Origin of the sequence: Planktothrix serta PCC 8927, from assembly GCF_900010725.2 — a bacterium.
GTDB lineage: Bacteria > Cyanobacteriota > Cyanobacteriia > Cyanobacteriales > Microcoleaceae > Planktothrix > Planktothrix serta.
Genome location: NZ_LR734877.1, coordinates 1 through 57671, shown reverse-complemented (window position 1 = coordinate 57671; position 57671 = coordinate 1). Strand labels below are relative to the sequence as shown.

57 protein-coding genes and 1 pseudogene (1 of these 58 running past the window's edge) are annotated in these 57671 nt (G+C 39.9%); 32 read left to right on the top strand and 26 right to left on the bottom strand.

Features of this window, described 5'->3' with window-relative positions; all coding sequences use genetic code 11:
- From PL8927_RS16920 to PL8927_RS16900, 5 genes are all read right to left on the bottom strand, one after another.
- Nucleotides 1-101, bottom strand: partial view of a glycosyltransferase gene (locus PL8927_RS16920; RefSeq protein WP_083623876.1) — the start only. It extends 6319 nt beyond the left edge of the window; only the first 101 of its 6420 coding nucleotides appear in the window; its start codon is at nucleotides 99-101; the stop codon falls past the left edge of the window.
- A 67-nt stretch (nucleotides 102-168) separates the two neighbouring features.
- Nucleotides 169-1614 (bottom strand): ABC transporter ATP-binding protein, encoded by a 1446-nt coding sequence (locus tag PL8927_RS16915; RefSeq protein ID WP_083623874.1) that lies wholly within the window; start codon nucleotides 1612-1614, stop codon nucleotides 169-171.
- 66 nt (nucleotides 1615-1680) lie between these two features.
- Nucleotides 1681-2526 (bottom strand): ABC transporter permease, encoded by an 846-nt coding sequence (locus PL8927_RS16910; protein ID WP_083623871.1) that lies wholly within the window; start codon nucleotides 2524-2526, stop codon nucleotides 1681-1683.
- A 302-nt stretch (nucleotides 2527-2828) separates the two neighbouring features.
- Complete coding sequence (locus tag PL8927_RS16905; RefSeq protein ID WP_083623868.1) at nucleotides 2829-7349, bottom strand: CHAT domain-containing tetratricopeptide repeat protein; 4521 nt, start codon at nucleotides 7347-7349, stop codon at nucleotides 2829-2831.
- Nucleotides 7350-7374: 25 nt separating this feature from the next.
- Entirely contained in the window at nucleotides 7375-8205 is an 831-nt protein-coding gene (locus PL8927_RS16900) for a DUF4384 domain-containing protein (RefSeq protein ID WP_083623865.1), read from the bottom strand.
- A gap of 500 nt (nucleotides 8206-8705) precedes the next feature.
- On the opposite strand from PL8927_RS16900, the gene PL8927_RS16895 reads away from it, so the two are divergent.
- Both PL8927_RS16895 and PL8927_RS16890 read left to right on the top strand, forming a co-directional pair.
- Nucleotides 8706-9299, top strand: coding sequence for a GNAT family N-acetyltransferase (locus PL8927_RS16895; RefSeq protein WP_083623861.1), 594 nt, complete (start codon nucleotides 8706-8708; stop codon nucleotides 9297-9299).
- Between the two features lie 109 nt (nucleotides 9300-9408).
- Nucleotides 9409-9657 (top strand): hypothetical protein, encoded by a 249-nt coding sequence (locus PL8927_RS16890; RefSeq protein ID WP_083623859.1) that lies wholly within the window; start codon nucleotides 9409-9411, stop codon nucleotides 9655-9657.
- 153 nt (nucleotides 9658-9810) lie between these two features.
- Here the strand turns inward: PL8927_RS16890 and PL8927_RS28855 are convergent, their stop codons facing one another.
- The gene (locus PL8927_RS28855) at nucleotides 9811-9933 is read right to left on the bottom strand and encodes a hypothetical protein (RefSeq protein ID WP_269322023.1); all 123 of its coding nucleotides are present in this window, start codon (nucleotides 9931-9933) and stop codon (nucleotides 9811-9813) included.
- A gap of 8 nt (nucleotides 9934-9941) precedes the next feature.
- Here PL8927_RS28855 and PL8927_RS16885 point away from each other — a divergent pair, with 8 nt between their 5' ends.
- Both PL8927_RS16885 and PL8927_RS16880 read left to right on the top strand, forming a co-directional pair.
- Nucleotides 9942-10580, top strand: coding sequence for a DNA-3-methyladenine glycosylase (locus PL8927_RS16885; RefSeq protein WP_083623856.1), 639 nt, complete (start codon nucleotides 9942-9944; stop codon nucleotides 10578-10580).
- Between the two features lie 70 nt (nucleotides 10581-10650).
- Complete coding sequence (locus PL8927_RS16880; RefSeq protein ID WP_083623850.1) at nucleotides 10651-13659, top strand: UPF0182 family protein; 3009 nt, start codon at nucleotides 10651-10653, stop codon at nucleotides 13657-13659.
- Nucleotides 13660-13744: 85 nt separating this feature from the next.
- Here PL8927_RS16880 and trpD read toward each other — a convergent pair whose 3' ends face one another.
- The gene (gene trpD / locus PL8927_RS16875; RefSeq protein ID WP_083623847.1) at nucleotides 13745-14812 is read right to left on the bottom strand and encodes an anthranilate phosphoribosyltransferase; all 1068 of its coding nucleotides are present in this window, start codon (nucleotides 14810-14812) and stop codon (nucleotides 13745-13747) included.
- A gap of 217 nt (nucleotides 14813-15029) precedes the next feature.
- Between trpD and PL8927_RS16870 the strand changes: the two genes are divergently transcribed.
- From PL8927_RS16870 to PL8927_RS16860, 3 genes are all read left to right on the top strand, one after another.
- Entirely contained in the window at nucleotides 15030-16283 is a 1254-nt protein-coding gene (locus PL8927_RS16870; RefSeq protein WP_083623845.1) for an FAD-dependent hydroxylase, read from the top strand.
- 36 nt (nucleotides 16284-16319) lie between these two features.
- Nucleotides 16320-17369: an ABC transporter substrate-binding protein gene (locus PL8927_RS16865; protein ID WP_083624879.1), complete on the top strand. Its 1050-nt coding sequence runs from the start codon at nucleotides 16320-16322 to the stop codon at nucleotides 17367-17369.
- Nucleotides 17370-17549: 180 nt separating this feature from the next.
- On the top strand, nucleotides 17550-17819 hold the full coding sequence (locus PL8927_RS16860; RefSeq protein WP_083623843.1) for a hypothetical protein: 270 nt from the start codon (nucleotides 17550-17552) through the stop codon (nucleotides 17817-17819).
- A gap of 85 nt (nucleotides 17820-17904) precedes the next feature.
- Here PL8927_RS16860 and fabG read toward each other — a convergent pair whose 3' ends face one another.
- Nucleotides 17905-18672: a 3-oxoacyl-[acyl-carrier-protein] reductase gene (gene fabG, locus PL8927_RS16855; protein ID WP_083623841.1), complete on the bottom strand. Its 768-nt coding sequence runs from the start codon at nucleotides 18670-18672 to the stop codon at nucleotides 17905-17907.
- A 126-nt stretch (nucleotides 18673-18798) separates the two neighbouring features.
- Here fabG and trxA point away from each other — a divergent pair, with 126 nt between their 5' ends.
- On the top strand, nucleotides 18799-19116 hold the full coding sequence (gene trxA / locus PL8927_RS16850) for a thioredoxin (RefSeq protein ID WP_083623838.1): 318 nt from the start codon (nucleotides 18799-18801) through the stop codon (nucleotides 19114-19116).
- Between the two features lie 45 nt (nucleotides 19117-19161).
- Here trxA and PL8927_RS16845 read toward each other — a convergent pair whose 3' ends face one another.
- The 10 genes from PL8927_RS16845 to PL8927_RS16800 all read right to left on the bottom strand — a co-directional run bounded on the left by PL8927_RS16845 (nucleotide 19162) and on the right by PL8927_RS16800 (nucleotide 31353).
- A complete protein-coding gene (locus PL8927_RS16845) occupies nucleotides 19162-19554 on the bottom strand; it encodes a GxxExxY protein (protein WP_083623836.1) in 393 nt (130 codons plus the stop codon).
- Between the two features lie 112 nt (nucleotides 19555-19666).
- On the bottom strand, nucleotides 19667-20659 hold the full coding sequence (locus PL8927_RS16840; protein ID WP_331281837.1) for a sirohydrochlorin chelatase: 993 nt from the start codon (nucleotides 20657-20659) through the stop codon (nucleotides 19667-19669).
- Between the two features lie 231 nt (nucleotides 20660-20890).
- Complete coding sequence (locus PL8927_RS16835) at nucleotides 20891-21103, bottom strand: hypothetical protein (protein ID WP_083623831.1); 213 nt, start codon at nucleotides 21101-21103, stop codon at nucleotides 20891-20893.
- A 77-nt stretch (nucleotides 21104-21180) separates the two neighbouring features.
- Nucleotides 21181-23562 (bottom strand): transglycosylase domain-containing protein, encoded by a 2382-nt coding sequence (locus PL8927_RS16830; RefSeq protein ID WP_083623829.1) that lies wholly within the window; start codon nucleotides 23560-23562, stop codon nucleotides 21181-21183.
- A 153-nt stretch (nucleotides 23563-23715) separates the two neighbouring features.
- Nucleotides 23716-24720, bottom strand: a complete 1005-nt coding sequence (gene chlG, locus PL8927_RS16825; protein ID WP_083623827.1) for a chlorophyll synthase ChlG — start codon at nucleotides 24718-24720, stop codon at nucleotides 23716-23718.
- Between the two features lie 122 nt (nucleotides 24721-24842).
- Nucleotides 24843-26276 (bottom strand): ABC transporter substrate-binding protein, encoded by a 1434-nt coding sequence (locus tag PL8927_RS16820; protein WP_083623825.1) that lies wholly within the window; start codon nucleotides 26274-26276, stop codon nucleotides 24843-24845.
- An 84-nt stretch (nucleotides 26277-26360) separates the two neighbouring features.
- Nucleotides 26361-27443: a PstS family phosphate ABC transporter substrate-binding protein gene (locus PL8927_RS16815; RefSeq protein WP_083623823.1), complete on the bottom strand. Its 1083-nt coding sequence runs from the start codon at nucleotides 27441-27443 to the stop codon at nucleotides 26361-26363.
- 279 nt (nucleotides 27444-27722) lie between these two features.
- A complete protein-coding gene (locus PL8927_RS16810) occupies nucleotides 27723-29114 on the bottom strand; it encodes a serine/threonine-protein kinase (protein WP_083623820.1) in 1392 nt (463 codons plus the stop codon).
- Between the two features lie 118 nt (nucleotides 29115-29232).
- Nucleotides 29233-30267: a LysR family transcriptional regulator gene (locus PL8927_RS16805; RefSeq protein ID WP_083623819.1), complete on the bottom strand. Its 1035-nt coding sequence runs from the start codon at nucleotides 30265-30267 to the stop codon at nucleotides 29233-29235.
- A 96-nt stretch (nucleotides 30268-30363) separates the two neighbouring features.
- Nucleotides 30364-31353 (bottom strand): LysR family transcriptional regulator, encoded by a 990-nt coding sequence (locus tag PL8927_RS16800; RefSeq protein WP_083623816.1) that lies wholly within the window; start codon nucleotides 31351-31353, stop codon nucleotides 30364-30366.
- Nucleotides 31354-31484: 131 nt separating this feature from the next.
- Between PL8927_RS16800 and PL8927_RS16795 the strand changes: the two genes are divergently transcribed.
- The 11 genes and pseudogenes from PL8927_RS16795 to PL8927_RS16745 all read left to right on the top strand — a co-directional run bounded on the left by PL8927_RS16795 (nucleotide 31485) and on the right by PL8927_RS16745 (nucleotide 40231).
- On the top strand, nucleotides 31485-32198 hold the full coding sequence (locus tag PL8927_RS16795; RefSeq protein WP_083623812.1) for an NnrU family protein: 714 nt from the start codon (nucleotides 31485-31487) through the stop codon (nucleotides 32196-32198).
- Between the two features lie 48 nt (nucleotides 32199-32246).
- Nucleotides 32247-32624, top strand: coding sequence for a thioredoxin family protein (locus tag PL8927_RS16790; RefSeq protein WP_083623808.1), 378 nt, complete (start codon nucleotides 32247-32249; stop codon nucleotides 32622-32624).
- Nucleotides 32625-33135: 511 nt separating this feature from the next.
- Nucleotides 33136-34653 (top strand): annotated as a pseudogene (nuoL, locus tag PL8927_RS16785) (NADH-quinone oxidoreductase subunit L); the annotation flags it as partial.
- Nucleotides 34654-35121: 468 nt separating this feature from the next.
- Complete coding sequence (gene ndhD1, locus PL8927_RS16780; protein ID WP_083623806.1) at nucleotides 35122-36708, top strand: photosynthetic/respiratory NAD(P)H-quinone oxidoreductase subunit D1; 1587 nt, start codon at nucleotides 35122-35124, stop codon at nucleotides 36706-36708.
- A gap of 210 nt (nucleotides 36709-36918) precedes the next feature.
- Nucleotides 36919-37113: a DUF433 domain-containing protein gene (locus PL8927_RS16775; RefSeq protein WP_083623804.1), complete on the top strand. Its 195-nt coding sequence runs from the start codon at nucleotides 36919-36921 to the stop codon at nucleotides 37111-37113.
- A 136-nt stretch (nucleotides 37114-37249) separates the two neighbouring features.
- Complete coding sequence (locus tag PL8927_RS16770) at nucleotides 37250-37915, top strand: ParA family protein (protein WP_083623802.1); 666 nt, start codon at nucleotides 37250-37252, stop codon at nucleotides 37913-37915.
- 15 nt (nucleotides 37916-37930) lie between these two features.
- Complete coding sequence (locus PL8927_RS16765) at nucleotides 37931-38446, top strand: hypothetical protein (protein ID WP_083623799.1); 516 nt, start codon at nucleotides 37931-37933, stop codon at nucleotides 38444-38446.
- The gene (locus PL8927_RS16760) at nucleotides 38446-38928 is read left to right on the top strand and encodes a hypothetical protein (protein ID WP_083623795.1); all 483 of its coding nucleotides are present in this window, start codon (nucleotides 38446-38448) and stop codon (nucleotides 38926-38928) included. The genes PL8927_RS16765 and PL8927_RS16760 overlap by 1 nt, the downstream gene beginning before the upstream one ends.
- 63 nt (nucleotides 38929-38991) lie before the next feature.
- The gene (locus tag PL8927_RS16755) at nucleotides 38992-39462 is read left to right on the top strand and encodes a DUF29 domain-containing protein (RefSeq protein ID WP_083623793.1); all 471 of its coding nucleotides are present in this window, start codon (nucleotides 38992-38994) and stop codon (nucleotides 39460-39462) included.
- 92 nt (nucleotides 39463-39554) lie between these two features.
- Entirely contained in the window at nucleotides 39555-39878 is a 324-nt protein-coding gene (locus PL8927_RS16750; RefSeq protein WP_083623791.1) for a DUF433 domain-containing protein, read from the top strand.
- Nucleotides 39879-39898: 20 nt separating this feature from the next.
- On the top strand, nucleotides 39899-40231 hold the full coding sequence (locus PL8927_RS16745) for a DUF5615 family PIN-like protein (protein WP_083623789.1): 333 nt from the start codon (nucleotides 39899-39901) through the stop codon (nucleotides 40229-40231).
- Here the strand turns inward: PL8927_RS16745 and PL8927_RS16740 are convergent.
- On the bottom strand, nucleotides 40215-40448 hold the full coding sequence (locus PL8927_RS16740; RefSeq protein WP_083623787.1) for a hypothetical protein: 234 nt from the start codon (nucleotides 40446-40448) through the stop codon (nucleotides 40215-40217). The genes PL8927_RS16745 and PL8927_RS16740 overlap by 17 nt on opposite strands.
- 53 nt (nucleotides 40449-40501) lie before the next feature.
- Nucleotides 40502-40768: a hypothetical protein gene (locus tag PL8927_RS16735; protein WP_083623784.1), complete on the bottom strand. Its 267-nt coding sequence runs from the start codon at nucleotides 40766-40768 to the stop codon at nucleotides 40502-40504.
- A 150-nt stretch (nucleotides 40769-40918) separates the two neighbouring features.
- On the opposite strand from PL8927_RS16735, the gene rpsP reads away from it, so the two are divergent.
- The 7 genes from rpsP to PL8927_RS16700 all read left to right on the top strand — a co-directional run bounded on the left by rpsP (nucleotide 40919) and on the right by PL8927_RS16700 (nucleotide 45768).
- Complete coding sequence (gene rpsP / locus PL8927_RS16730; RefSeq protein ID WP_083623782.1) at nucleotides 40919-41206, top strand: 30S ribosomal protein S16; 288 nt, start codon at nucleotides 40919-40921, stop codon at nucleotides 41204-41206.
- 19 nt (nucleotides 41207-41225) lie between these two features.
- Nucleotides 41226-41600 (top strand): KH domain-containing protein, encoded by a 375-nt coding sequence (locus tag PL8927_RS16725; RefSeq protein ID WP_231506045.1) that lies wholly within the window; start codon nucleotides 41226-41228, stop codon nucleotides 41598-41600.
- Nucleotides 41601-41922: 322 nt separating this feature from the next.
- Nucleotides 41923-42882, top strand: coding sequence for a PhoH family protein (locus PL8927_RS16720; protein ID WP_083623778.1), 960 nt, complete (start codon nucleotides 41923-41925; stop codon nucleotides 42880-42882).
- A 200-nt stretch (nucleotides 42883-43082) separates the two neighbouring features.
- Entirely contained in the window at nucleotides 43083-43487 is a 405-nt protein-coding gene (locus tag PL8927_RS16715; RefSeq protein WP_083623777.1) for a ChuX/HutX family heme-like substrate-binding protein, read from the top strand.
- Nucleotides 43488-43654: 167 nt separating this feature from the next.
- Nucleotides 43655-44485, top strand: a complete 831-nt coding sequence (locus tag PL8927_RS16710; protein WP_083623776.1) for a DUF6816 family protein — start codon at nucleotides 43655-43657, stop codon at nucleotides 44483-44485.
- Nucleotides 44486-44519: 34 nt separating this feature from the next.
- On the top strand, nucleotides 44520-45365 hold the full coding sequence (locus PL8927_RS16705) for a transglutaminase-like domain-containing protein (RefSeq protein ID WP_083623775.1): 846 nt from the start codon (nucleotides 44520-44522) through the stop codon (nucleotides 45363-45365).
- A 34-nt stretch (nucleotides 45366-45399) separates the two neighbouring features.
- Nucleotides 45400-45768, top strand: coding sequence for a Lin0512 family protein (locus PL8927_RS16700; protein ID WP_083623773.1), 369 nt, complete (start codon nucleotides 45400-45402; stop codon nucleotides 45766-45768).
- Between the two features lie 192 nt (nucleotides 45769-45960).
- Here the strand turns inward: PL8927_RS16700 and PL8927_RS16695 are convergent, their stop codons facing one another.
- Nucleotides 45961-46470, bottom strand: a complete 510-nt coding sequence (locus tag PL8927_RS16695) for a hypothetical protein (protein WP_083623772.1) — start codon at nucleotides 46468-46470, stop codon at nucleotides 45961-45963.
- 738 nt (nucleotides 46471-47208) lie between these two features.
- Between PL8927_RS16695 and PL8927_RS16690 the strand changes: the two genes are divergently transcribed.
- The 6 genes from PL8927_RS16690 (at nucleotide 47209) to PL8927_RS16665 (ending at nucleotide 51888) form a co-directional block, all read left to right on the top strand.
- The gene (locus PL8927_RS16690; RefSeq protein WP_083623771.1) at nucleotides 47209-47490 is read left to right on the top strand and encodes a WGxxGxxG family protein; all 282 of its coding nucleotides are present in this window, start codon (nucleotides 47209-47211) and stop codon (nucleotides 47488-47490) included.
- Between the two features lie 15 nt (nucleotides 47491-47505).
- A complete protein-coding gene (locus tag PL8927_RS16685) occupies nucleotides 47506-47787 on the top strand; it encodes a WGxxGxxG family protein (RefSeq protein WP_083623770.1) in 282 nt (93 codons plus the stop codon).
- A 187-nt stretch (nucleotides 47788-47974) separates the two neighbouring features.
- Entirely contained in the window at nucleotides 47975-49294 is a 1320-nt protein-coding gene (locus tag PL8927_RS16680) for a YcjF family protein (RefSeq protein WP_083623769.1), read from the top strand.
- A gap of 10 nt (nucleotides 49295-49304) precedes the next feature.
- Nucleotides 49305-49736, top strand: coding sequence for a DUF29 domain-containing protein (locus PL8927_RS16675; protein ID WP_083624878.1), 432 nt, complete (start codon nucleotides 49305-49307; stop codon nucleotides 49734-49736).
- A gap of 137 nt (nucleotides 49737-49873) precedes the next feature.
- Nucleotides 49874-51346 (top strand): aldehyde dehydrogenase family protein, encoded by a 1473-nt coding sequence (locus tag PL8927_RS16670; protein ID WP_083623768.1) that lies wholly within the window; start codon nucleotides 49874-49876, stop codon nucleotides 51344-51346.
- Between the two features lie 212 nt (nucleotides 51347-51558).
- Complete coding sequence (locus PL8927_RS16665; RefSeq protein WP_083623767.1) at nucleotides 51559-51888, top strand: XisI protein; 330 nt, start codon at nucleotides 51559-51561, stop codon at nucleotides 51886-51888.
- 17 nt (nucleotides 51889-51905) lie between these two features.
- Here PL8927_RS16665 and PL8927_RS16660 read toward each other — a convergent pair whose 3' ends face one another.
- The 5 genes from PL8927_RS16660 to shc form a co-directional block, all read right to left on the bottom strand.
- Nucleotides 51906-52232 carry a DUF433 domain-containing protein gene (locus PL8927_RS16660; protein ID WP_083623764.1) on the bottom strand — a complete coding sequence of 109 codons (327 nt, stop codon included), beginning with the start codon at nucleotides 52230-52232 and terminating at the stop codon, nucleotides 51906-51908.
- 193 nt (nucleotides 52233-52425) lie between these two features.
- A complete protein-coding gene (locus tag PL8927_RS16655) occupies nucleotides 52426-53376 on the bottom strand; it encodes a hypothetical protein (protein WP_083623762.1) in 951 nt (316 codons plus the stop codon).
- Nucleotides 53369-54658, bottom strand: coding sequence for a CHAT domain-containing protein (locus PL8927_RS16650; RefSeq protein ID WP_231506044.1), 1290 nt, complete (start codon nucleotides 54656-54658; stop codon nucleotides 53369-53371). Before PL8927_RS16650 ends, PL8927_RS16655 begins: the two co-directional genes overlap by 8 nt.
- A 150-nt stretch (nucleotides 54659-54808) precedes the next feature.
- Entirely contained in the window at nucleotides 54809-55252 is a 444-nt protein-coding gene (locus PL8927_RS16645) for a GUN4 domain-containing protein (RefSeq protein WP_083623758.1), read from the bottom strand.
- A 118-nt stretch (nucleotides 55253-55370) separates the two neighbouring features.
- Nucleotides 55371-57332 carry a squalene--hopene cyclase gene (gene shc, locus PL8927_RS16640; RefSeq protein ID WP_083623757.1) on the bottom strand — a complete coding sequence of 654 codons (1962 nt, stop codon included), beginning with the start codon at nucleotides 57330-57332 and terminating at the stop codon, nucleotides 55371-55373.
- Between the last annotated feature and the right edge of the window lie 339 nt (nucleotides 57333-57671).

Sequence of the window (57671 nt, the reverse complement as noted above, 5' to 3'; positions counted from 1 at the left end):
TTAACCCCTAGATTTTGCAGTAGGGAAGCTGTTAACGAGGTTCCCGAACGGTGCATTCCGGCAATGATGAGAATCGGAGAGGGTTTGCTAGTTGTATTCATCATGTTTTTGGGTTTTTATTTCAGCTTTTTAATAACAATGAACAACAATTTCTAAAGACGTTCTAGTTCAGATTCGGTGCTTGACTTGGCCGGACTTGATCTTTAAACTGGGTTCAATCAACAAATCCACCACTCCGGTACTACAAGAATCTTCATAGGGTTGAACTCGAAACATCCCCACATCAATACAGCGATCTAAATAAGTAAATTCCCCCTCTACAATACCAGAAACACCTGCATTGAGGAAATAAACATCCGGTGATAATTGACATTCAAACTTAAATTTGATGACAATAACAGTACCCGCTTCAATCTGTTTAATCGATTGAGAGGTGGCTAAAAAGGATGCCCCCGCTAATTCAAACCCACTGACGGTTTTAATTAACATTCCAAAGCGAACATGAGCAGCCAGTTTATCAAATTTCACGGAGTAGGTATAAATATAACTATTGCGAGCCACTAAATGATTAACGGTTTCACCCGCTAAGGTGGTGATATGGGGGTCTAAAATTTCTGCCCCACGAGAGGGATATTTAATCGGATGATCAGGAACTAATTTCGGATCAAAATAATCTTTATAATGTCCATTTTTAGATTCCCAAGCAGAAGCAGAAACAGAAGCAGAAACAGAAGCAGAAACAGAAGCAGAAACAGAAGGCGAGGCGGGGTTTTCAGGATGGAAGTTATTCTGTTTAGCAGGTTCTGAGAGGGTTTCCGCAGGTTGGGAAGGTTGATGACCTAACTCTTGAATTTCCTCTCGAATCATTGCCATTTGATCCGCATCCGCATAGATCATTTTTTGATATTTAGAAATGATCATTTTGGGCGTATGTTCAAGTAATAATTCTCCCCGATCCATTAACACAGCCGAGTCACAGAGTTGAATAATTGAAGGGGCTGAATGGGAAACAAATAAAATAGTTCCCCCCCGATCTTTAATTTCATGAATTCGACTAAAACATTTGCGTTGAAAGGCTTCATCGCCCACTGATAACGCTTCATCAACGATTAAAATATCAGGATCAACACTGGTTGCTACCGCAAATCCTAAACGGATATACATCCCACTGGAATAGGTTTTGACGGGTTGATCAATAAAATCTCCAATATCGGCAAAGCCAACAATATCATCAAATTTAGCTTCTATTTCCTGGGTTTTTAATCCCAATAATTGACCATTAAAAAAAACATTTTGTCGCCCGGTAAAATCGGGATTAAACCCACTCCCTAATTCTAACAAAGCCGAAACTCGGCCATTAACTTCCACATTTCCTTGAGTTGGGGTTAAAGTTCCGACAATAATTTGTAATAAGGTGCTTTTTCCTGACCCATTGCGCCCAACAACGCCTAAAGTTTGGCCTTTCCAAACGTGCAAATTAATATCTTGCAATGCCCAAAAATTATGCGCTAGACTTTTTCCCGGCACAAAAATTTCCTTCAATCGATCTACCGGATGGCGATAACGTTTGAAGCATTTAGAGACATGATTAACAGATATAGCAATTTCGGTCATTCGATGTTGATTTCCCGGTTTATCAGTGATCAGTTTGTGTGTGAGTTATGTGAGGAACTGTCACCGTTACAAAACGTCCGCAAAGGCTGGACGCAACCGCCTATAAACCCATAAGCCTCCATAAAACATAATCAGGGCAAATATTGAGGACACGGCTAATTCTCCCCAATGTCTCATTTCCCCGACTAAAATTAAATCTCGATAGGATTCTGAAATTCCCGTAATTGGATTGCACCAGACAATCCAAAATTGCCAGGATTCAGGAACTTTAGTAACAGGATATAAAATCGGTGTGACATAAAACCAAAGATTCAGAATCACGCCTAAACTTTGGGGAATATCGCGTAAAAATACAGTCAGTCCGGCTGTTAAGTAACCTAACCCTGCTGTTAATAAAACTTGGGGTATCCAGACTAAGGGCAGTAACCAGATGGTGCTGTGCAGGACTTGAGCGGACAATGCGGTTAACCCAATTAAAGCCACTAAGCCAAAGGAACTTTCAATAAATGCTGAAAAAATGGGAACAAGGGGCAATAGACCCAGGGGAAAAACCACCTTTTTAACTAAATTTGCCTGTCCTACCACTGAACTCGCGGCTTGAATTAACCCGTTTGTAAAGGCAAACCAGGGAATTAACCCGGCAAATAGCCACAGACCAAAAGCTAATTCATTATCGGGTAAGCCTTCAAGATCCAGTTTAACTTTCAGAACAATCGAAAAAACGTAGGTATAAATCAGCAATTGGGACAACTGATTTAACAGAGGCCAGAGGTTGCCGAGAATTGAACCTTTGTATCGTGCCTCTAAATCCCTGCGGACTAATGTACCGAGCAGATTGAGTTTGAGGGGTAATTGGCTATTGGCAAGCCACCAGCGACTCACTCGCCCCGAAGATCGCACAACACCTTTCATTGACCTCAACAATTTTTTCGTCCTCGTTCACTACACACACCTTATGTTCAGATCCTTCATGTTCAGATCCTTCGCAGGGCTGCGGGAGATATCCTAGCCACTGGATTTTTACTGCCAGATTTAATCTTAGTCAATAAGTGTGCCATATAAAGTGTCCAGAAAGCTAGTCTAATGGTTCAGTTGCTTACAGGAAGAGGGTTTTAGGCGATGGGCTAGGGGTAAGGGCTCCTGGGGAAATTGATTAGCCTTGGCCCTGTCATGATTGGTAGCCAAGATACAATTCATTGAGACCTGCTATCATTCTAATTAATTAACGGACTAGCTACGGGTTCTGTTTCCCCTTGACACACCCATGCACCCCAAAAATAAGGATGATTTAACGGTTGATAATTGGGTTCGGGATAGTTGTTTTTGGGGTATAATTCTTTGAGAACGGTTTGACCGAGTTCGGTGGTTTGTAATTTAGAAATGGTCGCATTTTTAATATAATCTTGGGCAAATTCTAACGCTTGCAAACGGCCCCAACCTGTATCTATTTTATCAAAAAATAACTTCATTAACAACGCTGTTGCTTTATCGGGAACTGACCATAAACTCATAAGTAATGTTTTTGAACCTGCGATCGCAAATGCCCGACGCAACCCAAATACACCCTCTCCTGATGCTAAATCTCCTAAGCCTGTTTGACAAGCCGATAAAATACTAATTTCCGTTGCCCATAAATCCAATGCTGCCACATCTAGGGCAAAAACTAATCCTTTTCCGTATTCTTCCGGTAAGGATTGACCGCGTAAAACCGTGTTAGTTCCTGTTAAGGCTAATACCGATCTTAACATCGGATCTTCAACATTAGAAGAAAGAGCTTCAGAGGAAGGTTTGATTTCAGCTTCGATGAAATTAGCACAAGAATTTAAGAAATTCGCGGTATTTTGCCGATCATTTAATTTGTATAAATCTGCATAGAGTTGCATTAACCCTAATAACTCTTTATTCCATAAATCCTTATGGGCGTTTAACAGATTATTTTCTTCCCCTTGAGGACAAGTCAGCAAATCTTGTATTAAATTCTGATAATTTTGCTGTTGTTTCTGCCCAACAAATAACCCATGAGTAGCAAATAACAGAATTTTAGGGGAGTGAGGGCGATGCAGATAAGACTCGCGGGCTTCATTTTCTAAATAGGGTTTGACCTTCAGAAGTTTAGCAACGGTTTCTCCTAAGAAACGGGTTCCTAATGCTCGTTTAAAATGCGATAAGGTTTGCAGCAGGGTTTCGGGTTCGTTTGTGTTGAGTTCAATATTACAGTTTTGAGACGTATTTTCAACAATGTTATCCTCAACTTCGGGAAACGGTTGGGGATAATCAAAATTCGGATCAGCCATAATTAAGGGATCGGATGGGGTGGCATGGGAAACAATCGTTTTCCGCAAGATTTCTCGCCCCACACTTAAATAACTGATGCTGTAATCTTCTATTAATAACCGTCCGTTTTCTTGGGTTAACAGTTGAAAGGGGAGCAGGTTTAAGTTGCTGTCGGGGGCGATGATGAGTGACCTAACCCCCCCTGCCCCCCTTCCCTGCGAGGGAATGGGGGTGACATCTTTCTCCCCTCGCCTTGCAGGAGAGGGGTCAGGGGAGAGGTCAAACTCCCCTCGCCTCGCAGGAGAGGGGCTGGGGGAGAGGTCATCCAACACCTGAAACACCCGATCCAACAACAGCCGCCGCAACCCTTGACCATGACTAACGAAAGAGGAAGAAGACCGCACAACAACCTCCTCCTCATCCCCGAAGTCTAAACGGCCGATCGCATTTTCTTGAGGAGGGGAGAAATTATCAGGAGGAAGGGAAACCCCCGCCCGAAATAGACGAATTAACCGATCAATTTCCTCAGCATCCCCTAGATCAACCATCGCCACTTGATCCGGTTGTTGGGCCGGGAGAATAAACGCCAGATAACGGGCGGGTTTCCATTGTTCCTGTTGAGGGGCGGTGAAGTCAAATACATCAAAATGCACAAACTCTAACAGGGTACTAGCGAGGGGAAGTTCCAACGCCACCGCTTGACGGTCGGGGAGGGCGTTTTGCAGTTGCACTTCAGGAATTTCACGGGCCAGCAGTCGGTTAATTTCATCGGCTTGTTTTTGCAATGTCCCGATCTGCTCAAGGATATCGTCTCGCTGCTCAAACTGACTGGCTAGGGAGATGGTGAGAGCAATAATTTTATCGGTGATCTTCCGTAACTGTTGCACCTGGGGTAACAGATGGGGATAACGACCACTGGCGAGGGCGAGGTTTTGGGCAGCTTGGGCGGAAGCCGTCAAGCACTTGCGCCGCAACACTAAGTCAAAGGCGGCTTGTATTGCTTGTGGCTGTTGGGGGAAATATTGCCAGACCAGGGAGAGGAATTTTTCAAAATTGTGTCGAATAGTTTTTAGGTAGTTGAGGCGATCGCGTTCTGAACCCGACCCAAACATTTGCCGAATGTTGTAATCTTCTATTTTCAGGGCTTTTTGCATTAAGAGAAATGCACCCCCAAAACGCTCAGTCGTGACTAAAAGTAGAGCTAAGTTAGTGAGGCTGAAAGCTACATGGGGATGGTTGGGGAATAAAGTTTGGCGGTTGATGGCAAGGGCTTCTAAATATAAGGGTTCCGCTTCTGAGTAGCGTCCTTGACTTCTGTAGAGGGTTGCTAAGTTATTCAGGTAGGCGGCTATGTCGGGATGGTTGGTAGGTAAAGCTTGGCGACCGATAGCTACCGCTTCTAAGAACAAAGGTTCGGCTTCACTGTAACGTCCTTGACTTCTGTAGAGGTTTGCTAAGTTATTATAACTGGCGGCTAAGTCAGGATGGTTGGGGGGTAAAGCTTGACGGATGATGGCAAGAGCTTCTAAATATAAGGGTTCCGCTTCTCTGTCGCGTCCTTGGCTCTCGTAGAGTAGAGCTAAGTTATTGAGGTGGGTGGCTAAGTCAGGATGGTTGGGGGGTAAAGATTGGCAGTCGATAGCTACCACTTCTAAGAACAAGGGTTCGGCTTCTCTGTCGCGTCCTTGACTTTTGTAGAATAGAGCTAAGTTATTGAGGTGGGTGGCTAAGTCGGGATGGTTGGGAGGTAAAGCTTGGCGATCGATGGCTACCGCTTCTTGATATAAGGGTTCCGCCTCCGTGTAGCGTCCTTGACTAGAGTAAAGTCCGGCGAGGTTGCTGAGAGCTTTGGCTAGGTGGGGATGGTTGGAGGGTAAAGCTTGGCGATCAATGGCAAGAGCTTCTTTATAAAAGGGTTCCGCTTCACTGTAGCGTCCTTGACTTTTGTAGAGTCCTGCTAAGTTATTGAGGTGGGTGGCTAAGTCGGGATGGTTGGAGGGTAAGGCTTGACGGATGATGGCTACAGCTTCTAAATATAAGGGTTCGGCTTCACTGTGGCGTCCTTGACTTTTGTAGAGTTCTGCTAAGTTACTTAGGTGGGCGGCTAAGTCAGGATGGTTGGGGGGTAAAGCTTGACGAGCGATGGCTACGGCTTCTAAATATAAGGGTTCGGCTTCACTGTAGCGTCCTTGACTTTCGTAGAGTCCTGCTAAGTTACTGAGGTGGTTGGCTAAGTCGGGATGGTTGGGAGATAAGGCTTGGCGGTCGATAGCTACCGCTTCTAAATACAACGGTTCCGCTTCACTGTAGCGTCCTTGACTCTTGTAGAATAGAGCTAACTTATTAAGGTGGGCAGCGAAGTCGGGATGGTTGGGGGGTAAAGCTTCGCGGTCGATGGCTACCGCTTCTAACAACAAGGGTTCGGCTTCTGAGTAGCGTCCTTGACTTCTGTAGAAATCTGCTAAGTTATTCAGGTGGGTGGCTAAGTCGGGATGGTTGGGAGGTAAAGCTTGGCGATCGATGGCTACCGCTTCTAAATACAAAGCTTCCGCTTCACTGTAGCGTCCTTGACTTCTGTAGAGGTTTGCTAAGTTATTACAACTGGTGGCTAAGTCAGGATGGTTGGGGGGTAAAGCTTGGCGCTTGATGACTACCGCTTCTAAATACAAAGGTTCTGCTTCACTGTAGCGTCCTTGACTTCTATAGAGGGTTGCTAAGTTATTGAGGTCGGTGGCTAAAGAAGGATGGTTGGGAGATAAGGCTTGACGGTTGATGGCAAGGGCTTCTAAATATAAGGGTTCAGCTTCCCTGTAGCGTCCTTGACTTCTGTAGAGGGTTGCTAAGTTATTGACGTGGGCGGCTAAGTTGGGATGGTTAGCGGGTAACGCTTGGCGAGCGATGGCTACGGCTTCTAAATGCAAGGGTTCGGCTTCTTTGTAGCATCCTTGACTTCTGTAGAGTTCTGCTAAGTTACTCAAGTCTCTGGCTAAGTTGGGATGGTTGGCGGGTAATGCTTGGCGGTCAATAGCTACGGCTTCTTTATACAAGGGTTCGGCTTCTTTGTAGCGTCCTTGACTTTCGTAGAGTAATGCTAAGTTATTGCAACTGGCGGCAACATTGGGATGGTTTGTTCCCCAAAGATAACACGCTAATTCTAATACCTGTTCAGCAACGGTTATTCCCTCCGTAAATATACCTTGTTGATAGAGGTTAATAACCTGTTGGTTGAGTTGTTGATATTGCGTTAATAATTCCCCAATTTGTTCAGCCATTTGTCGCAACCAACCTGCATTCGCTTCTCCCTCCTGTTCCATTTGTTCAGCCAGGATTTGCATAACTTGTACTAAAGCTTCATCAACAAAATGGGTATGATTTCGTAGGGTTTCCCATTCCTTTGCGTTTTCACAGGTCAGCAGTTTTCGGATTAAATTAAAATAGTCATTAAAGCGTTGTTCATCCATTTGAGGGTTCCTCTGGGTTAGGGAATTAAGCAATAATTAAATATTCAGAACAAAACAGTTGATAGTCGTTGCTGGGGTTGAGGTTATTCTGAAGTTCTAATAAATGTTCTACCGTTAAGGATAGGAATTTTTCAGAACCTTGTTTTAACCAAGTTAGAGTTAAGGGTTGGGGAGTGATGAGGGCTAAAAATTTATCTGTGCCATAACTTCCCGTAATGGGAATAGCTGATTTACCCGTTTGGGGTTGGGGTAAGATCGTTTTACCGTTGATTAAATAGATATCCGTTGCTAGGGGAGAGGGACAACAACAAATCACTTTTCCCGATGTTCCCCGTTGCAATAAGGTTAAATATCCCGATACCTCTAAATTAATCTCAAATTTAATTTTATCTCCTAATTTAACTTTAAATTTGGTTTCCGGTTGTTCATCCATTGTCCAATCTAAACCTTGAACTTGAGGACGGGAGGATATTGCCACAGGATACATTTTATCAGTTTGGGTCGCCTGTTGTTCTAGGTTTTGCCAAACTTGTTCTAGGGTTAAGGTGATTCTATATTTTTCTAATAACGTTGTTACCTGACCCCATTGTAACTTTTGATCAATATTACAAAGTAGTTTAATCGCTGAATAAACGTCTTTGGATAACGTTACTCTAACGCTATTAGCATAAGAGTATACTTTTTCAGCAATAACATCAGGACTATAACCTAAAAGTAATCCTCTCAAGTATTTTTTCTGAACCGATGTTAGTTCTTTTCCATTTGCGGTCGCTAAATCTGCATATAATTGAGGCAGATTCCAATATTGTGCCGCTTCTGCAAAGACTTGATCATCTGGGATATTAGCAATAACCATAATTCTCCTCTGGTTTAATATTGGGAACCGAGAAACGAACCGAGAAACCGGGTTTCTAGCCAGATCTATGTTCAACACCGATATTTGTGTTAAGAAACCCGGTTTCTGAAGTTCTCTGATTTGAAGATAACAAACCCCTCAATAAAATTCAAGCTAAAATTATCGATTTTGAAAATTACTATTATTTCGTTAATGAGCATTAACCGATAAGGGCCAAAAATCTATAAAGCCTTGAAATAAATTTCAGGCTAAGAGCTAAAACCCGTTAAAACGGGTTAATGGAATCAAATCTTGAGTTATCTTTAGATAACTTTAGCTTTTAGCCCGAACTTTAGTTCAGGGCTATCCTGGTTATTAAATCGTTAATGGTCATTAACCTTAAAAAGTTGAGAAACCCGTTTAATGAAACCTGTTTAATAATGCTATTGATTCGTTAATGAGTGTCAGTTTTTATTCCTAGAGTTTCCTGTCACGATAACAACAGAGTTCAGGAATAGATTATGACATCTTACGAGTTATCCATCAATTCTGCAAACAATATTCAATCCTTCCCTAACCGTCAATTTAATCTACAATTACCGACAACTGTAGAAACGCCTCGGATGCAATTGATTAAACCCCATGTCGATTATTTTCCAGAGATTCAACGGATGTTAAAAGCTCAGGAAATCATGAAATATGTCACGACTGGGGCGCGTTCAAACGCACAAGCGAAACTTGAAACCCTAGCGTTTCAAAAAGATTGGGAACGACAGGGATGGGGAGCTTATTTTCTGTTGAATAAACAGACAAAAGATGTTATGGGGGCCGTTAAACTCTATTTAAGCAACCGCAGTCCCTATCTGCAAATTGGCTATTTTTTAGGGTGTGAATATTGGCGCAAAGGATACGGAACTGAAGCCGGAAAAATGGCTTTAAAACTGGGATTTTATGGCTTAAATCAACCGCGTATTGATGCCTTTGCCCATATTAATAATATCCCGTCCTGTCATATTCTCGAAAAAATTGGCATGACCTGCATCACGGATCAATTTATCTACGATGGTCGCCAATATGCCCACTATATGATCAATCGTTCAGACTATCAAATCTAACGAAAAAACTGGGCGGGTTTAGCAATATTTGGGGTAATTTTCAAAGCAAAGAGACACCCGCCCCTACAGGCTTTTTGAATCAATTTAGGTTAAAATAAAAGGAGATATTATGCAAGATAATGAATGCAATGGCTTTACCTGTCGTTGGGTTCAAAACCGCCACGATGCTGATCATTGGGTGTGTTTAAAATGTGGAAGAGAGCGTCATATTCGCACTAATGATCCGGTTTTAACGGTTATTGTTTTTAGTGCGATCGCCCTAATTTTTGTCTTAATTCTCAATTCTAAATCTTCTCAATCTTCCGTTCAAACTATTCCTGAATCCTATATCATTGAAACCTATGATATCAACCGATAACAGGTTACTATAGAAACTTAATTGTAACAATTAATCCCATCACCTTGCAGGAGAGGGGTCGGGGGTGTGTTCTTTCTCCCCTCGCCTTGCAGGAGAGGGGTTAGGGGAGAGGTCAAACCCTAATCAAATAGTCTTGACCCCCACACCCCCCAATTAGTGGGCGGAACCGTTACCGTGATAATTATCGGTATCATAGAAGCCATTTTTAGTTCCGAAGAACAGGCAAGAAAAGGTAAATAATACCGTTAATCCAGCTAACACGAATTTTATATCCATTGTCGTTTATGAACTCAATGCCAACGCCTTTGATTGTAGACCCATCTGAGTTGGCAGTACCATCAATTCAGGTCGCACCGGAATTATTGGGGTGTACACTGGTGCGACAACTCCCAGATGGAGAGCAAATTCGTGGTTTAATTGTTGAAACAGAAGCTTATGCACCGGATGATCCGGCTTGTCATGCCTATCGTCGTCGGACTCCTCGGAATGCGGTGATGTTTGGCCCAGCAGGAGTCAGTTATGTCTATTTGATTTATGGAATGTATTGTTGTTTGAATGTGGTCACAGATTTAGAGGGAGTTCCTAGTGCGGTCTTAATTCGGGCTTTACAGTTAGAATCTGTTCCAGTTTCCCTTCTCGCCCAGTTAGAACAAACTCAACCTCTAACCCCAAAACAAAGGATTCGTTTAGCTTCTGGCCCTGGAAAATTGTGTCGTCTCCTACAAATTAATACTCAGTTTAACGGTTTGCCTCTACGTCCAGATCAACCTTTATGGTTAGAACATCGGACTTCAGCCTTTCAACAGAGCTTAGAACAACAGCCAAGTGCTATTATCCAAACCACACGCATTGGACTTTCTCAAGGAAAGGATTTTCCTTGGCGATGGTATCTGGCAGATTGTCCATCGGTTTCTAAAGTGTAAATCAATCCTTGGGATTAAATTCACAGGTTAAAATAAAACTAATGGCTTTCTCCTGGCTCAATTTAGTTCCATGATCACCAAAAATTGGATTTTTAAAATTAGTTTAGCCGTATTGGGGTTAGGATTTATTCTCGATCTCAGTGCTAAATTTCTGGCTGAATCATTGTGGTTTAAAGAAGTTAATTATTTGTCCGTTTTTCAAGAACGATTAAAAATAGAAATTGGGTTAGCTTTATTGGGTTTATGTATTACCGCAGTTTGGTTAGGGGGAAATTTAATTCTAGCCCAACGCTATCAATATTTACCTGATCATTTACAAAATAAACATCCTGATAATATTTTTGATTTATCTCATCAAAATTTACCCAGATTTTCATTAGGATTACCTTCGCTTTTATTGATTGTTATAGGTTTATCTCTGTTACTGGGTTCTATTATTATTCACTATAGCCAGATTTTTATAAGTTATTGGCATTGGGATTCCAGTCCCCCTCTATTTTTTACCCTTCCCGCACAGTTTGAACCTCAAATTTTTGAGCAAGGGATTAATTTTTTTAAATCTTATAGTTGGAAAATACCTATTTTATTCAGCTTGGTTATTGCTATTCTCTGGAAACCTTTAATAGTTTTTAGTTTTATTGTATTAATTTTTAGCTTTGGGTTTAGCTTGTTATTGTCAAGTTATTGGGCAAATTTTTTACAATATTTTCATCCGACTTCCTTTGACCAAATAGAACCTTTATTAAATCGAGATATTAGCTTTTATATTTTTAGTCTCCCCATTGCTCACCTGCTGGAATTTTGGTTGATCGGATTATTTTCGGTTAGCTTTATTACCTGTAGTTTAATGTATTTACTTTCGGGAAATAGTCTCAGTCAAGGACGATTTCCTAGTTTTTCCCAACCCCAGCAACGTCACCTTCATGGATTAGCAGCGCTTCTAATGTTCAGTTGTGCTATGCGCTATTGGTTAGCTCGTTATGAATTGTTGTACTCCAGCGAGGGAGTTGTATTTGGTGCAGACTATACTGATGTTAATATCTTAAAACCGGGTTATTTATTATTATCAATTGTTGCTGTTTTTATTGCTATTTTTCTAACTTGGCAAGCAGTTTTTTCTGTTAAAAAAATCAGACCTTATATTGAGATTTTATTAAAAAACATAGGATTAAACCGTCTAAAAAAACACCGGAACCCCCTACGAAATAAATTATTTGCAGATAGCTATTCCCTGAGAGCGATTTTTACTTGGTATTTAGGACTTGTTATTCTAGTAGCAGGGATTATACCCAGTTTAGTTCAACAGTTAATTGTTCTACCCAACGAATTAGAACGAGAATTACCTTATATTAAGCAGAGTATTAAGTATACTCGCCAAGGATTTAATTTAGATCAAATCAAGGTGGAAACATTTGACCCCAATGCTAAACTAACCTATACCAATATTCAAAATAATAATTTAACGATTGATAATATTCGTCTTTGGGACAAACGACCCTTATTACAAACCAATCGTCAATTACAACAAATTCGCCTCTATTATGAATTTTCCGATGCAGATTATGATCGGTATTCTATTTTACCAGAGAAGTTTTTAGGAAAGTTCAACACAGATTTACAAAAGCAACAGGTACTGATCGCTCCTAGGGAATTAAATTATGAATTAGTTCCTGAAAAAGCCAAGACTTGGGTTAATGAACATTTAGTTTATACTCATGGTTATGGTTTTACTCTCTCTCCTGTTAATCGAGTGGCTGAGGGGGGTCTTCCTGAATATTTTGTTAAAAATATTGGTGCTGATCCCCTATTAGATCAAGATACAACCTTAGAAGTTTCTCCTCGAATTAAAAATCTGATTCCCATTGGTAAACCTCGACTTTATTACGGCTTACTGACTAATACTCAAATCATGACTTCAACTCAAGTCAAAGAACTCGATTTTCCCTTGGGAAATGAGAATGTTTATAACATCTATGACGGAGAAGGAGGAATTGTCATTGGAACCGGATGGAAACGGTTTTTATTTGCTTATTATTTAAAAAATTGGCAAATGCTATTTACTGATAACTTTACCCCGAAAACAAAATTACTATTTCGGCGAAATATCTTAGAACGGGTGAAAGCGATCGCACCTTTCCTACATTATGATAGTAATCCCTATCTTGTTGTTGCTGATTCTAATTCGACCTCCGTTGATCATAATTATTTATATTGGATGATTGATGCTTATACAACCAGTAATCTTTACCCCTATTCCGATCCAGAAGGAGCCGACTTTAATTATATTAGAAATTCGGTTAAAGTTATTGTTGATGCCTATAATGGAAAAATCAAATTTTATTATTTAGATCAAGCTCAAGATCCAATTATATCGACGCTAACAATAGTTTTTCCTGATTTATTTCATCCGATTGAAGAAATGCCAATTATGCTGCGTCAACATATTCGCTATCCCGTTGATTTATTTAGCTCTCAATCTCAACATTTACTCACTTATCACATGAGTGATCCGATTGTTTTTTATAATCGAGAAGACCTTTGGCGAGTTCCGGTTGAAATTTATGCAGACAAACAACAACCCATAGAACCCTATTACTTGATTATGCGATTACCGACGGAAAAATCAGAGGAATTTATGCTTCTGCTTCCGTTTACTCCCGCGAGTCGGAATAATTTAGTGGCGTGGTTAGCGGCTCGTTCTGATCTCGAACATTATGGGAATTTACTCTTATATCGTTTCCCCAAACAACGTTTGATTTTTGGCCCGGAACAGGTGGAAGCTTTAATTAACCAAGAACCGGAAATTTCTGAGCAAATTTCCCTCTGGAGTCGTCAAGGATCACGGGTTATTCAAGGTAATTTATTAGTGATTCCCATTGAACAATCCCTACTTTATGTTGAACCTTTATATTTAGAAGCAACAGAAAATAGTTTACCAACCTTAGTTCGAGTGATTGTCGCCAGTGAAAATAGAATTGTCATGCGACCCACTTTAGAACAAGCGTTAAAAGATGTCTTTCAAGTTAAACCCGTTCAACCCTCTGTTCCCCTAAATTTACCGATACCTAAACCCAGTTAAATCTATAAAAAATGTAGGGGTTGGGTCTCCCAACCCTCTTAAAAATTGGGTAACTTTTCTGCAAATCTCTTACGATGCTATAACATTAATCTTGCAGAAATTTAACCAGTTCTTCCAGTTTTGACCAAGCCACACCACTTTGTAAAATCTCTTGAGCTAAACAGATTCCTTTCTGATGATCTCCCATCGGAACAACACCCCCAACTTGTAATGCTAAAGAAGTATTTAGAGCCACCACATCTTGTTGAGGTTGTGTTCCTTTTCCTTGTAATAAATTTCGCAGAATTTCAACATTTTCTTCAATATTTCCTCCTTTGAGAGCGCTGAGGGGTGCGGAAGTTAACCCGACATCTTGGGGGTTCAAAGTGACTTGTTGAACATCACCTTGAGATAAAATTGCTAAGTCAGTAATATCCCCTAATCCCGCTTCATCCAGTCTTTCCCGTCCATGTAAAACAATCGCAACTTCCGTACCTAATTGATTTAACGCTTCCGCAATAGTACGGAGCAATTTTGAATCAAAAACACCCATGATTTGTCCGCTAGGATGTAAGGGATTTACTAACGGCCCTAATAAATTAAATACAGTTCGGACTTTCAGCGTTTGACGCAGGGGGACAACGGCCTTCATGGCCGGATGCCAACCGGGAGCAAATAAAAACGTAATTCCGACCGCCGATAAAGCCTGGGTAACTTTTTCCCCCGGTGCTTTTAAGTTGACTCCCAAGGCTTCTAACACGTCCGCCGAGCCGACTTTACTCGAGGCTGAACGATTTCCATGTTTAGCCACTGGAACCTTAGCCGCAGCCGCAACAAAGGCAACGGTGGTAGAAATATTAAAGGTTGAAGCTCCATCGCCACCTGTTCCACAGGTATCAATAACCCGATAGGGAGAGGTTAGGCTGGAAGGGGGTTGAGGAGGACAAAACGACTGTAAAACCGAGGCCATTCCTGCTAATTCTTCGGCGGATACGCCTTTAGCTTGAATAGCAGCCAAAATCGCGCCGGAAAGCACAGGAGGAACTGTTTCCGAGAGCCATCCCTGCATTAATTGTGACGCTTGCGTGATGGAAAGGGATTGGCGGTCTAATAGTTGTTGTAATAACTCTGGCCAGAGATGGGGATTAATTTCGGGTGCAGCAGGATGTGTCATGAAAAAAAGAGCTTACATTAACCAGTGTTCAGTTTACCCTATTTTTTGAGTCGCTTATTAACACTCTCAAAAAATGGAAATTATTTTAGAAAGATTTGCGCCTTATACTAAGTTTTTTTGTGAAAAAGAATCAGATTTTAGTTCGGAAACTGATCCGGTGATTGAAAATGTGTAACAATAGAATTTGTTCATATTCTCAGTACAATCACCGAACATTATGCTGGTGTCGTCGCATTTACAAACTCAATCCGCCGCCATGAATTCCTCAAAGCCAGAGATAGATTATGATGTGGTTATTGTCGGGGGTGGAATTGTTGGAGCTACTTTAGCCTGTGGGTTGAAAGATTCGGGGTTAAAAGTAACGATCATAGAATCCCAACGGCCAGAAGTTGTCATTAGTAAACAACTCGCTTATGCGTTAACGTTACAAACCGGACGTATTCTCAACGGAGTTGGAGTTTGGAATCAGATTTTACCGAAAATTACTACGTTTTATCAAATTAGTTTAAGCGATTCCGATTACCCCAGTGTTGTGAAGTTTCTCCCCCAAGATTTAGGAACCGATGAATTAGGATATGTGGGCGAACATGGGGTGATGCTGTCAGCAATGTATGAATTTTTAAAACAATGTCCGAATGTTTCTTGGCAATGTCCGGCTATTTTAAAAACTGTTAATTATCATCCCGATTATGTAGAAATAAACATAGAAAACCAGGGGAATTCTCAAACACTTCGCAGTCGAATTATTGTGGCGGCGGATGGTTCTAAATCTCGAATCAGAGAAGAAGCCGGAATTAAAACTCACGGTTGGAAATATTGGCAATCTTGTATTGCGATGACCATTAAAACGGAAAAATCCCATCAAAATGTTGCCTTTGAACGGTTTTGGCCCAGTGGCCCGATGGGGGTTTTACCTTTACCCGGAAATCGTTGTCAAGTGGTTTGGACGGCTCCCCATGCGGAAGCTCAGGCGTTAAAAGAATTAGATGAAACCGAGTTTTTGCAATTATTAGAATATCGCACGGGAGGATTATTAGGAAAATTAGAATTATTGAGCGATCGCTATGTTTATCCTGTACAATTAATGCAGAGCGATCGCTATGTTCAACACCGATTAGCATTAGTAGGAGATGCGGCTCATGGTTGTCATCCTGTTGGTGGACAAGGATTAAATATGGGAATTCGGGATGCGGGAGCCTTAGCCGAAGTGTTGAAAATAGCCCAGGAAAAGGGTGAAGATATTGGACAAGAAGGGGGATTAAAACGTTATGAAAGTTGGCGACAAAAAGAGAATTTAATCGTTTTAGGCTTAACGGATTTTTTAGATCGAAGCTTTTCAGGAGATTGGACACCAAAAGTGAGTTTACGCCGAATGGGATTAGGGGTATTAAAAAAAGTGCAAGTTTTGCGGTATTTGGCATTACGATTAATGACAGGTTTAATCGGTCGTCCCCCCAAAATAGCCGATTAAATTTATTCTGATTTACTGTGCTTGGAGGGAATAGAATTGATTTCTCGGCGAGACTTTGTAAAATACTCTGGTGCTTTAGTATTTTCCTTCGTGGGTAAAAAATTAACACCTCTAACCGATTTGAATCTCTCCCCAACCGCACCTTTAATCATGCAGTTAGATTGGAAATATAATGTTCAATTTGCAGGATTATTATTAGCGGATTATTATGGACTTTATCAACAACGGGGGTTAGAGGTTGAAATTAAATCGGTAAATTTACATCGGGGAATATTTGAACAAGTAGCCGAAAATCCCTTAATCTTAGGATGTGGAGAACAAGATGCAATTTTAGCCGCACAAGTTCAAGGATATCCGATTAAAGCGATCGCTACAATGTTTCAAGCCTCCCCTTTGGGGTTAATGTCTCTTCCCGAAAAAAATATTCAATCCCTCCATGATTTAGTCGGTCAAAAAGTCGGAATGCAGGGAAATACTAAAAAAGTCATGGAATTCGTCATGAATACGAGTGGCTTATTACCCCAAGACATTGAAATTGTTCCGATTTCCTATCAAGATAAATATGATCGCTTACAAAGTGGGGAATTAGCAGCAGTTCAATGTTATATTGTCGATGAACCCCTTGGCTTTAATTCCCAAACGGGAATTCTACCCCAAATTTTAAAATTTAGTGACTATGGATATGATGCTTATGTGCAGGTAATTTTTGCCCATCAGTGGTTATTAGAGCATAATCCTCAAAGGGTTAATCAGTTTTTAAAAGCTTCTTTTCAAGGATGGAAATTAGCTTTAAATGATATTAATCAAGCTGCTAAAATTGTTGTTGATTTTTACACAAAACCTCAGAGTAAATATCATAATTTAGATTACCAAACTCAATCTTTAAAATTAATTTCTGATTATATTACCTTTGGGATTAACCCTGAGCAAATCGGTTCTATTTCTGCCAACCGTTGGCAAGAAATGTCAGAAAAATTTGCTCAATATGGTATGATTGAAAGCGCTCCTCAACTAGCGGATTCTTTAGATTCTACTTTTGGGTCATTGGAGTCTCTAAACGAAGATTTACCCTTAATCTTATCATAACTCAGGAATTGATCGCCTGATTTCTTCCTAATAAACGAGAGGTTGAATTATATAAGTATTTTTAATATAGGTACTCTATAGTCTAATAGTACCTATATAAAGGGGATTGTACCTAATTCCCTATTATCTCCCAAAGGATGGATTACAATTAAGACCGTACCTTGAAGTTGGAAAACAGGTATGAATACGATAGATAATTCCCCAATAGATGATAGTTCATCATCAGTTGCAATATCTGTAACAGAGTTACAACGCCAGCTTAGTGAGTCACTCCAGCAGCTATCACCAGAACGCTTACAGGTACTTGCTGATTTTGCGGCTTACTTGGCAAATGCTGAAAGCGAAGCGGCAACCCAGGAACTCTTGGCAATTCCTGGTTTATTAGAACGAGTTAAACAAAATCAAGCAACTCCTAAAACCCATTACACAAACTTTAGGACTTTGGAGTAAATACAACGTTTCTACTATTGACACGGACTCCCACCCCCGAAAAATCCGTGAAATCCGTGTCATCCATCTCATCTTAATCCCTGATCTATGCCATTACCATTCCGCCATCGACATTAAACACTTGACCCGTAATATAAGCCGCCGCCGGATCTGCTGCTAAAAAGCGAATCATTCCCGCCACTTCTTCCGGTTGACCGTAACGACCTAAAGGAATAAATTTGAGAATTTCTTCCGTATTTTTCAACACTTTGGTCATATCGGTCGCAATAAATCCAGGCGCAACAGCATTCACCGTTATTCCCCGACTTGCTAACTCCTTGGCTACGGTTTTTGTAAACCCAATAACCCCGGCTTTTGCTGCACTATAATTCGCTTGACCGGGGTTGCCCATTTGTCCAGCAACCGACGTAATATTAATAATTCGTCCTGACTTTTGTTTGAGCATAATTTTACTCGCAAGACGAGTACAAAGAAACACCCCGGTTAAATTCAAATCAATCACCGCTTGCCAATCTTCCGGCTTCATTCTTAACAGTAAAGTATCACGAGTAATTCCGGCATTATTCACTAAAATATCAATTTTTCCCCAGGTTTCTGTTACTTTGTTAAATAACGCATCCACTTGATCCGCTTTGGATACATCCGCTTGGAGTGCGATCGCCTCACCCCCCGAAGACGTAATTTCAGCAACTACCTCATCCGCCGCCGTCGAAGAACTGGCATAATTGACCACAACTTTAGCACCTTCTGTGGCTAACGCTAACGCCGCCGCGCGACCAATACCCCGTGATCCTCCCGTAACCATCGCCACTTGTCCCTTTAAATGTTGTAAACTTTCGGGTAAACGTTCCATCGTATTGTTTCTCCAACTATAATTTTGTCAAAACTCATCATCTCAGATTTGAGTTGTCAAGTTAAGAGAAACCCAATTTCTGAAGAATCGCTATAATTGAAATGAAAAATTTTAAGGTAATCAGCTATGGCCGTTAAACAAACCTTTAATAGCTTTCAAGAATTACTCAGCAATTCTGATGTTCCGGTGTTAGTGGATTTTTACGCAACTTGGTGTGGCCCTTGCCAAATGATGACTCCTATTTTAGAAGAAGTCAATCAAGAAATGAGTCAACAAATCCAAATTGTTAAAATTGATAGTGATAAATACTCGGAACTCGCATCTCAATATAATATTATGGCGTTACCGACCTTAATGTTATTTAAAAATGGTCAACCCGTTGGTCGCCATGAAGGTGTTTTGCGATCGCCAGAACTGGTTAAATGGGTGTATGGTTTGCTGTAATTTTAATGTTTTAAACGAACCACAAAGACACAAAGACACGAAGGTTTAGAGGACGATGCGTTTAATTCCTTCTTTAATTAAGGGAACATTAAAATTAATCAGGAGTCCAAGTCGGTGTTTAGAAAGTTTGAGATAGGTGATTACTTGTGCAGTATGAACAGGTAAAAGAGTTTCCACAGCTTTGAGTTCGATAATAACACATTGATTTACCAATAAATCAATCCGAAATCCTGCTTCTAACTTGATGTTATCGTAAATTACAGGTAGAACTAGCTGACGCTCAACCCTTAAACCTCGTTTAGTTAATTCATACTCCAAACAAACCTCATAAACACTTTCCAATAACCCTGCACCCAAAGCAGAATGGACATTAAAAGCAGCATCCACTATCTGCTTTGCAACTTGGTTTACCTCCTCAGAAATAGGTTCTCTCTGCATCTTCTCTTCTTAGTGTCTTCGTGTCTTTGTGTTTTTATTAAACCACAAAGACACAAAGGCACAAAGTCTTTCTTCGTGTCTTAGTGTCTTTGTGTTTTGATTAAACAAAGAATTAAGGCGTATGCCAAATTCGTTGATGATAATCTTCTAATTTGGCATAGGGATCAATAGGAGGATGATCATGATCATGATGGTGGTGATGATGATCATGACCATGATGATCATGATCTCCTGAAATAGCAGCTAACCGGAATTTGCACATTTCACAGTTCATTTGAACTTGTCCGAGTTGGGTTTCTATTTCCCGATCTCGTAATAGTTGTAAAAGCTCCTGTTGAATACCCATTTCGGGTAAACAAGTCATCTGAATTTCCGGGTATTGTTCCTGTTGTTGGGCGGTAATATCAAAGATTTTCTTAACTAAAACCCCGGTAAATAAGAAGTAAGGTAAGACAATAATTCGTTTGGGTTGATAGAGTCGAGCGCGACGAAATCCTTCTTCTAAACGGGGGTGAGTAATGCCAATAAAACAGGTTTCAACCGTTGAATAACCGCTTCCTTCCCAGAGAATTCGAGCCAGTTTGTAGACATCTCCATTAGCATCAGGATCACTGGCTCCCCGTCCGACAAATAATAATACGGTTTCGGAGTTGGGGATATTTAAGGGGTTTAATTGCGGTTGTTCTAATTGTTGTAAACGCGATCGCAATAACTCTAAAATATTGGGACTGATGCCAAAATGTCGGCCATAATGAAAGGTTAATTGTGGATGTCGTTGTTTGGCTCGATCTAACTCATTGGTAATATCAAATTTATTGTGTCGCGCTGCAAATAATAATAACGGTAATGCGGATAATTCCGTATAACCTTGTTCAATACAGCGATCAATTCCTTCTTGAATAGTAGGCTCTGTTAATTCTAAAAAACAAGGAACAACGGGACGAGAATGATCTAATTGTTGATACGCCTGAGCAAATTCTAAAAACGTTTCTCGTCCATCCCCATCACGGGTACCGTGACCAATGAGTAATAAGGGACGTTGCAGAGGTAAAGGGGGAAATGTTGAGTCTGATGGTTTAATGGAAAGTTCTGTGTTGTTAGTCATCATGTATGATTAGGTTTCCTTCCCCGTGTGAGGCAGGTGTACAGGAATTTAATAGGTAGGCATTCTGGCTTGTCAGGAATAACTCTGGCTTACAGTTGCCACACAGCCTCGGACTTTCACCGCAGTTTCCCTAACTATTAATTAAAATTAGTGTAGCGGACAAGGGAAAAAGAAGCGATGGGGGATGGGGGGATAGAATTATCGGGATAGGAAATAGCCCTATCCCTAATATTAATCAATCGTGATCGATTGAGGGCCACCTGAATTGCCGTTATTATTTTTAGAGTCAGAGGAAGTAGATCCCGTTGTTCCCCCTTGTTTCTCTAGCCAGGTTTTAACCGGATCATCATTCAAGTTTAATTTTAATAAACCTGAGACAAACCCGCCTAAAAATGCAATAGGTTCATGGGTTAATTCTTGTAAAATTGGTTTCAGTTCATCCATATCCGAATAGTCTCCTTAAACCCGGCGATCGCAATCAAACATAACTTGATTTTAGCGCATTTAACAAAATTTAGCTGTTAGTAATTATTGGTTTCTTCCGAATATCCCCCCTCGGAGGAATAGCCATCGGAATAGGAGTTATCATAATATCCATCAGAGGAATAGCCGTTGTTATCATTATAATAGGAACCACTATCGTAAGTTTCAGAATTGCTGGCATAGGTTCCATCCCCACTCGAACTTTGTCCGGGATCACCGTCTTCAATAGCGACTTTTGACCCCGTTTCAATACTATTAGGTTCATGGGGTTTCGCTTTAATACTGCCTTTACGTCCTTCTAATTCCGGCAGTTTTGGGAACTTTTGAATCGGCATTCCTTCGACAACTTTCTGCATAAATTCCCCCCAACTATAAGCCGCACTACTACTCGCGCCCCAAGTCGGATCATTATTATCATTCCCTAACCAAATTCCGGTTACAGCTTGGGGAATATAACCAATAAACCATAAATCTCTAGCTTCTTCAGAGGTTCCGGTTTTACCAGCAACCTGTCGATCCGATAAAGCCGCAGGGCCTCCAGTACCCCCATTAACAACTCCTTCTAACATCCAAGTGGTAATGGCGGCACTATTTTTATCTAAAACTCGTTTCGGTTTAAATTTAGCTTGATAAATGATATTTCCTTGTTTATCTAAAACGCGACGAATGCCATGAGCCGGAATATAATTACCTTCATCGGCTAAAGTTCCGTAAGCATTGGTTAACTCTAATAAATTCACTTCATAGGCTCCTAATGCCATCGCATAAGTAGGTTTCAACGGAGATTTAATTCCCATATCTTTTGCCATTTTGATGGCAGGTTCAAACCCCACATCAACTAATACTTTAACCGCAATTACATTAATAGAACGGCTCAAAGCATCGGACATTGATGTCCATCCAGAATGTTTATTCCCATAATTTCGAGGACGATAGCCATCAACTTTATAGGGTTCATCTAAATAGCTATCATAAGGGGAAAAACCCGCACTAATAGCTGTTGCATAAACTAATCCTTTAAAGGTTGATCCCGGTTGTCGTTGAGCTTGGGTAACGCGATTAAATTCACTATCTTTATATTCATATCCCCCCACCATCGCTTTAACTTCTCCGGTTTTCGCTTCAATAGAAACTAACGCGGCTTGGCTAAAATTAGATCCGGCTCCATCAATTTCTACCGCATCTTTAACGGTTTTTTCTGCGGCTTCTTGCCATTTGACATCTAAACTGGTTTCAACCATTAACCCCCCAGCTTCCATGGCTTCTTTAGAAACATATTGGGGTAATTCTTTAAGAACATAACTGGAAAAATAAGGCGCTTTAACTAATAACCGTTTCGGTTGACTGGGTTTAAGATTAAGCGGTTCTTGCATGGCGGCTTGCGCTTCGGTGGCGGTGATTACCTTAGCATCCTGCATCCGTTGTAAAACAATATTACGTCTTTTCTTCGCCGCCTCTGGATTTTCTAAGGGAGAATATTGACTCGGTGCGGGGGGTAAACCTGCTAACATTGCCATTTCCGACAACGTTAACTCATTCACAGATTTACTAAAATAAACATAAGCCGCGTCCGCGACTCCATAAGCACCCGAACCCAGATATACTAAATTCAAATAGCGTTCTAGGATATCTTCTTTACTGATTTGATCTTCAATTTTCCAAGAAACCATCGCCTCTTTGAGTTTACGAGTGAGGCTATGTTCTTGATTCAAATAAACAATTCTGGCTAACTGTTGGGTGATGGTACTTCCTCCTTCTACCACTCCCCCTGCTAATAGATTAGACCCAATGGCGCGAACAATTCCTTGATAGTCCACACCATCATGTTCATAAAAGCGAATATCTTCAGTCGAAATAAAAGCTTGTGCCAGTTTTTCAGGAATTTGTTTGAGTCGGAGCTTTTCCCGTGTTGCTGGCCCCACCTGCATTAAAATATCCCCATTCGTCGCTTTAATCGTAATTGTGCCATCTCGGCTATAGGATGCCATGCCACTGACGGAGACTGGGGGTAAGCTTTGATCAACAAGATACCATTGCCAAGCTCCATAACCCAAGGCGCCACCCCCTAAACTAATCACTCCTACCCCGATCCAAATCCTGGGACGGCGATACCAACGTTTCCCTAGCTTGTCTTCAGAGGTAAGACTCTGGCGGAGTTTAACCCATTCTGAATTCAAGCGATCCAGCGTGCGACGATACCAAACTTGATCTGAACTTTTGGACTCAGGTGCAGATAAAGATGAATCCTCATCGGGTTCGTCTTCAGTCACGGTAGCAGATGACGTCAAAACAGGTTGGGTTGAAACCGTACTGGGGTTAGTTTCCCATTCGGTTTCTGACTGAGCAGAGTCCGTTTTGGGTCGGGAGGGTAATTGAGATTCTTCCATGGGTTCGGGCAAATCGGTGGTTTTGATGATCATTCGACAGTCTATTTTAAACCCGCAGAAGGCAAGACCAGCTTGCCTCTACAGTTCGCTGCCGAACCCTGATCTCACTGAAAATCAAGGTTTTTCCTTGATCCCAGGCTTCAGGAGGGTTGGGAAAGTGCGATTTTCCAGGAATTGAACAACTCCTTAAACCGCATGACCCAGAGCTAAACCCACAACTAACATTCCTAGCACGAGGAACGGTTGGGCGCTTGCTTGATATTTAACATCATTTTCTACAGGATTGCGTAGAAAATACATATCCTGGAAGGTAATTTGAGGAATTACCAGCAGCAAGAGAACGGTAGCATAAAGGTTTTGCTTGATACTAACTAAATAAACGGCCATTCCCGCTTGAAAGATATCAATCATCAAAACACAAATCCAGGCTGCGGTTGTGATCCCAAACATCACTGGAAGGGATTGTAACCCCAGTTGTCGATCGCCTTCTACGCTCTTAAAATCATTAACAATGGCAATTCCTAACCCGGCTAAACTATAGAACAGGGTTAAAACCATAATGGTTGGGGTCAGTTCTCCAAATAACGCATGACCCGCCCACCAAGGTAAGGCAATATAACTCGCTCCTAGGGCATAATTTCCTAACCAGCCATTTTGTTTGAGTTTTAGAGGGGGTGCAGAGTAAATATAGGACACAAAGGCCCCCCCAATACAGAGAACGGTAACGATGGGGAATTCATGGCCCGCCCAAGTATCTAACAGGTAGGAAACGCCTATTCCTAAGCCTAATAATAGTAAAATTTGGCTGACAACTTGGGGAATGGAAATCGCTCCGCTTGGGATGGGACGATAGGGTTCATTAATGGCGTCGAGTTCCCGATCATAAAAATCATTCATGGTCTGGGTGTACCCGGTCATTAATGGCCCGGACATTAACATACAGGCCGCCACTTTTAACACATCTTCGAGTGACCAGCTAAAATGTCCTGATGAAGCAGCACCACAGACCACCCCCCAAATTAAGGGTATCCAGGTGATCGGTTTCATCAATTGCAGGCGAATTTTCCAGATCGAGCTTTCTCCCGGTGCGGCTCCTTTCATCCCTAACAGTTGTCGGGTTTTAGCACTGCGATCTGAATTCGCTTCTGTTGTTAATTCTTCTGAAGGTTGAGACGATGGAGTGTCCGACATGATCCTTTGTGCGTTTATGTTTTGATGGTCTGCAATATAGAAACTAACATTAACAGAGTCAAAAGGAAAACTTTGATTTGCTGTAAGCTGAACGGTATTATCCTAGAAACCCGGTTTTTAAGTTAAGGAACCGGAACAAAATCATAACCTAATTCTGAACGAGTTCCAGGTTCAATTGTGACTAATTGTAAGGCTTGATTGCGATCGCCAGAGGGTAAAAATTGAATCACACCTGTTGCACCTTCAGGGTTAAAATCGGAAGCGGAAAGGGTTTCTTGAACCCCGGTTCGGGTAGGGTTTTTAGCAATAGCAGCTATTAAGGCTTTTGTAGCATCATAGGCCGTTGCGGTACGCCAGTTAACACTCGCTCCCCAGAGTTGATTAGCGGCTTGAGCAAAGGCAGAATCAGGATTCGCTAAAATATGCCAAGGAATGGCAATGACCATCCCGGCTGCATCGCTTCCCACTTTCAATGTTTCCGGTCGATATAGACTATCTCCTCCTAATAAGGGTAATTGTTGGCGATTAATTCTGACCACTTGTAACGCTTGTTCAATGGTTGAAGAATCGGGCGTTAATACAATGGCTTCTGCTCCTTGTTGACGCGCTTGTTCTAAGGCTTGCATCGGATTAAAATTGGGTTTAGCAATATCAAAAACCCTGATCACTTCGCCCCCATCCCCACTTAATGCTGTTGTAAATTCGGTTTGTAAAGAGGTACTATATTGATTAGCACTATTAAAAAATAAAACGGTTTTTTTCAAGTTTAAGGTATTTAAGAGATATCGTGCTAAGGTACTTCCTGCAAAGCGATCGCTCGGAACTGTCCTAAAAATAAAGTCTCCCGCATTAGAGATTTCTGTAGCTGTACTGGTGGGAGAAATTAAGACTAATTTTCCTGCTTCATAAATCGGTGCTGCTGCTTCAGTCGTGTTACTGCCAAAATGACCAATTACGCCCAAAACTTCGGAATTATTAACTAAAGTTTTAGCAACTTCTTGAGCCAGTTCAGGACTATTATCATCATTAACAATGATCACATTTAATAATTTTCCGCCTAACCCTCCGGCTTGATTAACTTCCGTTTGAGCTTGAGCAACGCCTCTTAAAATTTCTTGGGCGGTGTTAACTGAAGTTCCAATCGGAATCGATACTGCTATGGTATAATAGGGTTGATTATTTTGCCGAATTTGAGCATTATTTTTATAGATTAAGGCTTCAGGATCATTTTTATTTTGTTGTAAAGCCGCATTAAACTGTTGAACAGCTTCCTGATATTGACGAGAAGCTAAAGCAGCAACTCCTGCTTGTTTGAGGGCTAAATTTCCTGACGGAATTAACACTTTTTCCCCTTGACTGATGCGAGTTTCAATCGACCCTACAGCAATATTAGGTGAGGACGTTGAGGGTAAATTTCCAGAGGAAGATGGGGGGTTATTCGAGTTCAATAGCGGTTGAGGAGACGATTTAAAAAAGAAAAAATAACCTGCTCCTAATAACCCTCCTGTAATTAAGAGTGCTAATAGTAAGATTAGAGATTCATTTTTTTGAGACATCTGATTTTAAAAGGGGTAAATTTTATCAATTGAGATTTAAAGTCTATTTTAACATTTTTGGAAATAGTTAACCCCTAAAGGAACTTAACGAATTTTAATAAACCCCAATTTTTCAATTAAATCTTGACCTTGAGAGGTTAATAGAAGTTGACTATAAGCTTCTCCGGCTTGTTGTTCAGTTGAACTATTTTGTTTGATAATAATAAATAAACGTCTTGTTAGGGGATATTCTCCATTTATAAACACGACAGGATTAATTTGATTTCGTTGTTGGGGACAAGCTTCGGGAGGAATTAAGGGATTTTGATAGGGTTGAATTAAAGCATCGGATGTCAAACCAATCGCTATAGGTTTAATTGTACATTGTTCTACAACTTCTGGAGCAGAGGCATAATAGATTCCCCCTGGATTATTGGAAATTGCTCTTAAGGCTTCTGTGGTCGTTGAAATCAATTTTACGGCTTTTCCTAACCCAGATCCTCCTAATACATTTGTAATAAAGAATTCAGTTGTTCCTCCAGCTTCCTGAGTCCGAGAATAGGCAATAATGGGAAGATTATCACCTCCGAGTTGATTCCAATTATTGATTTCACCTGTATAAATTTGTTTTAATTGATTAATGGTTAATCCTTGAATATTTAAGCTAGGATTAACTGCAACCACAATCCCATCAATTGCAATCGGAATTTCTCTTAAATCAAATCCTCGTTGTTTAGCTTGTTGATATTCTGGTTCTTGTAGAGGACGGGAAGATTCCGCAAAAGTGAGTTGATTTTCAATTAACATTTTAATCCCAATTCCTGAGCCGGGGGGTTGACTAGGATTTTGAAAATATCGGAGTTGAAATTGAGGAAAAACCCGTTGAATTTCGGGATTAATCCCTTGACGAATCGGGGCAAATGTGGTACTTCCTCCATAAGTAAATAGTCCGTTAGGAACATTAGGAACTTCAGCAAAGGTTTTAAATTCGGTTGTTGAGGATTGAGAAATAGATTGAGGAGGAATAGACGGTGAGTTAGGAGTAACGGAAACAGAAGGAGAGGGATTAGAATTTAAGACATCTGAGAAATTTATCTTGCGAGTAAACCACCAAATTCCGCCGCCAATAAATCCTCCGGTAATCAGTAAAGCTAGGATTAAAGTGGTAGTATCATTTTTTTGAGTCATAAATCTAAGGGGTTTCCAGTATTAGGTAAAATTTTACCACTTTTGTAAGATTATAGGGACAGGTATTAATATAGCAATCCGTGTAGGATTTATGATTAAAACCTGTAGGGGTGGCGTCCCTCCCAACCCAGGCGCAAAGAGGGTTGGGAGACGCCACCCCTACACGGATTGCTATATAATATTAATAATCCTATAAAATCAAGGAGTAGGTCAATCAAAAGAATTAATCAAGGTAGAAAAATTATCTAGGATAATTTAAGCAATATTGGTATCCTCGTTTTACAAGATTCGTTGAAGCATCAGATAAACCAACCGAAATAAAGCAGTAACAGCCACAGCGAATATAGCGATAATAAAAGGAACGGTCGTTAAAATGATATAAAAGTTTAATTTTAACAGGATAAAATATAAAATTCCGATAGAAATAAAAGGAATAATAATAAAGTCAAACCCAGCTTCAACCCAACGTTGATATTGAGCAAATATTAATCCTGTGAACACCCCTAAACCGATAATTAATAAAAGAATAGGATTGAAATTAGAGACTTTGAATAAAGCAACTCCTAAGCAAGCTAAAACGCCACCTTCAAAGCCTGTAAATGCTGCACTGGATAATAGTTGTAAACTAGAAAAAGAACGAGTTATTGCAGGGGGTTGAAGTTGGGTTGGGGGAGGAGAAACTGGAGGGGAGGGGAGGGGAGAAGGTTGAGAAATTGGTTGAATTTGAGGAGGATTTAAGGCTGTTAAAACTTGAGTAGCGGAACCAAAGCGATCGCTCGGTGTGGGTAATAACATTTTATCTAAAATTGTCGCTAATTCATCGGAAATTTGAACAAATTGTTTCCACTTCCATTGATCACTATAACTATCAAATAACTCTTGAGGTTCTTTTCCGGTTAATAAAACAATACAAGTCACCGCTAAAGCATATAAATCCGTAGAGGGAAATACCGTATAACCTCGCATTTGTTCAGAAGGTGCGAACCCTAAAGAATAAATTCCGGTGGATGTTCCGCCTGCACTTTGTGTCACCTGTTTAACCGCACCAAAATCTAATAAATGTAAACGACCTTGGCGATCGCGCATAATATTAGAAGGTTTAATATCGCGGTGAATCACATCATGATCATGAACAAACTCCAGAATTTTGAGAACTTCTTGTAAGACTTCTCGCGCTTCTGTTTCCGAAAATTGTCCTTTTGTCGCCAGTTCTTTTTCTAAGTTTTCGCCAGTAATATATTCTTGAACAATATAAAAAAATTGTTGCGGTTTTGAGGAACGCCATCCTGGTGCTTCTAAGGGAAAATAGGCAAATAAATCAGGAATTTGGGGGTGTTTATTGCCCAACTGTTCCAGAACATGAGCTTCTCGTTCAAACAGATTTTGTGCGGTTGCTAATTGTTGAGGGTTTAAATCAAATGAGGGTTGAAATTGTTTAACGACACAAGATTTAAGCGTAGGAGATCGGCGATCTTTGGCTAAAAATGCCGTACCAAATCCTCCTTGTCCTAATAATCGTTCAGGGAGATAACGACCATCTAAAATTAAAGGCATTCCACAGGTAGCACAGAATTTTTGCTGCACTGTTTTGAGGGTCATTTGATCCTCTAAATCCGTGAAACTATTGCGATCAGCACCCAAACAACCGGGACGAGTACAGTAAATTTTCATAGGAGTTAAGGAGACAGAAAATAGGAGCCAACAGTCAACAGCATTTGATTGTTTTAAAGTTTAATTATAGATTAATTACAGGTTTTCTAAAGTGCTAAAACACTTAAGTTTTTCTGAATTAAGGTTCGGGATACTGAGGTTCGTTTAAATCGGAAGGGGGGATGAATGTGTCAAAAATTGGAGGTTTTTTAGAAGCATTTGAGGCAAAAGTATGGGTACTTAATGCCCAGTCTTGGGAAGTAAATAAGGGTAAAATATCTCGACTAAACGCTTCAGCCGCTTTGGACTGATAGCGATTAGGATTAACAATAACTGAAAGCATCCGTTTGACTACAACATCTTCAATTGTCATCCGGTGTAAAACCTGCATTTGTAACTCTTTTTCAATGGCTGAAGTTGAGACAAATGCCGCGCCTAATCCCGCTTGAACTGTATTTTTAATCGCTTCAATAGAATTTAACTCCATTTCCACTTTCAGACATCGGGGATCAATCTCACATCGGCTTAAAACTTGATCAATCACTTTGCGAATGGTAGACTGAGAATCCAAGGCAATAAATTGCAGTTTATACAAATCTTCTTTTTGAATTGTTTCTAATTTGGCAAAGGGATGGGTCGGGGGTAGAATTAAGGCTAATTCATCTTCAATATAAGGTTGAATCGTTAAAGAATCGTGTAATTCGGTCGGAACTTCCCCCCCAATAATTGCTAAATCAATTTGTCCATTAGCGACACTCCAAGCCGTGCGTCGAGTTGAATGAACATGAAGTTGAACCGCGACATCGGGATATTTTTCTCGAAATAATCCAATCATTCGGGGAAGCAAATAAGTGCCTGTAGTTTGGGACGCACCGACAATTAATGTTCCTCCTTGAAGATTTTGTAAATCCTCAATTGCACGGCAGGTTTCTTGACATAAACTCAGAATTTTTTCGCCATAATTGAGCAGAAGATGTCCGGCTTCTGTTAATTTAGCTCGACGTCCGCCCCGATCAAATAAAGGAACACTTAATTGTCGTTCTAAATTTTGAACTTGTAAACTAATAGCAGGCTGAGAGACATATAAACTATCAGCTGCGCGCTTAAAACTTCCCTCAGCCGCGATCGCTTTGAGAATGCGTAATTGATCTAATGTAAAAGGAACATCTGTCATTGTGGGAAAAGGTAAAGAATTTAGATTAAAACAGGGTAAAAATTAGAGCATTACAGAGAAATTTAACCTCAAGAATTGATAATAAAAGAGATTGAATTAGTCTGATAAAGGTAAGGCTGTGTATTCCGTTGGGTGTTGGATATCAATGGAATGTTGGTTAAAATTGGGGCTGGCAAATTTAGGTAAAACTTCATTGGTAAAAGCCTCTGCTGCCTTTGAGCGATAGCGATTAGGATTATAAATCACTGATAATGTCCGTTTGACAATCACCTGATCAATTTTAACGCTTTGGATCACCCCCATTTGCAACTCTTTTTCAATGGCAGAAGTAGAAACAAACGCCACCCCTAACCCCGACTGAACAGCATTTTTAATCGCTTCAATCGAACTCAGTTCCATTTCTATTTTGAGATCGGTTGTATTAATCCCACAGCGCGTTAAGACTTGATCAATGACCTTACGAATTGTGGATTGAGAATCGAGGGTAATAAATTTTAACTGATATAAATCCTCTTTGAGGATAGTTTCTCGTTGGGCAAATTCATGGGAGATCGGAACAATTAACGCCAGTTCATCCTCAGCATAGGAGACAATTTCTAAGGCTTGGGTCAATTCCGAAGAAATTTCGCCGCCGACAATGGCCAAATCAATTTGTCCATTCGCCACACTCCAAGCCGTGCGCCGGGTGGAATGAACGTGTAACTGCACCGAAACATCGGGGTATTTTTCCCGAAATAACCCAATCATCCGAGGGAGCAAATAGGTTCCGGTGGTTTGAGATGCCCCTATAATTAAGGTTCCGCCCCGGAGATTTTGTAAATCGTCGATGGCGCGACAGGTTTCTTGACACAGGGACAAAACTTTTTCACCATAACTGAGGAGCAGATGACCTGCTTCAGTCAGTTGAGCCCGACGTCCCCCTCGATCAAATAAGGGTACGTTTAACTGTCGTTCTAGGTTTTGTACCTGGAGACTGACAGCAGGTTGGGAGACATACAGGCTATCAGCAGCGCGTTTGAAGCTGCCTTCAGCCGCAATGGCTTTGAGAATGCGTAACTGATCTAAAGTGAATGGAAGGTCAGACATATTCCTCAACCTCGGTAAAATCAGCAAGCGTGATGGCTTTTAGGATGGGGGATCAAGTTCTTTCAGCATACTGCGGGATGATCTGTATTGAAATTAACTTTATTATCTAACTATATTGAGAAGAGGTAAAAATGTCTGATCATTGGCTGACTCCGAGCCATTTTGTTATGTTAGGGTTACTGTTGGGATTTGCGATCGCTCATAGTGGTTTAGCAGCATTACGGCCTTGGGGAGAATCGAAAATTGGCCCCCGACTGTATCGGGTTTTATTTGCCTTGGTGAGTATTCCCTTCGCAACCGTTCTGATTATTTACTTTTTTAATCACCGTTACGATGGGTTACAACTGTGGATGGTTCAGGATGTAACAGTTGTTAAACCGATTGTTTGGATTTTATCGGCAATTTCATTTATTTTTCTGTATCCAGCCACGTTTAATTTATTAGAAATTGCCGCCATTGCGAAACCAGAAGTTCATCTCTATGAAACCGGAATTATCCGCATTACCAGACATCCACAAATGGTGGGTCAAGTGATTTGGTGTATGGGTCATACCCTCTGGGTTGGGACAAGCTTCACCCTCCTAACATCGGTGGGGTTAGTCTTGCATCATTTGTTTGCCGTTTGGCATGGCGATCGCCGTTTATTCGCTCGTTATGGCAAATCCTTTGAAACCGTCAAATCTCGGACTTCGGTAATTCCGTTTTTAGCTATTCTACAAGGTCGTCAAACCCTTGAAATTAAGGAGTTTTTTCGCTGGGCTTATTTGGGAGTGTGTATTTTTATCCTTCTACTCTGGCAAGCTCATCCATTATTAATTCGTGCGACAGGTAACATAGACTGGTAGCATGATCCCAAGGATATAAAAACATTCATTAATAAAATTTGAGGGATCATGCTGTTGTCGGTCAATGAGCAGATGTTTAAGCAAGAAGTTCTGGAAGCTTCTACTCCCGTTCTGGTACATTTTTGGGCACCTTGGTGTGGATTGTGTAAGCTGATTATGCCTCAACTACGTCAATTCCAGGAGGACTGGCGAGGCAAAGTCAAATTGGTTGGGGTGAATGCAGATCAAAGTTTAAAGTTAGCCAGTACCTATCGCCTGCAAACGTTACCAACATTAATTGTTTTTGATCGAGGTCAAATATTATATCGACTTGAACATTTCCAAGGTCGAGAAGATTTGCGCCGTAGCTTGCATACGTTTATGGTTAGTTATCAAAGTCGTCCACAAATCCGTCAAACTCAAGAAGTTTTACCCTTGAAAGCGTGAGACAGTTATCAGTTATCAGTTATCAGTTATCAGTTATCAGTTATCAGTTATCAGTTATCATACTAATTGTTACACTAGAATATTAAATAGAATAAAGCTACCTATAGCATTTCTGATTATTTAACCCTTTTAAAATAAACCCTGGAAATAATTTCGCCGAGAGTCGGGAGCTTTCCTATTTGTCGGCTTTTCATTTATAGCAATGAGCAGGTTAATGTTTACAACTTCTTTGTGTCTTTGTGTCAGGCGTGGTAACATTCAAGGCTTGACCCTTGTAAACAAGCCAGCGCGACCTGCTATAGATCGAGAGGAAACTTCCTTGACCGCCATCGACCTCGGATGTGTAAGCACGGTTCACTAGCAGTTTTCCCCTATCAGTCTGCCCTAAACCTCCTGAGTCATGACTTCCTAAGAAAGATTTCAGGAATTTTTACCCATAAGGTTCATACTGTATGTCAAAATTATCAACAGTTTTGGCAAGTTCATTAAGAACTATAAAGTTGACATCGTTATGGAACCTCTGTATCAATATGCCTGGTTAATTCCCGTGTTGCCCCTATTAGGCGCAACCCTGGTTGGAATTGGGCTAATTTCCTTCAACACTGCCACTAACAATTTGAGACAGGTTTGTTCAATCTTCCTCGTCTCGCTGTTAGGCGCATCAATGGTATTATCTTTTGCCCTCCTAGGCAGTCAACTCCAAGGTCACGCTCCCTACACCCAGATGATTGAGTGGGCAGCCGCAGGGGACTTTACACTGAAAATGGGTTATACCATTGACCATCTAGCGACGGTGATGCTGGCTATTGTGGCGACGGTTGCCTTCCTCGTCATGATTTACACCGACGGTTACATGGCTCATGACCCCGGATATGTACGCTTTTATGCCTATCTGAGTTTATTTAGTTCTTCAATGTTAGGGCTCGTCATTTGCCCGAACTTAATTCAGGTTTATATTTTCTGGGAACTGGTGGGAATGTGTTCCTACCTGTTAATTGGGTTCTGGTACGACCGCAAACCCGCCGCCGATGCCTGTCAGAAAGCCTTTGTCGTCAACCGAGTTGGGGACTTTGGCTTACTCTTAGGAATATTAGGGATCTATTGGGCGACTAATACCTTTGATTTTGAACTCATGGGAGAACGGCTGGAACAGGCCGTCGCCACGGGTTCCCTCAGCGTCGCCTTAGCCACGTTATTAGGCGTATTAGTCTTCCTTGGCCCTGTTGCTAAGTCCTCCCAATTTCCCCTCCACGTTTGGCTTCCCGACGCCATGGAAGGCCCGACACCGATTTCTGCGTTAATTCACGCTGCAACGATGGTGGCCGCCGGAGTGTTTTTAATCGCCCGGATGTACCCCGTCTTTGAAGGGTTGCCGATCGTGATGAATATTATTGCCTTTACCGGATGCTTTACCGCCTTCTTGGGGGCCACGATCGCCTTAACCCAAAATGACATTAAAAAAGGGTTAGCTTATTCGACGATTTCCCAACTCGGTTACATGGTAATGGCGATGGGCGTTGGAGCTTACAGTGCGGGACTATTCCACCTGATGACCCACGCTTATTTTAAAGCCATGTTATTCCTGTGTTCCGGTTCGGTAATTCACGGGATGGAGGGTGTTGTGGGTCATGATCCAATTCTGGCCCAGGATATGCGTCTGATGGGGGGTTTACGCAAATATATGCCCGTCACCTCCGCTTGTTTCCTGGTGGGAACTTTAGCCATTTGCGGTATTCCGCCCTTTGCGGGGTTCTGGTCAAAGGATGAAATTTTGAGTAATGCCTTTGCGGCTAACCCGATGTTGTGGCTTGTCGGTTGGTTAACGGCCGGAATGACTGCCTTCTATATGTTCAGAATGTATTTCATGACCTTTGAAGGCAAATTCAGAGGCAATGATACCACGATTCAACAAAACCTGTTATCCGAAGCTAATGGCCCTCAATTTGCCTTTGGCCCTGGGGCGATGAACCCGGAGGAGTTAGCCCACAGCAACGATCACGGCCATAGTCATGATCCCCATGAGTCCCCCATTTNCCTTAAAACGGGTTAAGAAAGAGAAGTTTTGAGTCATCTTTAGATGACTTTAGCTCTTAGCCCGAACTTTAGTTCAGGGCTAACCTGAGTTAAGTTGACACTCCTTGGGTTGTCCCGCCCGTACCCGTCAACGGTCAACGGTCAACCGTCAACCCACACCTGAAATTAAGAAAGGTTGAATTTCTGTTCTAAATATTGATTTTTGTTGAACAATAGAAATCATGAATTTAGAAAGGAAAAAATTAAACCTTTCTTAGAACTTTATCCAAGGGAAGGTTAACTTAAAGTTTTCCAATTTTGGAAGAATTAAGATTGATCTTCCCTTTAACACTCTAAATTCTGAATTCTACAAATAGGGACTTCATTTACAGCATAAAACAGCGCGAATCTCTATTAAGAATTAAGTCTAAATATTCTTAATTCTTAATTCTTAATTCTAAGTCCTTCATTCATGACTTGATCTATGGAAAATTTTCCTTGGTTAACAACCATCATCTTATTTCCGATTGTTGCCGCGTTACTGATTCCGATTATTCCTGATAAAGATGGAAAAACCGTAAGATGGTACGCTTTAATTGTGGGGCTAATCGATTTTGCCTTCATCGTTTATGCCTTTAATAATGGATATGATCTCCACACCCCAGGTTTACAACTTGCTGAAAAATATACTTGGGTTCCGCAAATAGACTTAAATTGGTCTGTAGGGGCAGATGGGTTATCAATGCCCCTAATTATTTTGACAGGATTTATCACCACTTTAGCGACTTTAGCCGCTTGGCCTGTCACCCTCAAACCCAAATTATTTTATTTCCTGATGTTGTTAATGTACGGCGGACAGATTGCCGTATTTGCCGTTCAGGATATGTTGCTGTTCTTCTTGGTGTGGGAATTAGAATTAGTTCCAGTTTACCTCATTCTATCCATTTGGGGTGGAAAAAAACGCCTCTATGCAGCTACAAAATTTATTTTGTATACCGCAGGAGGTTCGCTATTTATTTTGGTGGGTTCCCTAGCCATGGCATTCTATGGGGATACCATCACCTTTGATATGCAAGCGATCGCAGCGAAACACTATCCCCTGAATTTACAACTGTTATTATATGGTGGGTTCCTAATAGCTTACGGGGTGAAATTACCGATTTTTCCCCTGCATACTTGGCTCCCTGATGCTCATGGAGAAGCCACGGCTCCCGCCCATATGTTACTAGCAGGAATTCTGTTAAAAATGGGAGGATATGCGTTACTGCGAATGAACGTCGGAATGTTACCCGATGCTCATGCGGTATTTGCTCCGATTTTAGTGATTTTGGGCGTGGTTAATATTGTTTATGCAGCCTTTACCTCCTTTGCTCAAAGAAACCTCAAGCGCAAAATCGCTTATTCCTCAATTTCTCACATGGGGTTTGTGTTAATTGGGATGGCATCCTTCACCGATATTGGCATGAGTGGGGCGATGTTACAAATGGTTTCTCACGGGTTAATTGGGGCGAGTTTATTCTTTTTAGTCGGCTGTACTTACGACCGCACCCATACCTTAATGTTGGATGAAATGGGTGGCGTTGGCGTCAAGATGAAAAAGGTCTTCGCCATGTGGACAGCTTGCAGTATGGCATCTTTAGCCTTACCTGGAATGAGTGGATTTGTTGCCGAATTAATGGTGTTTATTGGGTTTGCTACTAGCGATGCCTATAACTCCACATTTAAAGTCATCGTGATTTTATTAGCAGCCGTTGGGGTGATTTTAACCCCGATTTATCTGCTCTCAATGTTGCGTGAAATTCTCTACGGCCCCGAAAATAAAGAGTTAGTGGAACATGAGAACTTAGTAGATGCTGAACCCCGTGAAGTGTTCATCATTGCCAGTTTATTAGTGCCGATCATTGGTATTGGGTTATATCCGAAAATATTAACCCAAATCTATGATTCCACAACCACACAGTTAACCGCATTAATGCGTCATTCTGTCCCGACTTTAGCGCAAAAAGCTCCAGAAGTTAAACCGAATAAATGGAAATTCTTCTCTTTGAGTGCGCCTAAAATTGGTAAGTAGTTAGTGATCAAATATTGATTTCATAAACCCGATTTCTTGAAGAAATTGGGTTTCTTTTTATGGGTTCTTGAATGTTACCACAAAGACACAAAGACACAAAGAAGTTGTAAACATTAACCTACTCATTGCTATAACTCTTTTTCCCGTTGTCTCAACAACTTATAATTATAAGCGATACTTAAACTATTAATCTAATTTGAGGCTAAAATCATGTCTGAGAATTCATCGATAATTAGTATATCTACGGAAATCATGGGGGGAACTCCAGTATTTCTAGGGACGAGAGTTCCCATACAAACGCTATTTGACTATTTAGAGGCGGGAGAGTCTATTGATGATTTTTTAGAGGGATTTTTAACTGTTAGTAGAGAAAAAGTTATTACCTTGGTCAAGCTACGGTTGTAAGTTAATAGATAGCGATCGCCCCGCATCCTAACAAAAACAGTTAAACTATAAAATAAATCTCTATCTAAACGATTAATGTCATTTGATGTTATACTGAACGAGATAGTGTATTTACTAAAAACGTAGTAATACTGTAATGAAAGTTATTCTCTGTACGCATAATAGTGGTGGTGTGGGTAAAACGACCTTAGCTGTTCATTTAGCAGGAGTTCTTTCTAAAAGAGGAGATGTTTTACTAATAGATTGTGATGATCAAGCAGATTCTTGGAAGTTTTATGTCGGTGAAGAGCCTAATGAAGAATCTGACTCTAATTCAGTTTCAGTAGATACAAGACCAGGGATATCAGTTATAACAAACCCTAATCGAAAACGTCTGAAAAAGTTTGTTAAAATAGAAAAATATGATTATGTTGTTCTTGATATGAATACACCCTTAGCTAATATTGTTCAAGTTATTTTGAGCAGTGATCCTCATATCATCTTCATCCCCATCAGTTCATCCCAGAGGTATAAAGGCTTGAATAATCTTGAACCAACTTTAAATATAATTTTTGAGATGGAGGCAAAAGCCACTTTTACACCTGAAGTTTTTGTCGTACCCTTGGGAATTAGTGCTGATGAAGTACAAGAACAAGTTAATAGTATAGAAGATAAGCCTAGCCAATGCAGGGTGGCTTCAGAGATGATTAACGTTCAAGATCCAATGCAAAAAGCTGTATATTTAACTAAAAAATATATTTGGGAATATTCAGAATACCAAGAGCTAGAAAACTATTTTGAAGACTTATTAATTAATATTTAGAAAAGAGGTAAGACAATGAGTTCAAAAGAAACAAAATCAGGGCTTAATCAAGATTTATCTGATAAAAAAGTGATTAACATCAAGAAGAACAGCAAAAAAGTAGATGAAGCTATTAAAAAAGGGATACAACTCAATGAAGAATTAGAGAACGAAGATCAAATCAAAGAATTTACTATTAAAATATTAAATACAGATAACCAAAAGTTGATGGAATTAACATCAGCAATTAGAATGAGTCGGGCAGCCATGATAGAATATTCAATAGAGTATGTTTATTATTGTATTAATAGATTAAAATTAAATCTTGATGAAATTATTCAAAAAATGGGTGGATTAGGAGGAAATTCAAATTCAGATTCTTCAGTTTTATATAATCTAAAGCTAGATATAGTTACATTACATAAAATTAAAAAAATTGGAATGGAAGAAAGAGTTAATGATTGTGCAATTTTAGGGATTCGTTTACTCTATCAAAATAACTGTACTGTAAGAGAATTGGAAAAAACAAGCGAAATTTCAAAGGAAAAATAATGAGCAATTATAAAGTTATAAATGCTGTAATTCAGGGTATTATTTTGAGTGATACAGCCACCAAACAAGAATTAGGTCGTCGTTTTGCGTATTGTTTAGGGTTAACTCCTGGCCCTGCTGGAAGTGATGGTGGCGTTGATGGAGAAGGTTATATTAATGGGTTAAAAATTTATTTTCAATCAAAGTTAGAAAACAAAAATTTAGAAGCAAAAGAAGCAGACGTTTTACATTCTTGTCTAATACGGCATCGTGCTGATATTGGTGTAATGTTAGCTGGAGTGGGTTATACATCACCAACAAGATCCAATCCTAAAGCGGGTTTTAAAAATCGTCTTCTTGAGTTTCCTGATATTGAACGTTTTACAATTCATCTACTAACATTACGAGATATATTTGAAGAAAACCAAGCCTTTAAAGATGCTGTTAATGACTTACCTCCTTTGCGTGAACTCAATCGGGAAGCATGGAATATCATGCAATAATAGATCAAATAAAAATAGATTTTTATCCCTGTTTTTAGCTTTATTTTAACAAACAATATTATTATGAATTCTCAACTCTATCAACCCAATCTAAATCAATTAACCCTTTATGACCAAGATTATTATTTATGGATTCAGAAAACTGTAGAACAATTACAGCATAACCAATTTCAAGAGATTGATCTTAAAAATTTAATTGCTGAGTTAGAAAGTATGGGGAGGAGTGAGAAACGATCTGTTCAAAGTAATTTAACAGTTTTGTTAATACACTTACTTAAATATAAATATCAACCGAATAAACGATCTCGAAGTTGGAGGAGTACAATTGTTGAGCATCGACGACGTTTGTTAATTTTGTTTAAAGATAGCCCCAGTTTAAGGGGATATGGTCAAGAAATTTTTGCAGAATGTTATCAAGATGCGCGTCAGGATGCAGCAACAGAAACTCAATTAAAAGTTAGTGTTTTCTCTGATGAATGTCCGTTTAATTTAGAAGCAGTTTTGAAGGTTGATTATTTGGCTGATGAAGAATAAGCGATCGCATTTTAACTCAAAGAATTTAGAAATAGGACAGATAACAGGATAAAAATGATAAAATATCCTTAACTGTGCTGTATTATATTAATATGACTCTAACTGAATTCCAAACTCAACTTTTGTCTCTGACTCTAATTGAAAAAGCGGAAGTCATTCAAGCGTTAACTCAGACTTTAAGCAATGGTTCACGGGGAATTACCAAAACTCCTGGGGTAATGGGTGGAGATGCTTGTATTGCTAATACTCGTCTTCCCGTTTGGCTATTTGTAAGTTTACGCCATCAAGGTGCGACGGATGCAGAAATTTTGCAATTATATCCCCATTTAACGGCGGCTGATTTGTTGAATATTTGGGTTTATGCAGAAGCGTATTCTGAAGAAATTGAACAAGCATTAAAAGAACAAGAAGAATAAATGTAGTAGAGAGTTGAGGAATGGCTAATCTTTATGCAGATGAACAGTTTCCGTTACCTGTTGTAATATTATTGCGTGATCTAAACCATAATATTCTCACGGTACAAGAAGCAGGTAACGCTGGATTATCTGACCCTGAAGTTTTAGAATTTGCTATTAACAATGAGCGTGCTATTATAACACAAAACCGTCGTGATTTTATTAAACTCCATTCTCAAAATCATAATCATGCTGGTATTATTGTTTGTACCAATGATCGAAATATAGAAAGACTAGCAGATAGAATTAATCAAGCAATTGCTTATGAAACCACCTTACTTAATAAGTTAATTCGAGTTAATCGCCCACAATAATAATTAGAAGAATGATTATTTTAAAATAGCAAAAATAGGACATTCCCCCGGATAAAATTATGATATTTGCGATTAGAAAGCCTCGATCAAGTTTTTTGACTCGGACAAGAGATTCAGGATCTTCACTTTTAATCCAATCGGCGGTAATAATGGTTTCTAAAATTCCCGCAATAATCAAAACATAGACTAAGGCATAGATTTTATCTAATAATACCAAATAGCCAACATCAGGTAAAGCATCGGAATAGGATTGTTGCAGAAAAACAATGGTTAATAGGGCGGTGACGGGAAGAATAATCCGAGAGTCAACATAGATGGGATAAAGTAATAAGGAACCCCAACGGTAACTTTTTGGGCGGTGGCGGGAATTTCAGTTAGAGGTTGATAAATCGATAAACTTTTTTTAGGGGTTGGGGTGCGGAAACTGTTCCCAAACTGTAAAATTAAGATCAGGGCAATAATACCCAAGGCAGAGAGCAGAAGTTTACGACTATTTTTTTTCAGGTTAATCCAATGGGATAATCGGGATAAAGACATGGGTAGATAGGGGCTGTTCGTGCTAAGGGGTGAGTCAGAGTCGGAGGGTGAATTGCCCATACAGCCAGTGTTGGCTAAAGTTTCCCTAAACAAATGACTCGGTTGTTAAAAAATAGCTTACAATTCCTAGAGAAGTGTTTTGAGTCAATAATGATCAAACTGCGTTTAAAAAGATTCGGAAAAAAGCGGGAAGCTAGTTACCGCATTGTGGCGATGCACAGCTTGTGTCGCCGAGATGGTCGTCCACTAGAAGAACTGGGCTTCTACAATCCCAGAACCGATGAAGTTCGATTGGATGTCCCTGGTATTGTCCGTCGCTTACAACAAGGGGCGCAACCGACTGAAACTGTGCGTAGCATCCTAAGAAAAGCCAATGTTTTTGAACAACTCAAATCTGGAGTCCAATCCGAACCTATTACCGCAGAGTCCGCAGTCTAATCCCAATTATGACGAACTGGTGCGGTTTTTAATCGAGCCGTTTCTGGAATTTCCAGAATCCCTTCGGGTCGATTGTGAACATTTTTCTAGCATCCGCAAAACTTGGGTTCGGTTGGCGGTGGAAGCCGAAGATAAGGGGCGGGTTTATGGTCGCGGTGGACGCAATATTCAAGCCATTCGTATGGTTTTAACGGCACTGGCGAAGGCGTCAAGTGAAACGGTTTATTTGGATATCTATAACGACTCTGAATCCGATGAATCTTATCAGGAACGGGAACCGAGAGAGACGAGAGAGACTTTTAATCATCGTTCTCCGGGGCGATATTCAGAGCAGACTCGTCCATCACGCTCCTCCCCTTCTAAGCCGCGTTTGAACCGAAGATATGAGCAATAACGTTTTGTTTAGTCTGTTCTCAGCCGTGAAGCTCTAACTCCTGCTGAGGACGGATTAACCCGTTAAAACGATTTTCTCATGTTGGGCAAAATTAGGTTCGGGCAACTCAGACGGTTTTGCCCAACCGTTTCCCCCAACCTCAATATTCAGTCAGTCAAGCCAGCCTGCTCTTAACTATCGGCAATTGAGTGATCAAAACTTTATATAGCAATCCCAAATAGGTTGTAATAATTTACAACTGAGATGAAACAGCCAGAAGTATTATCCCAGATCTGGTGTTCCCTGTTCCCTGTTCCCTGTTCCCTGTTCCCTGCTATATCTAATGACTGAGCGATTAACCCTTCAGTTACCGAGTGTTGAAAGTGCAATGGCACTTTCTGGCTATCAAGAAGATAATCTGAAAACCCTATCTCAACAAACGGGTGCTCAACTGGTGATGCGAGGACAAGAATTGCTCGTGAGTGGAACGGCCAGCCAAATTCAATTGTGTGAAAAATTAGTTGAATCTTTAAAAGAGTTTTGGAAAGACGGAAAACCAATTAGTTCTGTGGATATCCTCACGGCGCGTCATGCCATTAATACCCATCAAGAGGATACCTTTAAAGAAATTCAGCGTGATGTTTTAGCAAAAACACGGCGAGGACTGGAAGTTCGCGCCAAAACCTTTCGCCAACGTCAATATGTTCAGGCGATGCGGACTCAGGATTTAATTTTTTGTATTGGCCCTGCGGGAACAGGGAAAACCTATTTAGCGGCAATTTTAGCCTTACAAGCGTTATTATCTGACCAATATGAACGGTTAATTTTAACTCGTCCGGCGGTGGAAGCTGGGGAAAGATTAGGGTTTTTACCCGGAGATTTACAACAAAAAGTTAATCCCTATTTACGGCCGTTATATGATGCTCTTTATGAATTAATCGACCCAGAAAAAGCGGCGAATTTAATGGAAAGAGGGGTAATTGAAGTGGCTCCCCTGGCTTATATGCGGGGTCGGACGTTAAACAATTCTTTTATTATTTTAGATGAAGCCCAAAATACAACTCCGGCTCAAATGAAAATGGTATTAACTCGCTTAGGGTTCCGTTCTCGGATGGTGGTAACAGGAGATATTACCCAAACGGATTTACTTCCGAATCAAACATCGGGGTTAACGGCGGCATTAAAAATCTTAAAAAATGTTGAAGGAATTGCTTTCTGTGAATTTTCTCAAGCGGATGTGGTGCGTCATTCCTTAGTACAGCGCATTGTGGCGGCGTATGAAAAACATGAAAAAGTCAACTAAAAGAGATGGCAAAAAATCTATAGCAGGGAACAGGGAACAGGGAACAGGGAACAGGGAACACCGGAGAAAAAGAGTTCACCGCCCTTGCTTTGCTGAATAACTTCCTTTGCGACTGCTATATTAAAAAAAAATTAAGCTGAAGTTCCCAAAATTCGAGTAAAATTAAGTCTTAAAAACGAATTAAATTGGGAACTTAAACCATGAGTCATCTCAAAGAATTTTTAGAAGCCTGCGAAAATTTAGGAACTTTACGGTTAATTGTGACCAGTAGTTCCGCCGTATTGGAAGTCAGAACAAAACTAGAGAAGCTATTTTATGCTGAATTACCCAAAGGAAAATATGCCAATATGCACACCGATGGCTTTGAATTTCATCTGAATATGGATCAAATTAAACAGGTGAAATTTGAAACGGGAGAAGCCAAGCGAGGGAATTTTACCACTTATGCTATCCGGTTCCTGAATGAACAACATGAAGTCGCCTTAAGTGCATTTTTACAATGGGGAAAACCCGGAGAATATGAACCGGGACAAATAGAAAATTGGCAAGGGTTAAAAGAACAATATGGGGAAATTTGGGAACCTGTTCCCCTAGAAAGTTTGTAGGGTTGATTCGGAAATTTGGAACATTTGAAAACGGTTATATAGCCCTACCCATTACGGTTAGGAGATTTCTGAATTCTCATCTTACTGTTCCCTGTTCCCTTGCGCGTAGCGCTATAGTTTTGGGCGAGAAAACCTCGCCCCTACGGATTCTAAAACTTTGAGAAACAATGAAAAAATTGATTTTAATTGTGGGTTTAATTTGGGGTTTAATTCTGGGAGAAACTGAAGCTCAAGCCGGACAATTAGCAGACCGTTTATCCGCGTTTCCCAACTGGAATCATAAACCAACAGTTCAAGCGGCGACGGGAGATTTATATTATCCTGAATGGATGGAGGGAGAATGGGAGGTTACGAGTACATTAGTGGATCGGGTTGCTCCTCTAGCTCCTAAGATTACGACTCCTGGATTTAAAAATAATTCAAAACGGCTGAATCAACCGATTCAGTTTCAGGTTAGATTTAAAGCGGTTGAATTGTTACCCAAGTTACAGATTTTTCCCTTAAGTTTATTTTTCCCTCAACAGGATTCAGATCAACAAAATGATGGCAAAATCTATCCTAAGATAGTGGGCGATCGCGCCTTTAATGGGTTTAATATAAGTCAAGCAACTTTGGGAGAAAATGCAATTTTATCTGTCAAGGTTGATCCCACTAACCCCAATCGTCAAATAACGGTTTTACCCGGAAATTTGCAACTGATTTCAACGGTAACAGGTCGGAGTTATGAGATGCCGAGTGATGATCAATTTATTGCCACAGAAATTAGTCAGCAGGTGTTTGAAAGTCCTTCTTTAATTTATTTGAATGAAGTGGAAACAACCACGGCTTACCAGGCAGAATTTGAGGGAATGGGAGCACAATCGCAAGTGAAATCGATTGTTGGGGAGCAAGTGACGGCGGTTTATTTATCTCCTAAAGATCCAAATTTCTTTGCCGCTAGTGGTCATCCGGTAACGTTATATCGATATCAGTTAAGGTTAGTTAAAAAAGAGAAATAAATCACAACAACGGATCGGGATTAGGATAGAGATTATGAAATTTAAAGTCAGTTGTGAATTAGAGTATGAAGTCAGGGACAATAGTACGTTGATTTTCAATGTCAATGTTGCTAAAACTCAAAATCAACAGATATTAGAAGAACGTCTACAATTAGATCCTGATCTCAATTTTGAAGAATATGTTAATCCGATTTTAGATAATCGTTATATTCGGATTAATGTGCCTGCGGGAAATTTACGTTTATCTTATCAAGCCCTGGTGGATGTTATTTATGAGGAGACAAATCCAGCAACAATTAATGAAGTTCCCATTGCTCAACTCCCCTTAGAACTTTTACAATATATTTATCCGAGTCGCTATTGTCAATCGGATCGATTAATGCGATTTGCTCAATCAGAATTTGGTCATTTAGTACCGGATTATTCCCGAATTACGGCAATTTGTAATTGGATTTATGATAACGTTACTTATTTATCGGGGAGTAGTGATCAACATACTTCTGCTTTTGATACGGTAACAGAACGGGCGGGAGTTTGTCGAGATTTTGCCCATTTAGGAATTGCCTTTTGTCGAGCTTTAAATATTCCGGCTCGATTTGCATCGGGCTATGCTTATAAACTCCAACCTCCTGATTTTCATGCTTATTTTGAAGCGTATTTAGGCGATCGCTGGTATTTATTTGATGCGACTCGTCTGGCGCCTTTGAATGGATTAATTAAAATTGGAACGGGACGAGATGCGGCAGATATTGCCTTTGCTACCATTTTTGGCGATGTAGAAATGAATCAAATGAACGTGGAAGTTGAGTGTTTAGAAACTATCCCTGATTCTGACTGTCCTGAATATACAAATCAAGCCATTAGTCATCAGGTATCCTAAAATAAAATAGAGTTAAAAACCACCCGGAAAAATTATGGCTAAAAAACGATTTGTGATTGAAATGGGGATGGGTATTGATCAACATGGACAGGAACCCACCATCGCCGCAGCTAGGGCGGTTAGAAATGCGATCGCCCATAATGCCTTACCTGGAATTTGGGAAGTTGCGGGGTTAAATCATCCCAATGAAATGATCGTAGAAGTGCAAGTTGCAGTTCCCTATCCTGAACAAGTGAGAACCGAAGAAGTGTTAGCTGTTTTACCCTTTGGACAGAAAAAGATTACCGTTGAAACTGGGGGAATGGTGGTACAAGGACGGGCAATTGAAGAATTTAAAGACAAAAATGATGAAATGTTAATTGCCGTTGCTGCGGTTACAGTTTGGGTAGAAATAGAGGATTAATAATCAGTTCTGGCGTTAACTAAAATCAAAGGATTTTGACCCTAAATTAATCTTTTAAGGCAATTATGAGGGTTAGTTGATCAGGGTGCAAACCCTAAATTTTGGCTACACCCTAATCATTCAAACAACTCATAATTTAATATTCCTAGTGGTAGCAGGTTATTAGAAAAAAATGCGATATGGTGTAGTTATTTAAACAGGATAGTACAAGCCATCACCTCGTCTATGCCAACCAATACCACTGGGATCTTTTTGTTGACTCCAATGACTAAAATGTTCCACACCTTTGTCAAATTCTTTGGCAACATTTCCTGTATTTACCCCTAAACGACGAGTGAGTTCTTCCTCGGTTTTGGGTGTCAACCGCAGTAAACCTCTGGGATGATTATTATTAGCAGAATTTGCGGCTCGACGGGTGCTTTCAGCCGAGGTTTTTTTGTCTAATAACTGCTGCATCAAGGCGATTTGCCCTTTTAAAAGGTCAATATCTCCTTTGAGCAGTTTCAGTTGGTCTTGTACAATTTCTTCGACCTCCGTTCGCAGTTCAGAATTGAGTTGAGGTTGTTCCCCATCAAAGAACTGTTTGATCATCTGGACTAAAGCTGCACTTTCAGTTAAGTTATGCCGTTTCATATACTGACGCAGCTTTTTATGATAGTCCGGTGGAACGTAAGTAACGGCCCTGATATTCTTTGTTACCATGAGTATGTTAAATTGCGCTACCTCAAGACTAACACTACTTGCGAATAAGTACGCTACTATTAGCATACTATTCCGATTAAACCCGTTAGCTCTGTTCTAAGATTGTTCCCCTTCAGTTCATCCAGCCGAGTAATGTGAGAAAAGGCATCAGGGTCAGATTGTGGACAGGCTTTCAAACCGGGCTGTTTTTTGCTGAGGGACAATCCCCATTGAGAGAGTCAAATCGCTCATTAATCTTGTTGATCTAACATTTGGGATAAACTATAGTGATACCCTAATCCTGTAAATATCAACATAAATTAATGATTGGCAAGATCTAATGAGGGTTAATTTAGCTATATTACCTTAAATTCCCTAATTTGCACTTCTAATCACCTATTAATTGTTTTTTTGTTAAAATCTGTTCTGAATTCAGGTAAACTGTGACCTAAAAAATTTCTTATTTATCAAAGGTGGGGGGTAAAAGGAAATTTTTGATTATTTCTCAGGGATTTTAGGATTAGGATTTAGATAGAGAGTTTTACTGTCAGGAAGTATCAAATTCCAGATGGCAATAATTGACAGGGAATCTATCTCTTTAGTTTTAACTCCACTTCGCTTTATTTATGGCTAAAGAGGGAGGAAATAGCTACCCGAATACCGTACATTGAAAACATCGCTTATATTGCTGAAATACGATTTACATTCTAAATCGTTTATTCACACTATAACCGAGCAAATATTCAAGGAGATTGATTCATGAAACTCAATTCTTTACCCAAATTAGTCAGTGCCACTGCCTTAGCTTTAAGTTTAGCAGTTCTTCCTTCTACACTGTCTGCTTCTGCTCAAACCGCACCGACCGATACAGGAATAGATAATAACAACACAATACCCTACAGTGCAACGGCAGGAGATCGGGATTTTGATTGGGGTTGGTTGGGTCTTCTCGGTTTAATTGGTTTAGCCGGTTTAGCGCGTAAAAATGAAGAACCTTCCACTCGTTATCGTACCACCGATGAAGCACCAAACCGCTACTAATATAGAGGATCACTCATGAAAATTAAACCGTCTGTGCAACAGCTTTTGGGTGCAGGAATAATTGCTTTAAGTTTAGCTGTATTTCCTGCCTCCTTGCCTGCTCAAGCTCAAACTAATCCCAATAGTCCAACGCTCGATACCACTCCGTTTCAAGAAACAACAGATGATAATAATAACTGGGGTTGGTTAGGACTTCTGGGATTAATTGGTTTAGCAAATTTATTTCGCAAACCTAAAACCCATCACGAAACCTATCGAGATCCGAATGTTACCACTCGTCCCGGCTATCGAGAATAACATCTCAGGACGTTGTTTAAATAAGATAATGTCAGATTGAGAAGCTGGGGTAGGTATCACCTACCCTAATTTTATTTTAAGGGTCTGAATTCGGGGGAAACAACGGGGAGGATAACCGAAACCAAGGAATAGGATTTTAATTTTAAACTAGAATAAATATCAAAGTAGAAAATATCAGACCTGACCTATGACTCAAACCCCGGATTCTCAAACCCCCTCCCCAGTGACGGAAACGTCCCATCCACCGACATCGGTTAATTCCTCTTGGATAGAGGAGATGACAGCCCGTTGGAATTGGACAACGGAACAATTAAAAGGGCTATTTCCGGCCGATCAAATTGCTAAAACCTTTGTACAATGGTTTAGTGTTAATGAAACTCAAATTGCCGAAATTTTAGAAACTGTTCGCGCCGAACTTCCTACCACAGAAGCTTTATTAATTGGTAAACCACAAGCGGGAAAAAGCTCAATTGTTCGAGGATTAACGGGGGTTTCAGCCGAAATTGTGGGTCAAGGATTTCGTCCCCATACTCAACATACTCAACGTTATGCCTATCCCTCTAATGATTTACCCTTATTGATTTTTAAAGATACCGTTGGCTTAGGGGATATTAATCAAAATACTGATCTGATTATTCAAGAATTAATCGGAGATTTACAACAAGAAAGCCCAGGAGCGAGAGTTTTAATTTTAACCGTTAAAATTAATGATTTTGCCACAGATACCTTACGAACGATTGCCCAGAGTTTACGGCAAAAATATCCGAATATTCCCTGTTTATTAGCCGTTACTTGTCTCCATGAACTTTATCCTCCCCAAATTGATAATCATCCGATTTATCCTCCCGATTTTGAAGATATTAATCGAGCCTTTGAAGCCTTAAAAATCGCCTTTAAAGGATTATATGATCAGGCAGTTTTAATTGACTTTACCTTAGAAGAAGATGGCTATACCCCTGTATTTTATGGATTAGAAGCTTTGCGGGATACCTTAGCCGATTTGCTTCCTGAAGCCGAAGCGAGAACCATTCATCAATTATTAAATGGAGAGGTTGATGATCAACTGGGAAATATCTATCGAGATGTCGGAAGACGCTATATTTTAGCCTTTAGTATTATGGCGGCAACCGTTGCGGCTGTTCCCCTTCCCTTTGCCACCATGCCCGTATTAACAGCCTTACAAGTTTCTCTGGTGGTATTATTAGGAAATCTCTATGGAAAAACCTTAAATCCTTCTCAAGCGGGAGGGTTAGTGAGTGCGATCGCCGGAGGATTTTTAGCCCAAATGATCGGCCGAGAATTAATTAAATTTATCCCCGGTTTTGGCAGTGTGATTGCTGCGTCTTGGGCTGCTGCTTATACTTGGGCATTAGGGGAAGGAGCTTGTGTTTATTTTGGGGATTTAATGGGAGGAAAAAAACCCGATCCGCAAAAAATTCAAACCGTCATGAAAGAGGCATTTAAAACCGCAAAAGAACGGTTTAAAGGAATTAATGAATCAAAATAGAGGATCAACTATGACTAATTTATATGAAACCGATTTTTTGAGTTGGATAGAAGATCAAGTGAATCTTTTAAAAACTCAACAATGGCAACAGTTAGATACACTGAATTTAATTGAGGAAATAGAAGCTTTGGGACGAAAAGAACGACAAGAATTGAGAAATCGATTAGGGATTCTCTTAGGAGATTTATTAAAATGGCAATTTCAACCTGATCAACGAACGAATAGTTGGTTAGGAACAATTCGAGAACAGCGAGTACAAATTAAATTTTTATTACAAGACAGTCCGAGTTTAAAGCCTTATTTGAATCAAATTTTACCGGATGCTTATGAATTAGGATTAGCTTTAGCTATTCGAGAAACAAAACTCGGTGAACAAATCTTTCCCGAAGTCTGTCCTTATACCTTAGAACAAACCTTAGATCCTCAATTTTTACCCATTTAATCTGCTTATATCCGCATAAATACCGACCTTTTATTAATTGAACATCATAAAATTTGTATTAAGATTTGCCAAATAGGGGTTTCAATTAACGAAAATTATAGGAGATCAAAACTTCAATTTTAATAAAGGAATAAATCATGGTGACATCGATCAGACCCGATCAAAAAGTGAAAATTGGGCCAACTCAATTACTGATCAATAATGAATGGGTGAATAGCGTTTCGGGTCGTCGTTTTCAGACCATTAACCCCACGACAGGTGAGATCATCTGTGATGTAGCTGAGGCTGACGCCGCTGACGTTGATCAGGCCGTTAAAGCAGCACGAACGGCATTTACTCGTGGCAATTGGCCACAAATGTCGGCGACGAAACGGGGCGAACTGCTGTACAAATTAGCAGATTTAATTGAACAAAATATTTTGGAATTGGCACAGTTAGAATCCTTGGATAATGGTAAACCTGTGACAGATTCACTGAATATTGATTTGCCCTTGGTGATTGCTTGCTATCGTTATTATGCTGGGTGGGCTGATAAAATTCAAGGCAAAACTATTCCCATTAACGGTTCTTATTTCTGTTATACCCGCCATGAACCCATCGGTGTAGTCGGTCAGATTATCCCCTGGAATTTCCCTCTGTTAATGCAGGCTTGGAAGTTAGCGCCAGCCTTAGCAACCGGGAATACCGTTGTACTTAAAACCGCCGAACAAACTCCTTTATCGGCGTTACGAATCGGTGAACTCATCGTTGAAGCGGGTTTTCCTCCCGGCGTCGTTAATATTTTATCGGGCTACGGGCCAACAGCCGGGGCGGCAATTTCTCACCATAATGACATTGATAAGGTGGCTTTTACGGGTTCAACGGAAGTGGGACATTTAATTATGGAAGCTGCCGCCAAAAGCAATCTCAAGCGTGTGACGTTGGAATTGGGCGGTAAAAGTCCTAATATTATTTTTGCCGATGCCAATATGGATGCGGCGATCGAAGGAACTCACTTTGGTCTATTTTTTAACCAAGGACAATGCTGCTGTGCGGGCTCACGGGTGTTCGTGGAAGAAAAATGCTATGACGAGTTTGTCGCCAAAACCGTTGAACGTGCTAAACAACGAGTCGTCGGCGATCCTTTTGATCCTCAAACTCAGCAAGGGCCCCAGGTGGATCAAGAGCAGTTTAATAAGGTGATGGGCTACATTGAATCTGGTATAAAAGAAGATGCCCAGATGTTATGCGGGGGTAATCGTGTGGGCGATCGCGGTTTCTTTATCGAGCCTACTATTTTCGCAAATGTTCGGGATGAGATGAAGATTGCTCAAGAAGAAATCTTTGGGCCGGTGATGAGTATTATCAAGTTTAAAGATATCAACGAGGTGATTGAACGAGCTAATAATACCATCTATGGTCTGGCTGCGGCGGTTTGGACGCAAGATATTACTAAAGCTCATACTATTGCTAACAGTCTGCGGGCGGGTACAGTTTGGGTCAATTGTTATGATGTTTTCGATGCGGCTGCACCCTTTGGCGGATTTAAACAATCTGGAATTGGGCGCGAATTAGGCGAATACGGTTTGCAACAATACACCGAAATTAAGACAGTGACAATCAAGCTTTAATCAAGAAACCGGGTTTTTCAATAAACCTTAATTTCTAGTCAAGCTAACAACAAAAAGTCAAGAAACCGGGTTTTTCAACAAAACTCAATTTGTGAATTCAAGTTAACTGCAAAAACCCGGTTTCTATTTTTCAATCGCTTTATTCAAGAATTAATTGCTGAACATCAACTCAAGTTACTTATTTTTGATGCGATTCAAGAGGAAATCGTTTTATGGAAAGAATAAACTACAGAGAATTAGTCCAAACAATTCTGACTCAACACTCAAGAAATGATTTAGATACTCAGACAGAAGTACAATTACTATTTGACACGGAAAGGGAGCATTATCAAGTCGTTCATTTGGGTTGGGAGGGGCAAAAACGGGTTTATGGTTGTGTAATTCACGTCGATATAAAAGATGGTAAAATTTGGATTCAGAGGGATAGAACAGAAACAGGAATAGCGAATGAGTTGGTCGCTGCGGGAGTTGCTAAAGAGGATATTGTTTTAGCGTTTAAAGCCCCTTATATTCGTCAATTTACTGAGTTTGCTGTGGGGTAAATTGACTCGATTGATTTTTAGGCTTGTCTAGTGGCTCTCAATTGCCGAAGTTTTTCTGATACTGGTGGAGGGTTTAGACGCTGTTGTTCTCTCATTTTATGACCGTGTTCTATCCAATTTTTTAGGTAATTGCTGATAGTTTCTTTGTTCTGTAGGTAATAGAGAATTGTCGCATAGACTTGTTCTAAGGTTAGTGAAGGGTAGGTTTGGGCAATTTCTTCGGGAGTGCGACCGCGATCAATATATTCATAAAGGATAGTTTCGATGCCAATTCTTGTCCCTTTTAGTCGAATGTCATCGGGAGTGAGGAAGTTGAAATAATCTGTTAGTTTGGCTGTTGACATGGGTTATATAGCATTTTGGCTCTCCCGAAAGCAGGGTGTAAAAAGTGTTTTACGATACAAATTTTTGCCATCATGAAGGCTGTAAAGCTTGATAGGAGTGGATTATAAGCGTGCGTTATCACCCTAAGTACAGGAGAGCCAAACCCGGTTTCTGTGGGTGGAAATGGTGTTAGAAAACGCGATTAATCGCCATTTATAACTTATCAAGCTGTCTGCTTAACTCAACACCATCTTTGTAAGCCTTATGCCATCCTGAGTTTCTAGGATTCCAAATATTTATATCAAATACTTCTGATTTAACTACCTTCAATTGATCAACAAAAAACTCAAACTGAAGGCGAAGATAGCAAGACATCGGTGAACAAACCATAATATGAAAGCGTTCAACATCCCCCGAAGGAATTGTGCGTGATATCGGATATATTCGCTTATGATATCCTTTGTTCGGATCTATAATTGTGCTATAAGTGACATCACTAAAAAACGATCCGAAACATCTATTTGGAATCCGTTCAATAGTACTATAAAACCGATTAAACCCTGCTTGTGTCAGAATAATATCATCTAATCGAATTGTATTTTCACCTGCGTGCTTTATATTGTTTTTATCTTTACAATTCCAATTGATACGCAAAGGTTTTAATTTAATTCCATCAATTAATTTTTTTTCAAATTTATGAAACTGAGAAATTGTCAACTCACCTGTTTTAGGATCAAATATCAAAGTTCCTTCAGGAGGTAATATATCTAGCCTGTCAAACTCTTTACTTATTGCTTCAAAATTCTTAGTTTCAGCATTTTCTTTGCTCAACCTAAAAACTGTCTGACTCTTTCCACTATCAATAGTTCCTCGATATTGACGTACTGACTCTGAAAATAGACGGTTAATAATTGGTTGATTAATTGTGATTTGAAAATCACGCATTGCGCCCCAACCATTATTAGTAACTTCTATCTCTAAAGCGTTATTTTTCAGGGAATAACTAAAATCAGGTATTGGTGTAAAATCAATCTCAGCCTGAATAACGTTAACAGCAAATTGCCATAAGAAAGCTGTAGCATTACCAGTATTCTGAAATTTGCAATCAATTGTTGGAAATTTATAGTTATAAGGACTTTCCTGGACGTTATCAATGCTAAACATGATTATCTCCTGTAGGATCTTTTTGTTTATGGCGAATTATTTTTATTCCTTCCTCTATAGTTTGTTCATAGGGGCTATCATGGGGATCAAGGGATGCGTCAATCAATGTTACATCAGAAGCTTTAGATTCGTTATTACGATTTAATAAAGTTTTACCTATATAGCTTGCTACACCCAATTGAACAGCCTTTGTTGCAATGTTTCTTAAGTTACGAGTACGACTACGCAAATGGTTCCAAGTTAGCACAATTTCTGGACGACTCTGGCAAATCACGGGCAACCAACTGGCACAGGGAAACTGACCTTCCCAACCTTGCAATCTTTCCCTCGCTTCCTTAACTGCTAAATAAAACGACTGACCTCCTGAAAAAGAACCCAGAAAATATTTTAAAAATTCCTGTGCTACTTTGTCAGGAACAGGTTCTCGCATGACAATCATTTGAGGTAGATTCAAATCAGCTAAATCTTGAGCTAACCCCAAACCATCACAGGAGTTAAAAATAGCCAGTTGTAAACCTTTTTCAATAGCTTTTTTTAACGCATATCTTAAGTCAGGAATCGTTAAACTCTCAGTCTTATTAATATATAGAATTCCTGTCTCTCCTTCCGTGCAGCTATGTCCGGCAAAAAAGAGAATATCCCAAGACTGTTCCCAGAGTAAATCGTTAAGTTCTTGGCGGTTAGGTTTAACTAAAAAGTGAACTTTAGCATACGGAATAGAATTTAAAATTTTTCGATCTTCTTCAACATTAATCTCGTCATCATTGCCCAAAATTGCCAAAATCTTAACGTGATTATTAGCAACTTTTGCTGCTGTTACTTGTTTAAATTTAGGCGCACCGACACTAATTTCTGCTTTAGGGTAACGTTCTAATATATCCCAAAGATGCCAGGGAAGTTTGCGGAGATCAAGATTTGAAGTTTGGATAATTAACCGCACTTCATCATCTTCTTTTAAATGGGCAATCAATTCTTCCCTAACATGATTAAATTGTGGGGATTTTAACCATTGATTAAAATGTTGGCTTAAATTATCAGCTTTTTTATTAACATCACCAATTGAAAAGTTAGTTATTTGTCCTGCTTTTGCCTTTAATACTCTAACTTTTATCCCAAGAAAACCATAATAAGTTACCTTCCAACTGGTATAAGACTCAACCAGTTCTGGGTCTGGCGGTAAAGATCCGGTTTCCTGAATAGTCGCAGGTTTCCCCTCATCCCTTAATTGTAACGTGACCGAAAAACCTCTATTGTCGAAGTCTCCCTCTGCAAAAGTCAGCACTCCTAACTTCCCCATCGCCTTCTCCTGGTTAGATTAGATCACAAAATTTTCGACAATATTAGCATCTTCTAATCCTATTTAAACACCAAACTATTCTCCTGATCTATTTTAAACTTTATTTGTTACAAAACTTAAGCAAGCTCAAATATCCTACTGACTCAGAGCAGTAGAATTTCTATTTTCTTCTATTTTACAACTATTAGACCGAGAATTAATAGCAGGAATTAAGTTTTGTTGACCATTTTGCCAACTCATAATTTTATTTCTAAAATGAATGCTTCCCTGAGTATAACCCTGCCAAATTTTTTCCAGTTCTCTTAAATCTTCACAAGGCAATTTAGCAATATCCTGTTGATTTAACTCAATTGGATCTGAATATTTCGTGTTTTTTTCTAAAGCTAATAACATCATTCTATAGGTTTGAAGTTCTGCTTTAGTGAATTGTTTTGCTGATAATAAATGAGCTAATCGTTCATAATCCGGTTTTACCCTAATTTTTTCCGACACTGTAGCCGTTCTTGCCATTCCAATGACCAAAGATGTAATCGATGCCATCACACCTAATGCAATAATAACCTTTTCTCGATGACCCATTGTTTATTAAAATGATAATGTTGTTGGGCTTTAGCCCTAATTCCCAAAGATTATAAACCCTTAATCCCTTCCTGACAAATATTAAGGTTTGAATAAGTCAAACTCACCGCATATTGAGTTAAAGTTGTTGTAATTTTTGATAACGACCTAACGCCAACAAGGGGAAATAATATTGATAATAATGATATTTGATGTAAAAATGACCTGGAAAACCAGTTCCAGTAAATTCCGACTCATCCCATCGACCATCTGAAAGTTGGGTTGAAATTAAATAGTTAATTCCCTGTTCAATTGCCTGCATTTCATAGTTTCCTGTTACTTGTCCCGTTGCTATTAAACCAATTAACGCCCACGCAGTTTGAGAGGCGGTACTAACCCCCTTTCCTTTCAATTGTGGGTCATTATAACTGCGGCAAGTTTCTCCCCAACCGCCATCAATATTTTGACAACTCACTAACCAATTCTCCCCCCGTTTCATCATAGGTTTAAGAGAACTATGACCCCAATTTTTATAAATAGGATAAATCACCGCTAATGCTGATAATACCCCACTGGTTCCATAAATATAATTAACCCCCCAACGTCCAAACCAACTACCATCGGTTTCTTGTTCTTGTTTTAAATAAGAAATCGCCCGTTCAATTGTAGGTTTCAACGATTGAATTTTAAATTGATATTCTGAGCAATTCGGGTCTAATTCCCCTAACATTTCAATAACTCTTGCCGTGACATCTGCCGTATTGGGATCAATCATAGCTTTTAAATCCCCATAGGGAACCGCATTAATCCAATCTTGATCATTATCAATATCAAAAGCTGCCCAACCTCCGGCTTGACATTGCATTGAGATCATCCAATCAATTCCTCGAATTATAGTTGCTATTTTTAAGGATTCATCAGGAATTTTAGCTTGATTTAAAGCCATGACCACAACAGCAGAATCATCTAAATCAGGATAAAATTGATTTGTAAACTCAAACGCCCATCCTCCAGGTTTTCCCTGTTTATTTTTAATATTCCAATCTCCATAATCTAAAATTTGTTGCCTGATTAACCATTCTGAACTTTTAACAATAGTATTATGATCTGGGGTAATTCCTGACTCAATTAAAGCTCGAATCACCCAAGCTGTATCCCAAACAGGAGATACACAAGCTTGCATTCGATAGGTTTCTTCTGTTTCTATTGCAAAGTTATCAATGGCTTCTAAACCCCGTTGAATAATCGGGTCAGACACCGAATAATTTAAGCATTTTAAGGCTAATAAAGAGTTTAACATCGCTGGGATAATTCCCGCCCAATCTCCTGTTATTTCTTGTCGTTCTAAAATCCATTGTTCCGCCGCTTTTAACCCCTGTTCTCGTAAGGGGACAACATTAAAGAGTTCGGCAAATTTAAAGATTTGATCTAACCCTAAGAATATATCTGTCCAATCGTTATTTTTAGGGAGTTCAAAAATAGCATTTTGTCGTCCTTCTACATATAATTCATCTAAATTTAGGTGAGAATCAAACCTAAAAATTGGCTTTTTATCAAAAACAATTAATAGAGGGACGGTACTACTCCTCGCCCAACTTGACATTTCATAAATAGTAAAAGGTGCACCTTCGGGTAACAACATAATCCAAGGAGGAATTGAAGGAATTCCTCGCCAGTCATAACATCCAATTAAGGCTAGATGTAGCTTCGTAAAAATCCGAGTTTTAGTAATTCCACCCCGTTCTAAAATAAATTTTTTGGCTTTAATTAAGGCGGGATCAATTTCTGATACCCCTAATATTTTTAACGCCATATACGCTTCAACGGTGGTACTAAGTTCCCCTCCATCTTCATAGAATAATTCCCAACCGCCATGATCTCGTTGTTGAGAACGCAAATAGGTTTCAACTTTAGATAAAGGGCGATTTTTATCAGTTCCCCAAATCTTGTGTAATAGGATAATTTCTGATATAATAGTTACATTAGATTCTAATTCTCCCCACCAGTAGCCTTCGGGATATTGTTGAGATAAAAGAAAGTTTTGGCTGGCTGCGATCGCATTCTTTAAGTTTATTACAGTAACTTTATTTAGGGTTTCCATTGTTAACCATCTCACTCCTGTTAATGCTTTTAAGAGGTTCCTATTTTAGATAGGTTTTAGGTATTATAGCGGTTTTTAGTCTGGTGAGGTACGGAAAATTTTTGAAGAAACCACAAAGAAAAGAAGAAACCACGAAGACACAAAGACACTAAGAAAGATCATCAAGGGGGTATTAAAGATTTATGGCGGTTTCTAGTTTTGTCAGGTACGCTAAAATGAGCAACATTGCCAATATAGCAATCCTAATTGAGTTATGAAAAAAGTCTGTAGGGGTTTGGTCTCCAAACCCAGGCGCAAAGAGGGTTTGGAGACCAAACCCCTACGATAAAATATTACAAC

Coding starts and splice junctions, on each gene's coding strand:
- PL8927_RS16890 (WP_083623859.1), top strand. CDS start 9,409: ATGCAAGATAATGAATGCAATGGCTTTACCTGTCGTTGGGTTCAAAAC.
- PL8927_RS16770 (WP_083623802.1), top strand. CDS start 37,250: ATGAAAGTTATTCTCTGTACGCATAATAGTGGTGGTGTGGGTAAAACG.
- PL8927_RS16840 (WP_331281837.1), bottom strand. CDS start 20,659: ATGACTAACAACACAGAACTTTCCATTAAACCATCAGACTCAACATTT.
- PL8927_RS16720 (WP_083623778.1), top strand. CDS start 41,923: ATGACTGAGCGATTAACCCTTCAGTTACCGAGTGTTGAAAGTGCAATG.
- PL8927_RS16665 (WP_083623767.1), top strand. CDS start 51,559: ATGGAAAGAATAAACTACAGAGAATTAGTCCAAACAATTCTGACTCAA.
- PL8927_RS16805 (WP_083623819.1), bottom strand. CDS start 30,267: ATGACAGATGTTCCTTTTACATTAGATCAATTACGCATTCTCAAAGCG.
- PL8927_RS16880 (WP_083623850.1), top strand. CDS start 10,651: ATGATCACCAAAAATTGGATTTTTAAAATTAGTTTAGCCGTATTGGGG.
- trpD (WP_083623847.1), bottom strand. CDS start 14,812: ATGACACATCCTGCTGCACCCGAAATTAATCCCCATCTCTGGCCAGAG.
- PL8927_RS16695 (WP_083623772.1), bottom strand. CDS start 46,470: ATGGTAACAAAGAATATCAGGGCCGTTACTTACGTTCCACCGGACTAT.
- PL8927_RS16655 (WP_083623762.1), bottom strand. CDS start 53,376: ATGTTTAGCATTGATAACGTCCAGGAAAGTCCTTATAACTATAAATTT.
- PL8927_RS16830 (WP_083623829.1), bottom strand. CDS start 23,562: ATGATCATCAAAACCACCGATTTGCCCGAACCCATGGAAGAATCTCAA.
- PL8927_RS16685 (WP_083623770.1), top strand. CDS start 47,506: ATGAAAATTAAACCGTCTGTGCAACAGCTTTTGGGTGCAGGAATAATT.
- PL8927_RS16885 (WP_083623856.1), top strand. CDS start 9,942: ATGAACTCAATGCCAACGCCTTTGATTGTAGACCCATCTGAGTTGGCA.
- PL8927_RS16645 (WP_083623758.1), bottom strand. CDS start 55,252: ATGGGTCATCGAGAAAAGGTTATTATTGCATTAGGTGTGATGGCATCG.
- PL8927_RS16735 (WP_083623784.1), bottom strand. CDS start 40,768: ATGTCTTTATCCCGATTATCCCATTGGATTAACCTGAAAAAAAATAGT.
- PL8927_RS16860 (WP_083623843.1), top strand. CDS start 17,550: ATGAATACGATAGATAATTCCCCAATAGATGATAGTTCATCATCAGTT.
- PL8927_RS16745 (WP_083623789.1), top strand. CDS start 39,899: ATGGCTAATCTTTATGCAGATGAACAGTTTCCGTTACCTGTTGTAATA.
- PL8927_RS16705 (WP_083623775.1), top strand. CDS start 44,520: ATGAAATTTAAAGTCAGTTGTGAATTAGAGTATGAAGTCAGGGACAAT.
- PL8927_RS16915 (WP_083623874.1), bottom strand. CDS start 1,614: ATGACCGAAATTGCTATATCTGTTAATCATGTCTCTAAATGCTTCAAA.
- trxA (WP_083623838.1), top strand. CDS start 18,799: ATGGCCGTTAAACAAACCTTTAATAGCTTTCAAGAATTACTCAGCAAT.
- PL8927_RS16905 (WP_083623868.1), bottom strand. CDS start 7,349: ATGGATGAACAACGCTTTAATGACTATTTTAATTTAATCCGAAAACTG.
- PL8927_RS16715 (WP_083623777.1), top strand. CDS start 43,083: ATGAGTCATCTCAAAGAATTTTTAGAAGCCTGCGAAAATTTAGGAACT.
- PL8927_RS16795 (WP_083623812.1), top strand. CDS start 31,485: ATGTCTGATCATTGGCTGACTCCGAGCCATTTTGTTATGTTAGGGTTA.
- PL8927_RS16660 (WP_083623764.1), bottom strand. CDS start 52,232: ATGTCAACAGCCAAACTAACAGATTATTTCAACTTCCTCACTCCCGAT.
- PL8927_RS16845 (WP_083623836.1), bottom strand. CDS start 19,554: ATGCAGAGAGAACCTATTTCTGAGGAGGTAAACCAAGTTGCAAAGCAG.
- PL8927_RS16765 (WP_083623799.1), top strand. CDS start 37,931: ATGAGTTCAAAAGAAACAAAATCAGGGCTTAATCAAGATTTATCTGAT.
- PL8927_RS16675 (WP_083624878.1), top strand. CDS start 49,305: ATGACTAATTTATATGAAACCGATTTTTTGAGTTGGATAGAAGATCAA.
- ndhD1 (WP_083623806.1), top strand. CDS start 35,122: ATGGAAAATTTTCCTTGGTTAACAACCATCATCTTATTTCCGATTGTT.
- fabG (WP_083623841.1), bottom strand. CDS start 18,672: ATGGAACGTTTACCCGAAAGTTTACAACATTTAAAGGGACAAGTGGCG.
- shc (WP_083623757.1), bottom strand. CDS start 57,332: ATGGAAACCCTAAATAAAGTTACTGTAATAAACTTAAAGAATGCGATC.
- PL8927_RS16790 (WP_083623808.1), top strand. CDS start 32,247: ATGCTGTTGTCGGTCAATGAGCAGATGTTTAAGCAAGAAGTTCTGGAA.
- PL8927_RS16760 (WP_083623795.1), top strand. CDS start 38,446: ATGAGCAATTATAAAGTTATAAATGCTGTAATTCAGGGTATTATTTTG.
- PL8927_RS16800 (WP_083623816.1), bottom strand. CDS start 31,353: ATGTCTGACCTTCCATTCACTTTAGATCAGTTACGCATTCTCAAAGCC.
- PL8927_RS16820 (WP_083623825.1), bottom strand. CDS start 26,276: ATGTCTCAAAAAAATGAATCTCTAATCTTACTATTAGCACTCTTAATT.
- PL8927_RS16670 (WP_083623768.1), top strand. CDS start 49,874: ATGGTGACATCGATCAGACCCGATCAAAAAGTGAAAATTGGGCCAACT.
- PL8927_RS16680 (WP_083623769.1), top strand. CDS start 47,975: ATGACTCAAACCCCGGATTCTCAAACCCCCTCCCCAGTGACGGAAACG.
- PL8927_RS16810 (WP_083623820.1), bottom strand. CDS start 29,114: ATGAAAATTTACTGTACTCGTCCCGGTTGTTTGGGTGCTGATCGCAAT.
- PL8927_RS16750 (WP_083623791.1), top strand. CDS start 39,555: ATGACTCTAACTGAATTCCAAACTCAACTTTTGTCTCTGACTCTAATT.
- PL8927_RS16690 (WP_083623771.1), top strand. CDS start 47,209: ATGAAACTCAATTCTTTACCCAAATTAGTCAGTGCCACTGCCTTAGCT.
- PL8927_RS28855 (WP_269322023.1), bottom strand. CDS start 9,933: ATGGATATAAAATTCGTGTTAGCTGGATTAACGGTATTATTTACCTTT.
- PL8927_RS16870 (WP_083623845.1), top strand. CDS start 15,030: ATGCTGGTGTCGTCGCATTTACAAACTCAATCCGCCGCCATGAATTCC.
- PL8927_RS16910 (WP_083623871.1), bottom strand. CDS start 2,526: ATGAAAGGTGTTGTGCGATCTTCGGGGCGAGTGAGTCGCTGGTGGCTT.
- PL8927_RS16900 (WP_083623865.1), bottom strand. CDS start 8,205: ATGGTTATTGCTAATATCCCAGATGATCAAGTCTTTGCAGAAGCGGCA.
- PL8927_RS16710 (WP_083623776.1), top strand. CDS start 43,655: ATGAAAAAATTGATTTTAATTGTGGGTTTAATTTGGGGTTTAATTCTG.
- PL8927_RS16895 (WP_083623861.1), top strand. CDS start 8,706: ATGACATCTTACGAGTTATCCATCAATTCTGCAAACAATATTCAATCC.
- PL8927_RS16755 (WP_083623793.1), top strand. CDS start 38,992: ATGAATTCTCAACTCTATCAACCCAATCTAAATCAATTAACCCTTTAT.
- PL8927_RS16775 (WP_083623804.1), top strand. CDS start 36,919: ATGTCTGAGAATTCATCGATAATTAGTATATCTACGGAAATCATGGGG.
- PL8927_RS16835 (WP_083623831.1), bottom strand. CDS start 21,103: ATGGATGAACTGAAACCAATTTTACAAGAATTAACCCATGAACCTATT.
- PL8927_RS16700 (WP_083623773.1), top strand. CDS start 45,400: ATGGCTAAAAAACGATTTGTGATTGAAATGGGGATGGGTATTGATCAA.
- chlG (WP_083623827.1), bottom strand. CDS start 24,720: ATGTCGGACACTCCATCGTCTCAACCTTCAGAAGAATTAACAACAGAA.
- rpsP (WP_083623782.1), top strand. CDS start 40,919: ATGATCAAACTGCGTTTAAAAAGATTCGGAAAAAAGCGGGAAGCTAGT.
- PL8927_RS16815 (WP_083623823.1), bottom strand. CDS start 27,443: ATGACTCAAAAAAATGATACTACCACTTTAATCCTAGCTTTACTGATT.